The sequence below is a fragment of the Streptomyces sp. Q2 genome, assembly GCF_056820935.1.
The window spans coordinates 1-55,412 of sequence record NZ_JBXEJE010000018.1 but is presented as its reverse complement, the minus strand read 5'-3'; the positions used below and the strand labels follow the sequence as shown (position 1 = coordinate 55,412).

The window sequence follows — 55,412 nt, the reverse complement described above, 5'->3', positions numbered from 1 at the left end:
GCCGTACGCGCCGTGCAACGCGCCACCGACTTCCTGCTGTCACGGCAGGACGCCGAGGGCTGGTGGAAGGGCGACCTCGAGACCAACGTCACGATGGACGCCGAGGACCTGCTGCTGCGTCAGTTCCTCGGCATCCGCGACGAGTCCACCACCCACGCGGCCGCCCTCTTCATCCGCGGCGAGCAGCGCGAGGACGGCACCTGGGCCTCCTTCTACGGCGGACCCGGGGAACTCTCCACCACCATCGAGGCGTACGTCGCCCTCCGTCTGGCCGGGGACGCGCCCAACGCGCCGCACATGGCGAAGGCGTCCGCCTGGATCCGTGCGCGGGGCGGGATCGCCTCCGCCCGGGTCTTCACCCGGATCTGGCTGGCCCTTTTCGGCTGGTGGAAGTGGGAGGACCTGCCCGAACTCCCGCCGGAACTGATCTACTTCCCCACCTGGCTGCCGCTCAACATCTACGACTTCGGGTGCTGGGCCCGGCAGACCATCGTCCCGCTGACGATCGTGTCCGCGAAGCGGCCGGTCCGCCCCGCGCCCTTCCCGCTCGACGAGCTGCACACCGACCCGGCGAACCCCAATCCGCCCAAGCCCTTCGCTCCGGTGGCCAGTTGGGACGGTGCCTTCCAGCGCCTCGACAAGGCGCTGCACGCGCTGCGCAAGGTCGCGCCGCGCCGGCTGCGCAGAGCCGCGATGAACAGCGCCGCCCGATGGATCATCGAGCGGCAGGAGAACGACGGCTGCTGGGGCGGCATCCAGCCGCCGGCCGTGTACTCGGTCATCGCCCTGCACCTGCTCGGCTACGACCTCGAACACCCCGTGATGCGAGCGGGGCTCGAGTCGCTGGACCGTTTCGCCATCTGGCGCGAGGACGGGTCCCGGATGATCGAGGCCTGCCAGTCGCCGGTCTGGGACACCTGTCTGGCGACCATCGCCCTCGCCGACGCCGGGGTGCCCGCCGACCATCCGCAGCTCGTCAAGGCGGCGGACTGGATGCTCGGCGAGGAGATCGTGCGGCCCGGCGACTGGGCGGTCAAGCGACCCCAACTGCCTCCTGGCGGCTGGGCGTTCGAGTTCCACAACGACAACTACCCCGACATCGACGACACCGCCGAGGTCGTCCTCGCGCTGCGCCGCGTCAGACACCACGACCCGCAGCGGGTGGAGAACGCCATCGGGCGCGGGGTGCGCTGGAACCTCGGGATGCAGTCGAAGAACGGCGCGTGGGGCGCCTTCGACGTCGACAACACCAGCCCGTTCCCCAACCGGCTGCCGTTCTGCGACTTCGGCGAGGTCATCGACCCGCCGTCGGCGGACGTCACCGCGCACGTCGTGGAGATGCTGGCCGTCGAGGGGCTCTCGCACGACCCGCGCACCCGGCGCGGCATCGAGTGGCTGCTCGCCGAACAGGAGCCGGACGGTTCGTGGTTCGGGCGCTGGGGCGTCAACTACGTCTACGGCACTGGGTCCGTCGTACCCGCCCTGGCCGCCGCCGGAATCCCCGCCTCGCACCCGGCGATCCGGCGCGCGGTCACCTGGCTGGAGTCCGTGCAGAACGACGACGGCGGCTGGGGCGAGGACCTGCGCTCCTACAAGTACGCCAAGGAGTGGAGCGGGCGGGGTGTCTCCACCGCCTCGCAGACGGCCTGGGCGCTGATGGCCCTGCTGGCGGCGGGGGAGAAGGACGCCAAGTCGGTCGAGCGTGGCGTCGAGTGGCTCGCGAGCACGCAGCGCGAGGACGGTTCCTGGGACGAGCCGCACTTCACCGGCACCGGCTTCCCCTGGGACTTCTCCATCAACTACCACCTCTACCGGCAGGTGTTCCCGCTCACCGCCCTCGGCCGGTACGTCCACGGAGAGCCGTTCTCCGGGGCCAAGGGGGGTTGATGAGCACCCAGTCCGCTCCGGCCCCGCTCCTCGTCGCCTGCGCGCTCGGCATCGAGCACCTGGCGCTGCGCAGCGGCGACCGCGGCGGCGCCGACGGGCCGGTCACCATTCTGCGCACGGGCATGGGTCCGGCCGCGGCCGAGCGCTCCGTGACCGTGGCGCTGGCCGACCCGGCGCTCGGCGATGCCGCCGTGGTGGCCACGGGCTTCTGCGCGGGGCTCGCCCCCGGCATGCACCCCGGCGATCTGGTCGTCGCCGAGGAGGCCCGGGACCCACGCGGCACCGTCGCGTGCGTCGGGACGGACCTCCTCGTCAAGGAGCTCGTACGGACGCTGCCCGGACGCACCGTCCACACCGGGCCGCTCACCGGCTCCGATCACGTCGTGCGCGGTCAGGAACGGTCGGATCTGCTCGCGACCGGCGCGATCGCGGTCGACATGGAGTCCGCGGCCACGCTTCTGAGCGCCGTCCGCGCGGGCGAACGCCCGGTTGCGGCCGTCCGGGTGGTGGTGGACGCTCCAGAACATGAACTGGTCCGGATCGGCACGGTGCGCGGTGGAATATCAGCTTTCCGCGTTCTTCGTTCCGTTCTTCCCGCTTTCTATGAATGGCACCGTTCCTTGCTGCTCCCCAGGAGGTGAGCCAGATGGCCATGCCGCTGCGTCAGTCCATCAAGGTCGCTACATACTTGGCCGAACAAAAGCTCCGTAAGCGGGACAAGTTCCCCCTCATCGTGGAGCTGGAACCCCTCTTCGCGTGCAATCTCGCCTGCGAGGGCTGCGGCAAGATCCAGCACCCCGCCGGGGTGCTCAAGCAGCGCATGCCGGTGGCCCAGGCCGTCGGGGCGGTGCTGGAATCCGGTGCGCCGATGGTGTCCATCGCCGGCGGGGAGCCGCTGATGCACCCTCAGATCGACGAGATCGTGCGGCAGTTGGTGGCGAAGAAGAAGTACGTCTTCCTCTGCACCAACGCCATGCTGCTGCGCAAGAAGATGGACAAGTTCAAGCCCTCTCCCTACTTCGCCTTCGCCGTGCACATCGACGGCCTGCGGGAGCGGCACGACGCGTCGGTGGCCAAGGAGGGCGTGTTCGACGAGGCCGTGGAGGCGATCAAGGAGGCCAAGAAGCGTGGCTTCCGGGTCACCACCAACTCGACCTTCTTCAACACGGACACCCCGCAGACCATCATCGAGGTGCTCAACTTCCTCAACGACGACCTCCACGTCGACGAGATGATGATCTCGCCCGCCTACGCCTACGAGAAGGCGCCCGACCAGGAGCACTTCCTGGGCGTCGAGCAGACCCGCGAGCTGTTCAAGAAGGCCTTCTCGGGCGGCAACCGGCGCCGCTGGCGGCTCAACCACTCCCCGCTCTTCCTGGACTTCCTGGAGGGCAAGGTCGACTTCCCGTGCACGGCCTGGGCGATCCCGAACTACTCGCTCTTCGGCTGGCAGCGCCCCTGCTACCTGATGAGCGACGGGTACGTCCCGACGTACCGCGAACTCATCGAGGAGACCGACTGGGACAAGTACGGCCGCGGCAAGGACCCGCGCTGCGCCAACTGCATGGCGCACTGCGGCTACGAGCCCACCGCCGTCCTCGCCACCATGGGATCCCTCAAGGAGTCGCTGCGCGCCATGCGCGAGACCGTCTCCGGAAACCGGGAGTGAGGTCATGACCGCCGTCTCCTTGGGCGTCCCCGAGGTACCGGTCCGGCCGATCGCCGAGCGGCGCGTGTCCCGGCAGATCCAGGTCGGGCCGGTGGCGGTCGGGGGCGGGGCCCCGGTGTCCGTGCAGTCGATGACGACGACCCGTACGTCCGACATCGGCGCCACCCTCCAGCAGATCGCCGAGCTCACCGCGTCCGGCTGCCAGATCGTCCGCGTCGCCTGCCCCACGCAGGACGACGCGGACGCCCTGGCCACCATCGCCCGCAAGTCGCAGATCCCGGTGATCGCGGACATCCACTTCCAGCCGAAGTACGTGTTCGCCGCGATCGAGGCCGGCTGTGCGGCCGTACGCGTCAATCCCGGCAACATCAAGCAGTTCGACGACAAGGTGAAGGAGATCGCGCGGGCCGCGGGGGATCACGGCACGCCGATCCGGATCGGGGTCAACGCGGGTTCCCTGGACCGGCGGCTGCTGCAGAAGTACGGCAAGGCCACGCCCGAGGCGCTGGTGGAGTCGGCCCTGTGGGAGGCCTCGCTCTTCGAGGAGCACGGCTTCCGGGACATCAAGATCTCGGTCAAGCACAACGACCCCGTGGTGATGGTCAACGCCTACCGGCTGCTCGCCGAGAGCTGCGACTACCCGCTGCACCTCGGTGTCACGGAGGCCGGTCCCGCCTTCCAGGGGACCATCAAGTCGGCCGTGGCCTTCGGAGCTCTGCTCTCGCAGGGCATCGGCGACACCATCCGGGTGTCGTTGTCGGCCCCGCCCGCCGAGGAGGTCAAGGTCGGCCTCCAGATCCTGGAGTCGCTGAACCTGAAGCAGCGGCGGCTGGAGATCGTGTCGTGTCCGTCCTGCGGGCGCGCCCAGGTCGACGTCTACAAGCTGGCCGACGAGGTCACGGCGGGCCTGGAGGGCATGGAGGTGCCGCTGCGGGTCGCCGTCATGGGATGCGTGGTGAACGGCCCGGGAGAGGCGCGCGAGGCGGATCTGGGCGTCGCCTCCGGGAACGGCAAGGGGCAGATCTTCGTGAAGGGCGAGGTCATCAAGACCGTCCCCGAGTCGAAGATCGTCGAGACCCTGATCGAAGAGGCGATGAAGATCGCCGAACAGATGGAGCAGGACGGCGTCGTCTCGGGGGAGCCGGCCGTCACCGTGAGCTGAACAGCACGGACCGATAGGGGGCCCGACGTGACGATTCTGGAGAACATCCGGGGACCACGCGACCTGAAGGCGCTGTCCGAGGCGGAACTCGGTGAACTGTCCGAAGAGATACGTGAGTTCCTGGTGCACGCGGTCGCCAGGACCGGCGGACACCTCGGACCCAATCTGGGGGTGGTGGAACTCTCCATCGCCCTCCACCGGGTCTTCGAGTCACCGGTCGACCGCATCCTGTGGGACACCGGCCACCAGAGCTACGTACACAAACTCCTGACCGGACGTCAGGACTTCTCCAAGCTGCGCAGCAAGGGCGGCCTGTCCGGCTATCCCTCGCGCGAGGAGTCCGAGCACGACGTCATCGAGAACAGTCACGCCTCCACCGCGCTCGGCTGGGCCGACGGACTCGCCAAAGCCCGGCAGGTGCAGGGGGAGAAGGGGCACGTCGTCGCGGTGATCGGCGACGGGGCGCTGACCGGTGGCATGGCCTGGGAGGCCCTCAACAACATCGCGGCCGCCAAGGACCGGCCGCTGATCATCGTCGTCAACGACAACGAGCGGTCGTACGCGCCCACCATCGGCGGCCTCGCCAACCACCTGGCCACCCTGCGCACGACCGACGGCTACGAGAAGGTGCTGGCCTGGGGGAAGGACGTACTGCTGCGGACCCCGCTGGTCGGCAGCACGGTCTACGAGTCGCTGCACGGCGCCAAGAAGGGGTTCAAGGACGCCTTCGCACCGCAGGGCATGTTCGAGGACCTCGGTCTCAAGTACGTCGGCCCGATCGACGGGCACGACCTCAAGGCCGTCGAGTCGGCGCTCAGGCGCGCGAAACGCTTCCACGGGCCGGTGCTGATCCACTGCCTGACCGAGAAGGGGCGCGGCTACGAACCCGCCCTCGCCCACGAGGAGGACCACTTCCACACGGTCGGTGTGATGGACCCGCTCACCTGCGAGCCGCTCACTCCCACGGGCGGGCCGTCCTGGACCTCGGTGTTCGGGGACGAGATCGTGCGGATCGGCGAGGAGCGCGACGACGTCGTGGCCATCACCGCGGCCATGCTGCACCCGGTGGGGCTCGGCAAGTTCGCGGCCCGCTTCCCGGACCGGGTGTGGGACGTCGGCATCGCCGAACAGCACGCCGCCGTCTCCGCGGCGGGTCTCGCGACCGGCGGGCTGCATCCGGTCGTCGCCGTCTACGCGACGTTCCTGAACCGCGCCTTCGACCAGCTCCTGATGGATGTCGCCCTGCACCGGTGCGGCGTCACCTTCGTGCTGGACCGGGCCGGCGTCACAGGGGTCGACGGCGCCTCCCACAACGGCATGTGGGACATGTCGATCCTCCAGGTCGTCCCCGGCCTCCGGATCGCCGCGCCACGCGACGCCGACCAGCTGCGGGCGCAGCTCAGGGAGGCGGTCTCGGTGGACGACGCGCCGACGCTGGTGCGCTTCCCCAAGGAGTCGGTGGGGCCGTCCGTCCCGGCGATCGACCGGGTGGGCGGGCTGGACGTCCTGCACCGCGGCTCGCAAAGTCCCGAGGTGCTCCTCGTGGCGGTCGGCGTGATGGCGCCCGTCTGTCTGCAGGCCGCCGAACTGCTGGAAGCACGTGGCATCGACTGCACGGTCGTCGACCCGCGGTGGGTCAAGCCCGTCGACCCGGCGCTCCCTGGCCTCGCGGCCCGGCACCGGCTGGTCGCCGTGGTCGAGGACAACAGCCGGGCCTCCGGGGTCGGCGCCGCGGTGGCGCTCGCCCTCGGGGACGCCGAAGTCGACGTGCCGGTACGGCGGTTCGGCATTCCGGAACAGTTCCTCGCGCACGCCAAACGGGGCGAGGTGCTCGCCGACATCGGCCTCACGCCCGTCGAGGTCGCCGGACGGATCAGCGCGAGCCTGGCCGTCAAGGAAGCGAACCCTGCCGTCCAGGACGAGTTGTCCAAGGAGAAACAGGCATGACAACCGCCAAACCCGCGTCGTCCTCCTCGCAGGCCGGGGAGTTCGACCTCGGCGCGCTGCTGGCCGAGCGCGGGGCCGAGCGCTACGAGCTGCACACCAGACACCTCAACCACCAGCTCCCGCGCATGCTGCACACCATCGGCTTCGACAAGGTCTACGAGCGCGCCGAGGGCCCGTACTTCTGGGACGCCGACGGCAACGACTACCTCGACATGCTGGCCGGGTTCGGGGTGATGGGCCTGGGGCGGCACCACCCCGTGGTCCGCAAGGCGCTGCACGACGTCCTCGACGCCCAGCTCGCCGACCTCACCCGCTTCGACTGCCAGCCGCTGCCCGGGCTGCTGGCCGAGAAGCTGCTGGCGCACAGTCCGCACCTGGACCGGGTGTTCTTCGGCAACAGCGGTACGGAGGCGGTCGAGGGCGCGCTGAAGTTCGCCCGCTACGCCACCGGGAAGCCGCGGATCCTGTACTGCGACCACGCCTTCCACGGCCTGACCACCGGGGCGCTGTCGGTCAACGGCGAGCACGGTTTCCGGGACGGCTTCGCCCCGCTGCTGCCCGACACGGCCATCGCGCTCGGCGATCTCGACGCCCTGGCAAGGGAGCTGAGGAAGGGCGACGTCGCCGCCCTCGTCGTCGAGCCCATCCAGGGCAAGGGCGTGCACGAGGCCCCGCCCGGCTACCTCCGCGCCGCCCAGGAACTGCTCCACCAGCACAAGGCGCTGCTGATCCTGGACGAGGTGCAGACGGGCCTCGGCCGGACCGGTGACTTCTACGCCTACCAGCACGAGGACGGGGTCGAACCCGACCTGGTGTGCGTGGCCAAGGCGCTCTCCGGCGGCTATGTGCCGGTCGGCGCCACCCTCGGCAAGGACTGGATCTTCAAGAAGGTCTACTCGTCGATGGACCGGGTGCTGGTCCACTCGGCGAGCTTCGGCTCCAACGCACAGGCCATGGCGGCAGGCCTCGCCGTGCTCTCCGTCATGGAGAACGAGCAGGTCGTGGCGAGTGCCCGGGCGACCGGGGAACAGCTGAAGTCCCGGCTGACGGCGCTGATCGACAAGTACGAGCTGCTCGCCGACGTCCGCGGCCGGGGCCTGATGATCGGCATCGAGTTCGGCCGGCCCACGTCGCTCAAGCTGCGCAGCCGTTGGGCCATGCTGCAGGCCGCCCGCAAGGGGCTGTTCGCGCAGATGGTCGTCGTGCCACTGCTGCAGCGCCACCGGATCCTCACCCAGGTGTCCGGCGATCACCTGGAGGTGATCAAGCTGATCCCGCCGCTGATCATCGGCGAACGGGAGGTGGACCGGTTCGTCGACGCCTTCACGGACGTGATGGACGACGCGCACAGCGGTGGCGGTCTGATGTGGGACTTCGGCAAGACGCTGATCAAGCAGGCGGTCGCCAACCGGTGAAGTGTGGTGGCGGGGGCTTTTGCCTCTGAGGCAAGAAATTTGCCGCAGAGGCAAAGCTTCGGCTGAATGGAGGGCATGAACTCTCCCGAGTTTGAGCCACCCGGGCCACCCGGGCCACCCGGTCCACCCGGGCAATCCAGGCCACCCGGGCCGCCTGCGCCCTCGGCCGAGGCGATCCCCCTGGTGGCACCGCAACTGCGTGCCCTGCGCCGCCGCGCCTCCCTCACCCTGGAGGCCGCGGCCCGCGCCGCCGGGCTGTCGCCCGCCCACCTCTCCCGTCTGGAGACCGGACAGCGCCAGCCCTCGCTGCCGATGCTGCTGGGCCTCGCCCGTATCTACGGTACGACGGTCTCGGAACTGCTCGGCGAGACGGTCGCCGACCGGGACGCCGTCGTGCGCGCCGCCGACATGGAGCCGACCGCGGCGGGCGGCTGGACCTACTGGCAGGCCGGCGCACCCGGCCGTGGCATGCAGGCCCTGCGCGTCCACGTGCCCCACGGCTCCCAGGGGGACATCGTGCGCGTCCACCCCGGCGAGGAGTGGCTGTACGTCCTCGAAGGGCGGCTGCGGCTGCGCCTCGGGGACACCACGCACCTGCTCGCGGAGGGCGACAGCGCGCACTTCGACTCGCTGACCCCGCACCGCATCGTCGCCGAGGACCGCGGCGGCGTGGAGCTCCTGTTCGTCCACACCCTGCTGCAGAGCCCCACGGCCGCGCTGTGCCTGGGCCCCACCATCGGAGAGATGCCATGAGCAACATGGAGGAGAAGTTCCCCCGCGCCCTGTGGGTGCGGCTGATCATCTACCTGGCGGTGGGGCACCTGTTCGCGGCCTTCATCTACCTGCTGTTCGCGCTGGGGGCCAAACAGTGAGCGGTCAGTCGAGCAGGCGCTCCCGCAGCCGCTCCCGGATCGCCGGAGTGACGGAGAGCCCCTGCTCCAGGTACGTCTCGACGCTGCCCCACGTCTCGTCGATGGTGGCGAAGGCCGTCGCCAGATACTCGGCGCGCGCGTCGAACAGGGGGCTGAGCAGCTCCATGACCTCGGGGGAGTAGGCCGAGGCGGCGCTGCCGCTGCGGCGCACCTTGTAGCGGCGGTGCCTGGCGTTCGACTTCAGGTAGTCGGCGACGATCGCCTCCCGCTCCACGCCCAGGGCCAGCAGCGTCACCGCTATCGACAGCCCGGCGCGGTCCTTGCCCGCCGCGCAGTGCATCAGCACCGGGACGCTGTCCTCGGCGACCGAGTGCAGCACCCGGGAGTGCTCGGCGGTGCGCTCCTTGATGATCGTGCGGTACGACGCGATCATCCGGTTCGCGGCCCTGCCGTCGGACAGCAGCGCGCGCAGCTGGTCGAGGCCGCCGTCGCGGACCATCTTCCAGAACTCCGCGCCGTCCGCGGGGTCGCTCAGCGGCAGGTTCACATTGCGCACGCCCGGCAGCTCGACGTCGGGACCCTCCAGCTTCTGGTCCGCGGCGTTGCGGAAGTCGAAGATCGTGTGCAGGCCCAGGGATTCGAGGAAGGCGGCATCCTCCTCGGTCGCGTGCGCGAGGTGGCCGCTGCGGAACAGCACCCCGTGCCGCACCCGCCGTCCGTCCACCGTCGGCAGCCCGCCCACATCCCGGAAGTTGCGCACTGCGGCCAGCTGCGGTTCGGTCGACGGGACCTGCTGCGTCACGAGGGCTCCTCCCACTACGTCCCGCCGACGCGGCTCGACGACGGGCACCCACTCGACGATACGACATGGGTTCCTGGGGCAATGAGTTGTCCACAGGCGTTGCACCGAGGGCGCGCGCACCTTGATGATGTTGGTGCTTGAGCGCCCCTGTTCAGGCATGTTCGTATCTGTGAGGGACTGCATGCTGGAGATCGCCGAGAACGGCCGCACATGGCTCCTGTCCGGGCCGGCCAGCAGTTACGCCGTCCACCTCACCGCCGACGACGAGCTCCTGCACCTGCACTGGGGGCCACGGATCGCCCTCGCCGACGCCGAGGCGCTCGCCGTACGCCCGCTGCCCGACTACTGGCCCTTCGAGTCCCCGCTCGACGGGCGCGAGGAGTACCCCGTCGAGGGCGGACCCCGCTTCGTCCGGCCGGCCCTGTCGGTGCGCACGGAGGAGGGGCGCGGCACCGAGTGGCGCTTCGAGGCGTACGAGCGGGCCGAGGACGACGCACTGCGGCTGCGGTTCCGCGACGGCGGGCTGGCGATCACGCTGCACTACCGGATGCGCCACGACGTCCTCGAACGCTGGGTGACCCTGGACAACGACGGGCCCGCCCGGGAACTCCTGCGCGCCGACTCCGCCACCTGGACCCTGCCCGACCGCGACGGCTGGCGCCTGTCCCAGCTGCACGGCCGGTGGGCCGCGGAGTCCCGGCTCGTACGCTCCCCCCTCACCTACGGTGAGAAGGTCATCGGCAGCCGCCGCGGCCACACCGGACACCAGCACCTGCCCTGGGTCGCGCTCGACACCGACGCGACCGAGGAGCGCGGCGAGGTCTACGGCTGCGCCCTCGGCTGGTCCGGGTCCTGGCGGATCGCCGTGGCCCAACTTCCGGACGCGCGCGTGCAGATCACCGGCGGTGCCGGGTACGACGAGTCCGGCCTGCTGCGGCTGGCGGCGGGGGAGTCCTTCACGACGCCCGTCTTCGCCGGTCTGTGGAGCGAGGGAGGCTTCGGCGGGGCGAGCCGGGCCTGGCACGCCTACCAGCGTGCGTATGTGATCCCGGACGCGGACCAGGACCGGCCGGTGCTGTTCAACTCCTGGGAGGCCACGGAGTTCGACATCTCCGAGGAGCAGCAGAAGGTGCTGGCGCGGCGGGCCGCGGCGATGGGCGTCGAACTGTTCGTCGTCGACGACGGCTGGTTCGGGGCCCGCACCAGCGACCGCGCCGGGCTCGGCGACTGGAAGCCCAACCCGGACCGCTTCCCCGGCGGCCTCAAGCCGCTCGGCGACCACGTACACGCCCTCGGCATGAAGTTCGGCATCTGGGTGGAGCCGGAGATGGTCAATCCGGACAGCGAGCTGTACCGGGCGCACCCGGACTGGGTGCAGTACCAGCCGGGACGAAAGCGGACGGAACTGCGCAATCAACTCGTACTGAACCTCGCGCGCGAGGACGTCCAGGAGTACCTCTGGGGACAACTCCACGAACTCCTCTCCAGCGCCCCGATCGACTATGTGAAGTGGGACTTCAACCGCTGCTTCACCGACGCCGGCTGGCCCGGTGAGCCCTATCCGCAGCGTCTGTGGGTCGACCACGTGCACGCCCTGTACCGCCTGTTGGACCGGCTGCGGGCCGCCCATCCGGGCGTCGCCTTCGAGTCCTGCTCGGGCGGCGGCGGCCGGATCGACCTCGGCGTGATGAGCCGTACGGACCAGGTGTGGACCTCCGACAACACCGACCCGCTCGACCGGCTCGCCATCCAGCACGGCTTCAGCCAGATCCATCCCGCCCGGGTCATGGCCGCCTGGGTCACCGACAGCCCCAACACCCAGCTCAACGGCCGGGTCAGCTCGCTGAGGTTCCGCTTCGTGAGTGCCATGGCAGGGGTGCTCGGCGTCGGCGGGGACCTCGCCGAGTGGACCGAGGAGGAACTCGCCGAGGCCCGTGACTGGGTGGAGCTCTACAAGGAGATCCGGCCCGTCGTGCAGCGCGGCGACCTCTACCGGCTGCGGCCCCCGGAGGGCGGGCTCAGCGCGGTGCAGTACGTGCTGGGCGACGAGACCGTCGTCCTGGCCTGGCTCCAGGCGCAGCGTTACGGCGAGCCCGTACCGGCGCTGCGAGTGCGGGGCATCGACCCGTCAGCATCGTACGAATGCCGCGAAACGGGCGAAGTTCACAGAGGTGTCGTACTGCTGCATCACGGACTGCGGACGGGGCTGCGCGGTGACCTCGATGCGACGGTTATCCGTCTACGCCGCATCTAGGGCTTCTGTCTGAATTGGCGCCTTCGTTCCAACTCCGGCCGGAATGAAGGCGCCTGGGGAGTGGCCACGTGAGGAGCGTCATATTCGTGACCGTGAGTCGCCCGTCATGTTCACGTAATCAACACGCTTTTCAAGGGACTTTGGCCAAAAGAGCGGTTCCCTAATGCACTCAGTGTGACCGGTAATTCCCTCAGATGACCAACAGAAACCCATTCAGGGGCAACCACTTGCTTGTCCCTTCGCGTCTTGGTCGCTTACGTTCACCATCCATCCGGACGGACGCCCAATCCTGCCGCCGCCCGGAACCCGCACACTCACCCGTCCACGGCAGGAGCGGGGGACCCACAGGTACAACGCCTGTTCCGGTCTCCGGAACGGCTAGGGGTTAAGCCGTACTTCGGTACGGCCGGGCATCTCCAGTCCGCACCCGACAGCTCACCTCGCAGGCGCCGGAGAGGAATTCGCCATGCCCGCGAAGGGTAAGCACCGCCGACCGAAGTCCCAGCGCTTCACTCGCTCCATCGCCGTCGCCGGAACCGGCGGCGCCGCACTCGCGCTCCCGCTTCTCGGGGCCACCGGCGCGCACGCCGCCACCCCGCAGTCCGTATCGGAAAAGACCGTTCAGTCGTCCGTGCCGACCACCGTGCAGAAGGTGGCCGAAAAGACGGCGGCCGAAAAGAAGGAATCCGCGCAGACCTCCGGCGCGAAGACCTACTCCGTGCGGGCCGGCGACTATCTCGCGAAGATCGCGGACGAGCAGAATGTCAGCGGCGGCTGGAAGAAGCTCTACTCCGACAACCGCGCTGCCGTCGGCGACGACCCGTCGCTGATCCACCCCGGTCTGAAGCTCTCGATCGGCAAGAAGGCCACGACGAGCACGCCCAAGTCGTCGTCGTCCTCCTCCTCGGGCTCTTCCGCTCCGTCGCCGAAGTCGTCTTCCCCGAAGTCGTCGAAGTCCTCGGATTCGTCCGCGTCGTCGTCGTCCTCCTCGTCGAAGACCGAGGCGGCCACGCAGAGCGCCGACACCGCCGGCAACTCCAGCGGCTTCAGCCTCCCGGTGGGTGGTGCCGCCGTCGGCACCGCGTACCACGTGGCGGGCAGCATGTGGTCCAGCGGCTACCACACCGGCGTCGACTTCGTCGTCCCGACCGGCACCTCCCTGAAGGCGGTCGGCGCGGGCACGGTCGTCTCCGCGGGCTGGGGCGGCGCGTACGGCAACCAGGTCGTCATCAAGCTCGCCGACGGCTACTACGCCCAGTACGCCCACCTGTCCTCGCTCTCCGTCTCCAGCGGCCAGTCCGTGACCGCCGGCCAGCAGATCGGCCTCTCCGGTGCCACCGGCAACGTGACCGGTCCGCACCTGCACTTCGAGATCCGCACCACGCCCGACTACGGCTCGGACGTGGACCCGGTCGCCTACCTCCGCTCGAAGGGTGTCGCCGTCGGCTGACGCTCCTTCCAGCGCCCCTGAGGGCGGCGCCCCACACGCCACCGAAGGCCGGACCCCGATCCCCGGGTCCGGCCTTCGGTGTGTTCGCCTTCCTCACCCATGATCACTTCGTTGCGGTCGTGTGGCAGGGGTGTCCGGAGCGTCGACAGCGACGGGAGTGAGGGGACACAGTGAACTCCGCAGCGGTGCAAGCGCTTTCTGCGTCTGTGCCGAAGCCCTCGATCACCCTCCCGGAAGGAGCCGTCTCCCGTGACGACCACGCGCAGAGCCTTCGGAGCCCTCGCCGCCGGCGCCGCCCTGGCCGCCCTCGCCCCCGCGACCGGCGCGAGCGCCACGCCCCGCCATCGCCGGCTGATCGCCCGCGACGACTTCCGCCACGGTCTCGGCCGATGGGCGGTGGAACTCGAGAAGGGCGGCAGCGTCACCGCCTCCCGCGGGGTCCTGGACGTCGACGTACCCGCCGGCGCGACGGTCTGGTTCAAGGAACGGCTCGAAGGTCCGTACGTCCTCGAGTACACCGCCACGCCGGTGGCGGCGGGCGGGGTCAACGACCGCGTCTCCGACCTCAACAACTTCTGGAACGCCGTCGACGTCCGGTCCCCCGACGACCTCCTCGCCGTGCGGCGGGGCGGGGCACTGGCGGAGTACGACTTCCTCAAGACGTACTACGTCGGCTACGGCGCCAACACGAACACCACGACCCGGCTGCGCCGCTACGTCGGAGAGGCGGGCGTCCGGCCGCTCGTCTACGACTACACCGAGCCGCTGCTCGTGCCCAACCAGCCGAACCGGGTCCGGATCGTGTCCGACGGCTCCGGCGTCCGGTGGTGGAACAACGGGCGGCTCGTCTTCGACTACAGCGACCCCGAGCCCTACACGAGCGGGCACTTCGCCTTCCGCACCACCTGGAGCCACTTCCGGATCAGCGAGTTCCGGGTGTGGCGGTTGCAACCCCAACAGCGCTGACGACAGGGCTATTCCTGCTTTGACCAATCCTTGAAGAGTGGCTTATCTCACCGCCCGTCAACCCCTTCCTACGGTCGCGTAGCTCACATCCCAAGGGGAATCATGGGCCGACGTGGCAGACGATTCGAAGAGTGACAACAGATCAGTGATCGGGTCGTACGTGGCGGTGGGGGACAGCTTCACCGAGGGCGTCGGCGACCCCGGCCCCGACGGGTCGTTCGTCGGCTGGGCCGACCGGTTCGCGGTACTGCTCGCGGACCGGCGGCCCGAGGGCGACTTCAAGTACGCGAACCTCGCGGTCCGCGGGAAACTGCTCGACCAGGTGGTGGAGGGCCAGCTTCCGCACGCCCTCGAACTCGCCCCCGACCTGGTCTCCTTCTGCGCCGGCGGCAACGACATCCTGCGGCCCGGCACCGACCCCGACGAGGTCGCCGAGCGTTTCGAGCGGGCGGTGGTGCAGCTCACCGCCGTCGCGGGCACGGTGATGGTGACGACCGGGTTCGACACCCGTGGCGTGCCCGTCCTCAAGCATCTGCGCGGCAAGATCGCCACCTACAACGGACATGTGCGGGCCATCGCGGACCGCCACGGCTGTCCGGTGCTCGACCTGTGGTCCCTGAAGACCATTCAGGACCGGCGGGCCTGGGACGGCGACCGGCTCCACCTGTCGGCGGACGGGCACACGCGCGTGGCGCTGCGCGCCGGGCAGGTCCTCGGTCTGGAGATCCCGGCCGACCCGGACCAGCCCTGGCCGCCGCTGCCGCCGCGCGGCACGCTCGAGGTCCGGCGGGACAACGTGCACTGGGCGCGCGAGTACCTGGTGCCGTGGATCGGCCGCCGGCTGCGCGGGGAGTCCTCGGGCGACCACGTGACCGCCAAGGGCAGGCTGTCGCCGGACGACATCAAGACGCGGATCGCTTCTGTGGCTTGAGGGCGTGGGTGCGGGAAGGGCCTGAGGGCGCGTTTTGCGTGAAGGGCTTGGGAGCGTGTGTGCGGGAGGGGCTTGCGAGGCTTACGGGCTTGCGGGTGCCCGGTGCGTGCCGGTCTGCGGGCAGGGCGGCCGGCACTCGGCTCGTGCGAGCGGGCGGGCGGGCGCGGCTCGTGCAGGCGCAGGGTGGTGGGCGGCCCTACGTCGTCAAAGCCGCCCGCGCCAGGCCCAGTTCGCGGGCCAGCGCCTCGTCGACCCACTCCTGCGCCCGCGACCGCGAGACCGCGCCGGAGTACGACGTGAGCTGTACGGCGAGCCCGTCCAGCAGAGCCGTCAGGCGCAGGGCCGTGCCGCCCGGGTCCGGGCAGTGGAACTCGCCCGCGGCCACGCCTTCGGCGATCACCTCGGCGAGAGCGGCCTTCCACCGCCGGTCGAGGTCCCGGGTGACGTCCTGGAGCGCGGGCTCGCGCAGCGCGGCCGCCCAGCCCTCGATCCACAGCCGCCAGCCCTTGGCCGGGCCGGTCGGGGCGTACCAGCGCACCGCAGCCCGCAGCCGGCGCAGCGCCGTGGTGCGGCGGCCGAGCAGCTTGCGCAGGTGGGCGAGGTCGTCCTCGGCCGCGTACGCGAACGCGGCGGCGACCAGTTTCTCCTTCGTGGAGAAGTGATAGAGCACCAGTGCGTTGCTCACGCCGAGCGCCGAGGCCACGTCGGCGATCCTGACCGCCGCCACACCCCGCACCTCGATCTGCCCGATCGCGGCCCGCAACAGCTCCTCGCGCCGCTCCGCCACGCTCAACCGCACTCTCGCCACGCGATCACCCTAATCCGTGGTGCGGGGGCCCGCCGGACGGAGGTTGCTTCCCGGCCGGGACGCTCCATGGCCGGTATTCACCCCAGACGGGGCCCTTCGCACCGAGGAACGGGCGCCGCGCCTACCGGTACCACCCGAACCGTTCGGCGATCACCGGCAGCCGGTCCGCGACGATGCCGTGCGCGGCCGCCCGTGGGCTCGTCCCGTCCCTCTCCGCGCGGACCAGCATCTGCTCGACCAGGGCGCGCATCGAGCGACGCGTGTGGGCGAAGGCCGCGTCCGCGTCGGCGTCGATGTCGCCGAACAGGGTCCACCACCACCAGGCGTTCGTCCCGGAGTTCACGACCACGTCCGGCAGCACGGTCACCCCGCGCGCGGACAGCGATTCCTCCGCCTCGGGGAGGACCGGCATGTTGGCCGCCTCGATGATCCAGCGGGCTGTGATCCGCTCCTGGTTCGTGGTGTCGATGGCGTAGGAGACGGCCGCGGGCACCAGCATCTCCGCACCGGCCGACAGCCAGGAGTCACCGGGCAGTTCGCGGTCGTCGGGGCGCAGCACGGACCGGTCCACCGTGCCGTAGGCGTCCCGCGCCGCGAGCAGCGCCTCGACGTCGAGCCCCGCCGGGTTGGCGATCGTGCCCTTGATGTCGGCGACGGCCACGACGGTGAGCCCCGCGCGCGTGAGGAAGCGCGCGGTGGCCCCGCCCATGGTGCCAAGGCCCTGCACGGCGACCCGCGTACCCGCGTGCGCCACCCCGGCCCGGTCCAGGGCCGTCAGTGCCGACTCCGCCACCCCGCAGCCGCCGACCAGTTCGTCGAGCCCGATGCCGTCGACCTCGACCGCGAAGGCGTCCGCGAGTCGCCGCCGGGCCGTGACCTCGTCGTCGAGCAGCGGATACACCGCCTGGATCGAGGAGACGAGCCCCGCTTCCGAGGCCGCCCGGTCCACCAGGTCCTGGCTGAGGCCGAGGTCCTCACCGGTGGTCCACAGGCTCTCGACGTACGGCCGCATGGCGCGCAGGTAGCGCACCAGGAGCTCGTAAGCCCCCGGCTCCCGGGGATCACAGTCGATACCGCCCTTGGCGCCGCCCAGGGGGACGTAACGGCCCTGCGGGTTGTAGTGCAGCGCCTCCTTCATGGTCATGCCGCGGGCGAGCCGGGCCACCTCGTCCAGCGTGCAGCCCGCGCGCATGCGCAGCCCGCCGCTGGAGACGCCGCGCACCAGCCGGTCGACGACCAGGAAACCCTGACGACCGGTGAGGTGGTCGGTCCAGGTGAGCGACATCAGGGGGGCGGTCATGCGGTTCTCCTCCAACTGAACGGTGAGTCAGTATCAGAATGCCGGCCGTGTCCTGTCAACGAGGGAATGGATCACGGGTGTCACCCGGTTGTCAGAGGGGGCGACCATAATGGAGCGCCTCACCGACTCCACCCTGGAGGTACACCGTGACCGGTTTCCGTTCCCCGAGCTCCGGGCTTCGCGCGCTGCGGCCCGCGGCCTTCGGTGCGGACCCGAGCGGTGAGCGCCTGGCGCGCATCCGCAGATCACCCCACTTCAAGGACGGGGTGTTCCAGAATCCCGGGGGCACCACCAGCACTCGCCCCTCGGGTTCGTCGATGGAGTTCGCCAAGACCTTCTTCGACAAGGACGAGCGGATTCGCCGCGCCCCGAAGGGCACGGTCCCGGTGCACGCCACCACGCTCGCCGACATCGCAAAGCCTCCCGCCACCGGTCTGCGGCTGACCTGGATGGGGCACTCCAGTGTGCTCGCCGAGATCGACGGGCACCGGGTGCTCTTCGACCCCGTCTGGGGTGAGCGCTGCTCCCCGTTCGCCTTCGCCGGCCCGAAGCGGCTGCACCCGGTGCCCCTGCCGCTGGCCGCGCTCGGACCGGTCGACGTCGTCGTGATCTCGCACGACCACTACGACCACCTGGACATGCCCACCATCAAGGCGCTGGCCGGCACGGACACGCTGTTCGCCGTGCCGCTCGGCGTCGGCGCCCACCTGGAGCACTGGGGGGTGTCCGCCGACCGACTGCGCGAGCTGGACTGGAACGAGGCGACCCAGGTCGGCGGCCTCACGCTGACGGCCACGCCGGCCCGTCACTTCTGCGGCCGCGGCCTGCGCAACACCCAGCACACGCTGTGGGCCTCCTGGGTCGTCGCCGGGGACGAGCACCGGATCTACCACAGCGGCGACACCGGGTACTTCGAGGGCTTCCAGGAGATCGGCGCCGAGCACGGCCCCTTCGACGCCACGATGATCCAGATCGGTGCCTACAGCGAGTTCTGGCCGGACATCCACATGACCCCCGAGGAGGGCGTGCGTGCCCACCTCGACCTCCAGGGCGGCCGGCCGCACGGCGTGCTGCTGCCGATCCACTGGGCCACCTTCAACCTCGCGACGCACGCGTGGACCGACCCCGGCGAGGGCACCGTCGCGGCCGCCCGCACGGCGAAGGCCCCGGTCGCCCTGCCGCGGCCCGGCGAGCCCTTCGAGCCCACGGCCGAGACCGTTCCGACCGAGCCGTGGTGGCGAGGAGTGGCCCTCACCCCGGCGGGCGGTTGGCCGGCTTCCGACGTGCTCGCCGAGGCGGCGATCAGGACTTCGGCCGAATCGGCGGCCCGCGCGCAGACCGATACGGCAGGTGACGCGCCGGAGGGCAAGAGCGAGGGGAGTGGCGAGCCGGAACCCGTTCCGGCGGGCTGAGGTTCCGGACGGGCGGCCGGGCCGGTTGCCGGAGCCGGTGACTGTCGTCGGCCGGCCGGCCGGGTGCCGGGGTGGATCGAGGCCGAGGCGCCGGTGCGAGGTGACCTGGGTTCGCCGGACGTGGTCCCGGCTTTGAGGGTGCCTGCGGCGGCCGGAGCGCGCAGTGCCGGAGCCGGTGGCTGTCGTCGGTCGGGCGGCCGGGTGCCGGGGTGGATCGAGGCCGAGGCGCCGGTGCGAGGTGACCTGGGTTCGCCGGACGTGGTCCCGGCTTTGAGGGTGCCTGCGGCGGCCGGTGCGCGCAGTGCCGGAGCCGGTGGCTGTCGTCGGTCGGTCGGCCGGGTGCCGGGGTGGATCGAGGCCGAGGCGGCGGTGCGAGGTGACCTGGGGTCGCCGGACGTGGTCCCGGCGTTGAGGGTGCCAGCGGCGGCCGGCGCGCGCCGTGCCGGAGCCGGTGGCTGCCGTCGGGCGGTCGGCCGGGAGCCGGGGTGGATCGAGGCCGAGGCGCCGGTGCGAGGTGACCTGGGGTCGCCGGACGTGGTCCCGGCGGTGAGGGGGCCCGCGGCGGCCGGTGCGCGCAGTGCCGGCGCCGGTGGCTGGCGTCGGTCGGTCGGCCGGGTGCCGGGGTGGATCGAGGCCGAGGCGGCGGTGCGAGGTGACCTGGGTTCGCCGGACGTGGTCCCGGCTTTGAGGGTGCCTGCGGCGGCCGGTGCGCGCAGTGCTGGAGCCGGTGGCTGTCGTCGGTCGGTCGGCCGGGTGCCGGGGTGGATCGAGGCCGAGGCGGCGGTGCGAGGAGACCTGGGTTCGCCGGACGTGGTTCCGGCATTGAGGGTGCCAGCGGCGGCCGGTGCGCGCAGTGCAGGAGCCGGTGGCAGTCGACGGTGGGACGGCCTGGTGCCGGGTAGGAGCGAGGCCGAGGCGGCGGTGCGAGGAGACCTGGGTTCGCCGGACGTGGTTCCGGCCTTGAGGGTGCCCGCGGCGGCCGGTGCGCCCAGTGCCGGACCCAGAGGCCCAGGCCGTCGGCCATGCCTTCGGTGGTGTCCTGCCCCGACACGGTCCGCAGGATGAGCTCCGCGTGGCGGGCCGCCTTGGGCTCGGCGACGCCGGCCGGGTGTGGACCGGCCCGGAGGCGCTCCTCGCGGGACCGCGGTCCCGCAGGACGAGTGGGGCTCGCGCGTGCTCGGCTGCGGTGAAGTCCCGGATCTCCCGCAGTAGTTGGGGCGAGCACCGGGCGAGATCCATGCGATGGGCTCCGCGGCCTCGGGCCGGCGGAGCACGCCTGGGGCCTCCACCAGGGCAGCGCCACGTCGACGGCGAGCACCGGACGGTCGTCGTCGAAGACGTACACCTCGTCGTCCGCCGCGTGTCCGGAACCGGGAACGCGCTCCTCCGGGCAGCCGCCGCCCGTAGTGGAGACGTCGAGGGCTGGGCCGAACTCCTTCTCGTACGGGAGCACATGCCCCGCGTGTCCGGTCAACGCGGGTCCGGGACGGGTGACTTCGCCGGACGTGCGGTCGATCGACAATGCGTACCCGTCCGCTCGCAAGGGCGAGTGATCGCCCGCAATCACGTCCGGCGTACCCCGCGGGAAGACGCCTCCGGACAGCTCCGTCCGTTACGGAGAGTGAATCTCCTGGGAGTGCTCGCGCAGGGTCGAAAGAGGCCCGGAACGCTCGTGTCCGGTGCCGGAGGTGGCGAGCGAGTGGTCGAGGGCGGTGAAAGGAGCGGAGTCCGAGGAAGGTGATTCCTCGGCTCGCTCTTCGTTCGTGACCGGTTCTGACCAGGCTTGATCGATCCTGGGTTCGACGGAAGCGGGTACCTGACGAACTTATCGGTCTGTCGTACGAGGACTCATACCAGAGCGGGACGCTGTGCGTGGGACTTTGTCAACTGCCCACCGCACATGATGCGTCGACGACTACTGTCAGTGTCCGTCGGGCGACGCGGGGCCGGAAAGTTCGGTTCTGCCGATCGACACCCGCATGCGCGTGCCCGCGTACGCATCCGACACGTGCAGCAGCGAGCCCCAGGGCAATCAGGCCCGACGGACCAGTACGACGAGGACACCGATGTCTCACCTCCGCGCCCCGGCCACACGCGCTGACCGCCGTGAGGGCGGGCGGCACGGCCGGCCGGCCGCCCGAGCCGTTCCCGCGCTGCCCGAGACCCATATACGGCCCCAACTGATGCGGCTGGCCGTGCTGCCGCCCGTCGCCGTCGCCCTGAGCGCCTGCGCCGCCGTACTGTTCACCGTCCGCTCCACCGGCGCCCGCCCCAGCCTGACGCTGTGGTGTGTGCTCGCCGGGGCCCTCTCGGTGACCTGCGCGGGCATCCTGATCGCCGCCGTGGCCGCCGACCGCGCCGCCCACTCGGTGAGCGACCGCATCGGAGCCCTGCGCCGCACCAACGCGCGCGGTGAGGCCGACCTGCGGGCCCTGGTCGAGGCGCTGCGCCGCGGTGACACCCCGCCCCAGCGCAAGCCGCACAGCGCCCTGCCCGAGGACGCCGACGACTTCGAACTGCTCGCCGCCGACCTCGCACGCGCCCACGACGGCGCCGTCACCGCCGTCGTCCAGGCCGCCCAGCTCTCCAGCCAGGCGGGCAGCGAACAGAAACTCGAGGTCTTCCTCAACCTCGCCCGGCGCCTGCAGTCGCTGGTGCACCGCGAGATCTCGATCCTCGACGAGCTGGAGAACGAGATCGAGGACCCCGACCTCCTCAAGGGCCTCTTCCACGTCGACCACCTCGCCACCCGCATCCGCCGCCACGCCGAGAACCTCGCCGTGCTCGGCGGGGCCGTCTCCCGTCGGCAGTGGAGCAACCCGGTTCCCATGACGGAGGTGCTGCGCTCCGCCATCGCCGAGGTCGAGCAGTACTCACGGGTCAAGCTCGTGCCGCCGATCGACGGCACCCTGCGCGGCCACGCGGTCGCCGACGTGATCCACCTGCTGGCCGAACTCGTCGAGAACGCCACCGTGTTCTCCGCGCCGCACACTCAGGTGCTGCTGCGCGCCAACCTCGTCACCTCGGGGCTCGCCGTCGAGGTCGAGGACCGCGGGCTCGGCATGCCCGTCGGCGAACAGAGCCGGATGAACGCCCTGCTCGCCGACCCGGACCAGGTCAACGTGGCCAGCCTGCTGGCCGACGGCCGTATCGGGCTGTTCGTGGTCTCGCAGCTCGCCAAGCGGCACGGAATCCATGTCCGGCTGCAGAGCAACATCTACGGCGGGGTCCAGGCCGTCCTCGTGGTGCCGCAGGTGCTCCTGGGAACGACGCAGGGCGCCCTCGGAGCCGTACCGCAGCCGCCGGACGCGCCGGCGGACGGGGCGAGCCCCTCCGTGCCGGTCCCGTTGCCTCAGCACCACCAGCCGCAGCCGCAGCCAGGAACGGAGCCGGGACACCGGGGCACACCGATCGCGCCGTCGGCCCCGCCGCGCCCGCAACAGGGGCAGACCGTGCAGGCGACGAAGACGGGCGGCGGACCGGCACCGCTGCCCGTGCGCGGGGCCCGCGGGCAGCGGCCCACCCCGGCCGAGGCCGTGCCCGGCGTGCGGCCCGACCACCGGCACCTGGTCGAGGAACACGCGGCCGCACCGCCCGTCCCGCGCAACGGGGCCGTGCGCGGCACCATGGGCAAGCCTCAACTGCCCCGGCGCCGGGCCCAGGAGCACATCGTGCCCCAGTTGCGCGACGGGCCGGCGCCCCGCCAGGAATCGGAGTACCTGGCCGGCCACGACCCGGGCCTGATGGCCGCCTTCCAGCGGGGCATCGGCCTGGCCGAGGCACAACAGCACGTCGAGGCGGCGTCCGGCGAGCCGACGACACCCCTGGCGCAGCCCCCGGGCCCGGCCATGGGGTCGGCAGGGATGGAGCCCGCCCCCACGGACCCCGTACGCGCGCCCGTGCCGCACCCCCGGACGGCGCCCTTCGCGTCCCTGGACCTCGGCCACATGGACGTCACGGACATGGCCACTCCGCCCTCCAAGGACGTACGCCTCATGGACCCGTCCCACATAACCGAGGCGCGTTCCGCGCACGGGCCAGGGAGGCACGACGTACGCGGCGTGCGGGACGGCGTGTCCGCGCCCGGGCCCGATCTCGACCACACCACCCGGCACGACGGGAGCGCACCCGCCGGATGATCAACCCCGCGTTGCCCCCACCCCCCAGCGCTCCCGCAGACCTTCGTACCTCAAGGAGTCGATCCCCCATGGCGAGCGAAGCGCCGACCGGCCATGTATCCGATCTCGACTGGCTGATGAGCGGCCTCGTGCAGCGCGTACCGCACACCACCAGTGCGGTCCTCCTGTCCAGCGACGGGCTAGTGAAGTCGGTCCACGGTCTCGACACCGACAGCGCCGACCACATGGCCGCCCTGGCGTCCGGCCTCTACTCCCTCGGCCGCAGCGCGGGCGTCCGCTTCGGCGACGGCGGTGACGTCCGCCAGGTCGTCGTCGAACTCGACGCGACCCTCCTGTTCGTGACCACCGCCGGATCCGGTACCTGTCTCGCCGTGCTGGCCGGGCGCGAGGCCGACGCGGCGGTGCTCGGCTACGAGATGGCCATGCTGGTCAAGAGTGTCCGCCCCTACCTGGTGACCGCGCCCCGCCAGCACTCCGTCGGACCGTCTGCGATGAGGCCTTGAGCGTGGCGACGGCCGGCGACGGGCCCTGGCTGGACGACGCGGCCGGACGGCTGGTGCGCCCCTTCACGGTCAGCAACGGCCGGACCCGGCCCACCATCGCGCTCGACCTGCTGTCGCACGTGATGGCCACCGGAGCCACCCCTCTCGGCTACCTCGGCCCCGAACACGCGCAGGTACTCGACATGTGCCGCGTGCCCGTCTCGGTCGCCGAGGTCGCCGCCCACCTGAAGCTGCCGGCGGTGGTCACCAAGGTGCTGCTGTCGGACCTCGTCGACTGCGGGGCGCTGACCACCAAACCCCCCGAGTTCACCCACAACCCGACTGACCGGGCCCTTCTGGAGGCAGTGCTCGATGGACTACGACGACAGCTCTGACCCCTTCCCCACCGCACTCAAGATCCTGGTGGCGGGCGGGTTCGGAGTAGGCAAGACGACCTTCGTTGGCGCGGTCAGCGAGATCGCGCCCCTGAGCACGGAGGAACTGCTCACCACGGTCAGCGCCGCGACCGACAGCCTCGAAGGCATCGAGAACAAGGTCGAGACGACGGTGGCCATGGACTTCGGCCGCATCACCCTCGACCCGGAACACGTTCTGTACCTGTTCGGCACACCCGGACAGGAGCGGTTCTGGTTCATGTGGGACGAGCTCTCGGAGGGTGCGCTCGGCGCGGTCATCCTCGCCGACACCCGACGTCTGGAGGAATGCTTCGCCGCCGTCGACTTCTTCGAACAGCGCGGTCTCGGCTTCATCGTCGCGATCAACGAGTTCGACGGCTCGTACCGCTACGACCCCGAGGAGGTCCGCGCCGCCATCGACCTCGATCCACAGATCCCCGTCGTGCGCTGCGACGCCCGGATCTCCAGTTCGGGCGTCCAGACCCTGCTGACGCTGGTCCGGCACCTGATCGCGCACAGTCCGGCACCCGCGCCGAGCCACGGCGCCCACATGTGACCCCCGCACACCCCGCAACGGAGCCGCATATGACGTATGCCCACAGCGACGGAGCCCGCCCATGAGCTACGACCTGCCTCGCCCGGCCGGTCGACTGCTGCTCACCCCCGAGGACAAGGAGGCGCCCGCCCGTACGCGGCGGCTGCGCCTGCTGGGGCTGGGAGAGCATCCGGAGCCCGCGCTCGACATCTTCGCGGTCCATCTCGCGGAGCGGGCGCAAACGCCGTACGCCATGGTCAATTTCCTCGACGAGTACCGGCAGTTCTTCGCGGGCCTGCGCGTTCCGGACGTCAGACTCCGCACGCCTCCCGACGAGGAGGCCAAGCCGGAGATCGGTCGCTTCATGGAACGCGACCACGGGTTCTGCCCCCATGTGGTCGTCCGGCGCAAGGCGTTGGTGCTGGAGGACGTCCGCGACTATCCGCGGTTCGCGGGCAACCCGGTCGTCGACGAGTTCGGCATCCGTTCCTATCTCGGCGCCCCGCTCGTCGACAGCACCGGCATGGTGCTGGGCACGGTGTGCGTCGCCGACGTCGAGCCGCGCCCCTGGGGCAGGTCCGGGCTGGAGACCATCAAGGCGGCGGCCGCCGAACTCGTCGTACGGGTGGAGCGACGGGAGGCCGACGGGTTCTGGCTCTGACTTCGCGTGCGGGTCGGCCGGGATGGCGCGGGCACCGGTGACGCGCGCCGGCTGGAGAACTTCGGCGAGGGGCCCGGGGGACAGGAGAAGGGGGTGGAACCCCCGGTGCTCGGCACCGGGGGTTCCACCCCCGGTGCTCGGCACCGGGTCACCGGCGCAGGGGCAGATGCGCGGCGGGGCGTGAAGCAGAGCTGTGGCGCCGCTTAAGAAATCCTCGATGGACCGGGGCGCCGCCGTACGGCAGATTGCAACGCGATTCCACCCCTCTCCCCGGAACGGGCCGCTTCGGCGTGCCAGGACCCGGGGACCCACGCACAGGAGCCGTAGCGTGAAGGCGCTGGTCAAGGAGAAGGCGGAGCCGGGACTGTGGCTCACGGACGTGCCCGAGCCCGCGGTCGGACCCGGCGACGTACTGATCAAGGTGCTGCGCACCGGGATCTGCGGCACCGACCTGCACATCCGGTCCTGGGACGGCTGGGCGCGGCAGACGATCCGCACCCCGCTCGTCCTCGGGCACGAGTTCGTCGGCGAGGTCGTCGCAACCGGTCGTGACGTCGCCGACGTCAAGGCGGGCGACCGGGTCAGCGGCGAGGGCCACCTGGTGTGCGGCAGATGCCGCAACTGCCTCGCCGGGCGGCGGCATCTGTGCCGGGCCACGGTCGGGCTCGGGGTCGGCCGCGACGGGGCGTTCGCCGAGTACGTCGCGCTGCCCGCCGCCAACGTCTGGGTGCACCGCGTCCCGGTCGACCTCGATGTCGCCGCGATCTTCGACCCGTTCGGCAACGCCGTGCACACCGCGCTGTCGTTCCCGCTGGTCGGCGAGGACGTCCTCATCACCGGCGCCGGGCCGATCGGCCTGATGGCCGCCGCCGTCGCCCGGCACGCCGGGGCGCGGAACGTCGTGATCACCGACGTCAGCGAGGAGCGGCTGGAGCTGGCCCGCAAGATCGGTGCGAGCCTCGCGCTGAACGTCGCCGAGTCGGCCATCGCCGACGGGCAGCGGGAACTCGGCCTGCGTGAGGGCTTCGACATCGGCCTGGAGATGTCCGGCCGCCCCGAGGCCATGCGGGACATGATCGCCAACATGACGCACGGCGGCCGGATCGCGATGCTCGGCCTGCCGGCCGAGGAGTTCTCGGTCGACTGGGCCCGGATCGTCACCTCGATGATCACGATCAAGGGCATCTACGGCCGTGAGATGTTCGAGACCTGGTACGCGATGTCGGTGCTCCTGGAGGGCGGCCTCGACCTCGCGCCCGTCATCACCGGCCGGTACGGCTACCGCGACCACGAGGCGGCGTTCGCCGACGCGGCGAGCGGCCGCGGCGGCAAGGTCATCCTCGACTGGACCGCGTAAGTCACCCGCATTCTTAAGGAGCTTGTCCATGTTCGACTCCGTGCGCGACGACCTCCGCGCCACCCTCGACGAGATCCGGTCCGCCGGCCTGCACAAGCCCGAGCGTGTGATCGGCAGCCCGCAGTCCGCGACCGTGAACGTCACCGCGGGCGGCCGCGCCGGCGAGGTGCTCAACTTCTGCGCCAACAACTACCTCGGCCTCGCCGACCACCCCGAGGTGATCGCCGCCGCCCACGAGGCCCTGGACCGCTGGGGCTACGGCATGGCGTCCGTGCGCTTCATCTGCGGCACGCAGGAGGTGCACAAGGAGCTGGAAGCACGGCTCGCGGCCTTCCTCGGTCAGGAGGACACGATCCTGTACTCCTCCTGCTTCGACGCCAACGGCGGTGTGTTCGAAACGCTGCTGGGCCCCGAGGACGCGGTGATCTCGGACGCGCTGAACCACGCCTCCATCATCGATGGCATCCGCCTGTCCAAGGCCCGCCGCTTCCGCTATGCCAACCGCGATCTCGCCGATCTGGAACGGCAGTTGAAGGAAGCCGCCGAGGGCGGGGCGCGTCGCACACTCATCGTCACCGACGGCGTCTTCTCCATGGACGGCTACCTGGCCCCGCTGCGCGAGATCTGCGACCTCGCCGACCGCCACGACGCCATGGTCATGGTCGACGACTCCCACGCCGTCGGATTCGTCGGCCCCGGCGGCCGTGGCACACCCGAGCTGCACGGCGTGATGGACCGCGTCGACATCATCACCGGCACCCTCGGCAAGGCGCTCGGCGGCGCCTCCGGCGGTTACGTCGCCGCCCGCGCCGAGATCGTCGCCCTGCTCCGCCAGCGCTCCCGGCCCTACCTCTTCTCGAACACCCTCGCCCCGGTGATCGCCGCCGCCTCCCTGAAGGTGCTCGACCTGCTCGAATCGGCGGACGACCTGCGGGTCCGGCTGGCCGAGAACACCGCGCTGTTCCGCCGCCGGATGACCGCGGAGGGCTTCGACGTCCTGCCCGGCGACCACGCCATCGCGCCCGTGATGATCGGCGACGCGGCGAAGGCGGCACGCCTGGCGGAGCTGCTCCTGGAGCGTGGCGTGTACGTGATCGGATTCTCGTATCCGGTCGTGCCGCAGGGACAGGCCCGCATCCGGGTGCAGCTGTCCGCCGCGCACTCGACGGCGGACGTGAACCGAGCGGTCGACGCGTTCGTGTCGGCGCGCGCGGAACTCGAGGGCTGACGCGACAGGTACTGAGGTACAGACCGGCCGGACAAATTGCGATAATCGTTCGCATGATCGAAGCGCGGCGGCTCCACATCCTCCGTGCGGTGGCCGACCACCGCACGGTGACCGCGGCTGCCGCCGCGCTGTACCTCACGCCCTCGGCGGTCTCGCAGCAGCTGACCGCCCTGGAGCAGGAGACCGGCCACCGGCTGGTCGAGCGCGGCGCCAAGGGCGTACGGCTGACCCCGGCCGGCGAGATCCTGCTCAGCCACACCCACGTGGTCCTCGCCCAGCTGGAGCGGGCCGAGGCGGAGCTCGCCGCGTACGGCTCGGGCGCCGCCGGCACCGTCACCGTCGCCTCCTTCGCGACCGGTATCGCCCTGGTCGTGGCGCCCGCGGTGGCCCGCCTCGCCGAGTCGGCGCCCGGCATCCGCCTCCGCGTCCAGGACGCCGAGGGTGATGCCAGCCTGCCGATGGTCCTCGACCGGCAGGTCGACGTCGCCGTGGCCGTCGAGTACCGCGGGGCTCCGCCCGCCGACGACCCCCGGCTGTCCCACGTACCGCTCTACGCCGAGCCCTTCGACGCGGTCCTGCCCCTCACGCACCGTCTGGCCGACGCCGGGGAGGTGCCGCTCGCGGACCTGGCCAAGGATCCGTGGATCGGGCCCTACCCCGGCAACCCCTGCCACGACGTGGTCGTCCTCGCCTGCGAGAGCGCCGGTTTCCAGCCCCGCCTCGAACACTCCTCGGACGACTTCCGCGCGGTCGTGGCCCTGGCCTCCGCCGACGCGGGCGTGGCGCTCGTGCCGCGCTCGGCGCTGATCGGCATGGACCTCGCCGGTGTGGTCGTACGGCCCGTGGACGGGGTCGCGCCCACCCGCCGGGTCTTCGCGGCCGTACGCCGGGGAGCCGAGGACCACCCGCTGATCCGGCCGGTCCTCGACGCGCTCGAAGACGCCGCACAGGGGTAGGGAACCGGCTACCGGCCGCACGCTGTCTGGATGGTCATGCGTGTGACGATGATCCTTCCGGCCCTGACCGAGGCGACGAGCCCGCTGTTCCGGCCCATCAAGTACTCGCTGTTCCCGCCGCTCGGCCTCGCCACCCTGGCCGGCTACCTGGACCCCGACGACGAGGTCACGCTCCACGACGAACACGTGGAGCGCCTCGACCTCGAAGCCCTCGACACTCCTGACCTGCTGGTCGTCCAGCCGTACATCACCTCGGCCCGCCGCAGTTACGAGATAGCCGACCACTTCCGCGCCCGGGGCGTCCACGTGGCGATGGGCGGCCTGCACGTCACCTCGCTCCCCGACGAGGCGGCCGCCCACGCCGACACGATCTTCACCGGCCCCGGTGAGGACGTCTGGCCGCTGTTCCTGAAGGACTTCCGCGACGGCGCCCCCGCCCGCCGTTACGACTCGACGCAGCGCACCCTGGCCGGACTGCCGCCCATCAGGCGCGACCTGATCAAGCGTCACCTCTACCTCGTGCCCAACTCGATCGTGGTGTCCCGCGGTTGCCCGCACCACTGCGACTTCTGCTACAAGGACGCCTTCTTCGAGGGCGGCAAGTCCTTCTACACCCAGGCCGTCGACGACGCCCTCGCCGAGATCGACCGTCTGCCCGGCCGCCACCTCTACTTCCTCGACGACCACCTGCTCGGCAACAGACGGTTCGCCGAGGCCCTGTTCGACGGGATGAAGGGGATGGGACGGCTGTGGCAGGCGGCCGGTACGGTCAACTCCGTGCTGAAGCCCGACCTGTTGGAGCGGGCCGTGGAAGCGGGGCTGCGCAGTCTGTTCGTGGGCTTCGAGACCGTCAACGACGCGAACCTCGCCGAGCGCCGCAAGAACCAGAACATCGGCACGGACTACGCGGCGGCGGTACGGCGCCTGCACGACGCCGGGGTCATGGTCAACGCCAGCTTCGTCTTCGGGCTCGACCAGGACGGTCCCGACGTCTTCGACCGCACCGTGGAATGGGCCGTCGGGCAGGGCATCGAGACGGCCACCTTCCACATCATGACGCCCTACCCGTCGACCGGACTGTGGAAGCAACTGGAGTCCGAGAACCGCATCGTGCACCGCGACTGGGATCTGTACGACACCCGGCATGTCGTCTACGAGCCCAGGATGATGACGCCCCGTCAGCTGGAGGAGGGCTACTGGCGGGCGTACCGCGACTTCTACCGCTGGTCCAACATCTGGCGGGGTGCCGCGGCCCAGCCGGGACCGCACGAGCGGCTGAGGCACCTCGCGTACTCCGGCGGCTGGAAGAAGTTCGAGCCCGCCTGGGACCTGCTGATCCGGTCGAAGCGGGTGGTGCGGGCACTGCCGGCGCTGGAGCGGACGCTGGCGGCGTTCGGAGGACGGGATTGACGTGACGGGAGCCACAGCCTGACGTTTCATATTCGGGATAAGCTCCCGAATATGAAACATGAAGTCGTCGAGACCGGGCCGGACCCCGTCGACGCCAGGCTGGGCGCCCGTCTGGCCGAACTGAGGGCCGAACACGGCTGGTCACTCGGGGAGTTGGCGGAACGCAGCGGGGTGAGCAAGTCGACCCTGTCCCGGGCCGAGCGGGCGGAGATCAGTCCCACCGCCTCACTGCTGAACCGGCTGTGCGGTGTCTACGGACGCACCATGTCCCAGCTGCTCAGTGAGATCGAGGCGGAGCCGGCGCTGCTGGTCAGGGCCGCCGACCAGCCGGTGTGGGAGGACCGGGCCTCCGGGTTCGTGCGGCGGTCCGTGTCCCCGCCGCACTCCGGACTGCGCGGAGAACTCGTCGAGGGGCGGCTCGCCCCGGGCGCCGACATCGCCTACGACCGACCGCCCGTGCCCGGCCTGGAACAGCACATCTGGGTCCTCGAAGGGGCGCTCCACGTGACGGCGCAGGACACCGGCCATCACCTCGACGCCGGCGACTGCCTGCGGCTGCGGGTGTGGGGGCCCACGCGGTTCCGCTGCCCGGGCCCCGAGCAGGTGCGGTACGTACTGGCGGTGGTGCTGCCGTGATCGTGAGCCGGCTGGACGGCACCCACGTGCTCGGCCGCGTCGACGCGTTGGCCGACCTGCTGGTCGACACCGTGGACGGCGGCGCCTCGGTGGGTTTCCTCGCTCCGCTCGACCGGGCGGCGGCTCTCGCCTGGTGGCGGGAGCGGGCGGCGGGTGTGGCGGCCGGGCAGCTCGCCGTGTGGGTCGCGCAGGACGACGGCCGGACGCTCGGCACCGTGAGCCTGGCCTTCCCCGACAAGCCCAACAGCCGTCATCGCGCCGAACTGGTCAAGCTGATGGTGCACCGGGAAGCCCGCGGACAGGGACTCGGCCGCAGTCTGCTTGCGGCCGCCGAGGAGGCGGCCGTCGACGCGGGCGTCACCCTCCTCCACCTGGACACCGAGACCGACAGCCCCGCCGAGCGCCTCTACACGACCGCCGGCTGGACTCGGGCCGGAGTGATCCCCGACTACGCGGCGGACCCGGCCGGGGTGCTGCGGCCGACGACGCTCTACTACAAGCACGTGGGGGCGGCCGCAGGAAGCGGAATCAAGGCTCTCACCAGGTGATTGTCAGTGGCAGCCACTACGGTGCCTGTCATGCCGGACGCCGAAGACGTACGCCGAATCGCCCTGTCCCTGCCGGACACGACGGAGAAGATCGCCTGGAGCATGCCCACGTTCCGGGTGGCGGGGAAGATGTTCGCCACGCTGCCCGAGGACGAGACCTCCCTCGCCGTGCGCTGCCCCAAGGAGGAGCGCAACGAACTGGTGCTGGCCGAGCCGGAGAAGTTCTGGATCGCCGACCACGAGGCCCAGTTCGCCTGGGTACGGGCCCGCCTCGCCGCACTGGAGGACGAGGACGAGGTGCGTGACATCCTCGCGGACTCCTGGCGTCAGGCGGCGCCGCCCCGACTGCTCGACGCCCATCCGGAACTGGGGCTGCCGACCGGGGAGTGAGGCACGCGGGCTCGCGTGCGGCGCGGCAGGGGAGCGCACGGCCTTGGGGAGCGGACGGCCTTTACGGGGAGGAAGCCCGCCCGGCCCCGCGGATCCACCTGCCGCGCCGGTCCCGCCCACGACCGGGTCCGCCCCACGACCGGTCCGTCTCACGCCCCCGCCCCCCCGCTCGCCGCTACTCCGCCGCCACCCCGCTCGCCACCACCCCGCCCGTCACGAACCCGCCGATCCGCTCGCGGAGGGACCGGGCGTCGAGTCCGTGTGCGGCGATGTGTTCCTCGACGCCGCCGTAACGCCGCAGCTCGCGGCGGCCCACGCCGAGGCCCAGCACCCGGTGGGGCACGTCGGCGAGGGCGTCGTTCGCGGCCGCCGTCGAGGTGCCCGCAAGATACGGCTCGACGAGCACGACGTCTGTGCCGGCCGTCTGCGTGGCCCGGCGCAGGGCCACCGCGTCGAAGGGCCGTACGGTCGTCGCGTACAGCACGGTCACGTCCAGACCCGCCACGGCGGCGAGCACCGCGTCCAGCAGGGGGCCGACGGCGACGACCACGCCCGAGCGGCCCTCGCGGACGGTGCGGAACCGCGCGCCGTCGACCGGGAGCGCTTCCCGGTTGGCCTGCGTGGACAGCCGTACGTACACCTTGTCGTCGCCCGCGGCGACCGCGTGCCGCAGCAGGGTCTCGGCCTCGTCCGGATGGCCCGGCACGTGCACGGTCCAGCCGTCGAGGGTGTCGAGCAGCGCCACGTCACCGGGGGACATGTGGGTGTACCCGCCCGCGGGCCAGTCGAAGGAGGCGGCGGCGCTGACCAGCACGGCCCCCACGTCCTGGTGTCCGAGGTCCAGCTTGATCTGCTCGAAGGGGCGCTCGACGAGGAAGCTCGCGAAGGTGTGCACGACGGGCCGCAGCCCGGTCAGGGCCATCCCCGCGGCCGCCCCGACGAGAAGCTGCTCGCGGATGCCGACGTTGACGACCCGGTCGGGGTGCCGGTGCCAGGCCTCGGCGAAGCCGTCCCGGCCGATCTCGGCGAGGACGACCGCGACTCGCGGATCCTCGTCGAGCAGGCGCGAGACGACGGCGGGGAGACGGTCACGCATGGTGTCCATGGAGGGTTCGGGCCTTTCCGGAGATGTCTGGGCGACGGACTTCAGGCAGACGTTCAGGCAGACGTTCAGGCGGACTTCGGCTCGACCCGGGCCACCACCACGTGCGGGCGGCCCGGGTGCGGGGCGGTGAAGGCGGCGTGCAGCGCCTCGTGGTCACGGCCGTCGACCGTGACCGCCGACCAGCCGGCGGCCTCGAAGCGGGCGGCGATCCCGCCGGGCCGGGCGTGACTGGCGGAGGCGTTGTCGATCACGACGGTGTGCAGCCGCTCCAGAGCGGCGGGCCCAGCGAAGGCGATCGCCTCGTGGTTGCTGCCCTCGTCCAGTTCGGCGTCCCCCACCAGCACCCACACCCGGGGCTCGTCGAGCCCCTGGGCGCGCAGCCCCAGCGCCGTGCCCACGGCGATCGGCAACCCGTGTCCCAGCGACCCGCTGCCGATCTCGGCCCCCGGCACGAGCACGCGGTCGGGATGGTGGCCGAGCGGCGAGTCGTAGGAGCCGAAGCCCGGCAGCCAGTCCACGGGCACGAAGCCCTTGGCGGCCAGCACCGCGTAGTACGCCATCGGCCCGTGCCCCTTGGACAGCAGGAACCGGTCCCGCCCGGGATCGTCCGGCCGCTCGGGCCCGACCCGCAGCACCCGGTCGTACAGGACCCACAACGCGTCCATCGTGGACGTCGCCGCCGGTCCGTGCTTCTCGTCGCCCGTCATCAGCCCCATGAGGCGGGCCAGGTCGTCGTACCCGTACCTGCGGCCGGACCTGCGGCCGCGTTCCTCGGTGATCGTCATGCAGACGATCGTGCAACCTCGAGCAAGGTTGAGGTCAAGGGGTGGGTGCGGCGAAACGTGGGCGCGACCACGGACCCGAGTGCGGTATTGTTTCCATGCGCGTTCGGCCGGGGGAAACCCCAGGTCAGACGGCACCGGGACGTGGCGCAGCTTGGTAGCGCACTTGACTGGGGGTCAAGGGGTCGCAGGTTCAAATCCTGTCGTCCCGACGGTGCGAAGGGTCTTCGCAGGCGAGAGCCTGCGGGGGCCCTTTTCGTGTTGGCCGGACTCGGTCCTCGCGGTTGGCCGGGCGCCCGGGCAGCTGAGGCGGTGGTCGGGCCGCGCGGCCGGAGAACAGGACGGCAGGGGCGTACCCGGTGACGGGCAACTCGTAGATGCCGTAGGCCTGCGAGTCCTCGCCTGGCCGGCCTCGTCGAGGCGCTTGCTCCTGGACGCGCAGAAAAAGAGGCCCGGACGCCGACATGTCCCGTCCGGCGGTTCCTGGCGCGGCTGTGACCTGTGCATTCCGCCCATAGCCGCCGAACTGCTCTGTCCCGCACCGTGGAAGCGCAGGCGTGAGAAGGTGCGTGTCCGACACGCCACCGCGGCACCATCGACACGTTCGCCGCCCACAGCGATCCCCGGAGTTCGCCATGTCCCGTTCCGAAGCCCGCGTCGCCACCGACCGACCCCACCGCTACGCCAAGCAGCTCGCCTCCCACCTGGGCCGACGCAGTGAGACCCGCTGGGACGAGGAGACCGGTGAGGGCCGGCTGATCTTCCAGAACGGCACCGGCTCACTCACCGCGGTGGACGGCGCGCTGCTGCTCGCCGTGGAGACGGAGGCCGAACACCTCGACCTCCTCGAAGACGTCGTAGGCCGTCACCTGGTCCGCTTCGGCACCAAGGACGAACTGGTCGTCGAGTGGCGACGGGACACGGGCGAGCCCGGCACGACCCAGCGCACGCCCGAAGACGGGGAGTGACCTCGTCCGTCAGCCCGCGTCGGGCGCCCACCGGCACCGGCGCAGTTCGGCCGCCGGTTCCCCGGTGACGAGTTCCCGCGCCACCAGTCGCCCGACGGTGGGCGCCAGGGTCACGGCCGAGTGCAGGACGGCCAGGTACACCGACCGGTCCGGCGTGACATGGCCGAGGAGTGGTCCGGCGCACGACGACGTCCGGCAGCTTGGTCGCGAGGCGCCGGTGATCGGCCAGGACGGAGCCACGCAGGTCCCGCGCGCCGCCCGGCCAGTCCCCGCCGCATCCGCCGATCCACGCGAAGGACCCACCGGTCACGCCCGTGGCGGGGGCCGGCCCACGGTCGATGAGGGTCACGGACGCTCCGCGGCGGGCCAGGTGGTACGCGACCGACGAGCCGACGGTCCCCGCACCGACGACCACGACCGGCGCAGCCGCCGCCGGACCGCTCAGACCGAGCAGCCCACGTGTGCCAGCGCCTGCTTGAGCAGCACCCCGTGCCCGCCCGGCATCTCGCTCTGCATCGCGGGCGACAGGGCGTCCTGCGGGCTGAACCAGACCAGGTCGAGCGCGTCCTGCCGGGGACGGCAGTCGCCGCTGACCGGGACGACGTAGGCGAGGGACACGGCGTGCTGACGAGGATCGTGGTACGGCGTGACGCCCTGGGTGGGGAAGTACTCGGCCACGGTGAAGGGCTGCAGGGAGGGCGGGATCTGGGGCAGCGCCATCGGGCCGAGGTCCTTCTCCAGGTTGCGCAGCAGGGCGTCGCGGACCCGTTCGTGGTGCAGGACGCGGCCCGAGACCAGAGTCCGGCTGACCGTTCCGTCGGACCCGATGCGCAGCAGCAGGCCGACGCTGGTGACTTCGCCGCTGTCGTCGACGCGCACGGGCACGGCCTCGACGTACAGGATCGGCATCCGGGCGCGCGCCATCTCGAGCTCGTCGGAAGTGAGCCAGCCGGGCGTGGTATCGGTCATGTCAGACATTGCTTGATCATACTTTCCGGGAATCGCGAACGCTCAGTCGCGGTGGGGACTGGGACGAGGGGGATCGGTGTCGGTCGGGGGAAGTCCGTAGAGGCGGCGCGCGTTGTCGCCGCCCGCCCACGCCGCGATCCGCAGCGCGTCCGGCAGGCTCAGCTCGTCGGCGTCCACCCGCTCCTGGAGCAGGCCGGCCAGGCCGTGCCGGAAGGCCAGCGCGCCGAGATGGTAGAACTCGGCCACACCGTACGCGTCCGAGCTGTACAGCAGTTTGCGGAACGGCGTGATCTCCATCGCCTCCGCCAGAACCGCCCCGGCCCGGGAGGGACCGACGTAGTGCAGGGTGAGCCCCACATCGAGGTACACCTGTTCGAACACGGCCGCCAGGTAGGCCGCCTGGCGCTGGTAGGGCCAGCAGTGCAGCAGGAGTACCGGGATCGTGCCGGCGGTCAGGTGCAGCCAGTCCGTCAGGTGGGTGGGGTCCACCCGGTGCAGCCGGATGTCCGCGTCGCCGAAGCCCGTGTGCAGCTGCAGCGGCAGCCGCAGATCCACGGCGGTCCACAACAACTCCCGCACGAGGACCGGATCGGCCAGCCGGCCGCCGCCGGCGAGCCAGCGCCGGGCCGCATCGGTGACCTCCGTGTCCGAGGGTCTCACCGGGTCCAGGTCGAAGCCGGTGCGGTAGGCGGCGACGGACTTCACCGCCACCACGCCCGGACGCGACACGGCCTCCAGAGCGGCCGCCCGGAACGTTTCGGCGTACGCGTCCGGCTCCACCCCGCCCGCCGCCACCGCCTCGGCGACGGCCTCCAGCCGTACCACCTCGTACGCCGTCCCGCCCGCCACCGCGGCCAGCTCCCGCGGCGCGGTGAGGCGGTCCGGGGTGAACCCGGTGTCGACGCAGAACGCCTCGGTGCCCGCGGCCGCGAGGAACCGGCGGTTCACCTCGCGCGCGCCCAGCTCGGCCCGCCGCGCCACATACTCCTCGGGGGTCGCGTGACGCGGCAGGTCCAGGAGGGGAGCGCAGTGGCGACGGACGGCCACACCGACCGGGCTGTCGAACGGCGAGATCCCGGGCCACACCCCGCCCTCGGTGAGCAGCGACTCGAAGCCCGCCCGGTCGAGGTCGGCGGCGACCACCCCGTGGCAGTGGTGGTCCACCAGCCGCACCGCGTCGAGCGTCTCGTGCACGGGTCCCGCGCCCATGTCAGTACTTCCAGCGGTACGCCGCCGCCACGCCCTCGTCGTCCAGCCCGGCGACGGCCGCGACCTCCCCCAGGCGTACGGCGACCACCGCGTCGGCGAGGACGGGGCCCAACGCCGTGCGCAGCAACTCGTCGGCGCGGAACGCCTCGACGGCCTCGGACAGCGAGGTCGGCAGCCGTCGTACGCCCCGGGCCGCCGCCTTCCGGGCATCCAGCCGGGCCGGATCCCCGGTGATCTCCTCGGGCAGCGGCGCTGACGAGGCCAGGCCGTCCAGACCGGCGGCGATCAGGCAGGCCAGCGCGAGGTAGGGGTTGGCGGCCAGGTCGACCGGCTTGACCTCCAGGTTCGCGGCCCGGTCGCGGACCCCCGCGGTCCCGGTGACCACCCGCAGCGCCGCCTCGCGGGTCTCCCGGCCCCAGGCGGTGAACACCCCGGCCCACTGGGACGGTTTGAGCCGCAGATGGCTCGCCGGGCTCGGCGCGGTCATCGCCGTGAGCGCGGGGAGGTGGGCCAGGATGCCCGCCGCGAAGGACTCGGCCTCGGCCGTCATGCCGTACCGGCCGTCGCCCCCGGAGTGCAGGTTCACACCGTCGCGCCAGGCGGAGAGGTGGATGTGGCCGCCGTTGCCGACACCCTGGGCGAAGACCGCCGGGGCGAAGGAGACGACGAGGCCGTGGCGCCCGGCCACCGCGCGGATCGTCTGCCGGACCAGCACGCTGCGGTCGGCGGCCGCCACCGGGTCGAGCGCGCCCACCGCGACCTCGAACTGCCCGGCCGCGTACTCGGGATGCAGCTGCTCGACCTCCACGCCCTGCGCCGCGAAGGCCGCCAGCAGGTCGGCGGTGTAGTCGCCGAGCTCGACCTGCCGGGTGGCGCTGTACGCCGGCCCCGTCGTCGCCGGCACGAAGTCCCCGTGGGCCGACGGGCCTTGACCGACGGCCCACTCCACCTCGATGCCCGCCTTGAAGGTGAGGCCGCGTTGCTCGGCGGCCTCCCGGACGATCCGGCGCAGGAGGGTACGCCCGCAGGCCGGATGGGGCTCGCCCTCCTGCGTGATCCGGTCCACCGGCGCCCACGCCCAGCCGGGCTGCCCGACCAGCGCCACCAGGTGGTCCAGGTCGGGATACAGCCGCAGATCGCCGTCCGGCGAACCCAGCACGTCGGTGGCGACGATCGAGTCGTCGGCGAGGAAGGTGTCGAACACCGGCGACATGCCGACGCCCCAGGTCACCGCCGCCACCAGCCGCGCCGTCGGGACGGTCTTGACCCGGGTGACGCCCGCGGTGTCGACGTAGGAGAGGACGATGCCGTGCACGCCCCGCCCGGCCAGCTCTTCGGCGAGCACGGCGGCCCGTTCGGCCTCCCCGGGACGTCCGCCGGGGACGGGATCGGCAAGGGTGGTCATACGTCCTCCACGACGAGCTCGGCCGGATCGGCGCCTGCGTCAGGGTTTCACGGCCACCGCGCCGAACTGCGGTACCACGAGCGGGGAATCGGGCTCGGCACGCCACTGCGAGCACGACACCAGACCCGGTTCCAGCAGCTCGAGCCCTTCGAAGAAGGCGGCGATGTCCTCGCGGCTGCGGGCGCAGATCGGCGGCGTGGCGTTCTCGTTCCAGAACTCCATGGCCGGGATCTGACCCTCGCCGCCGAGGCCGGCGTCGAAGGTGGGGTGCGTCAGGGCCAGGTAACTGCCGGAGGGCAGCTCGGCCATGACGCGGCGGGCGATGTCCCGCGCCTCGGTGGTGTCCAGGACGAAGTTGAGGATGCCCAGCATCATCACCGCGACCGGCTTGCTGAAGTCGAGGGTCCGCGCGGCCCGTTCGAGGATGGCGTCCGGGTCGTGCACGTCGGCGTCGATGTAGTCGGTGACGCCGCCGGAGGTGCTGGTGAGCAGGGTGCGGGCGTGCACCAGCACGATGGGGTCGTTGTCGACGTACACGATCCGCGACTCGGGCGCGATCCGCTGGGCGATCTCGTGGGTGTTCTCCACCGTCGGCAGACCGGTGCCGATGTCGAGGAACTGACGGACCCCCTGGTCGGCGGTGAGGTACCGCACCGCCCGACCGAGGAACCAGCGGTCGGCGCGGGCGATGTCCCGGATGATCGGGAACATGGTGGCGACGTGCTCGCCGACCTGCTGGTCGACCTCGTAGTTGTCCTTGCCGCCGATCCAGTAGTTCCACACGCGTGCGTTGTGCGCCACACCGGTGTTGAGCCTGGCCGACATGCCTGACGGGGTGTGGCTCTCGCTCACGTGACCGCTCCTTCTCGCGCCTGTGGTCCTCGTCGCCATTGTGCCGTCCGATGATCAGCTTGTCCCGGAAACGGCCGAGCGGAAACGTGGTGCGCGAGGGCACGGGACTCCCGAAGTCAGTCGATCTCGCCGGGGTCCGCGGAGGGCGTCCGCCCCGCCTGGACGTCCTTCAGCCGCTCGGTGCCCAGTTGGACCGCCCGCTCGACCGAATCGCTTTCGTCCCCGTCGAGACCGCCGGCTGTGACGGTGATCGCGTCCGTGCCGACCCGCACGACGGCGACGTCCAGGGTGAGCGTGGCCGGCGCGTCGGCGGCCGTGCCCTGGACGGTGACGTGCAGTCCCTGCCGGGCGTCGCCCACCTTCGGCACGGAGGTCTCGGTCACCTGCACCGTGCGCTCGTCGCCCGTGTCGTCGGTCGCCGTGAACTGGTCGCACTCGGTGGGCAGGGTCTTCAGCCAGCTCAGGGACTCGTCCAGGGCCACCTTGTCGTAGGCGGCGACCTGCTGGAGAAGGCGGGAGTCGCCCTGTTCGAAGCCCCGAAGCGCGCCCGCCCCGGACAGCTTGCCCAGCAGGTCGTCGCTGTAGAGGGTGTCGAGCAGTTTCTGGCAGTCGGCAGCGTCGGTCTTGGCGGTCAGGAACTCCGACACGTCGACCTTGCCGACGAGCAGGCTCTCGCGCCAGGAGGCGGCCTCCTTGTCGCTCACCTGCGTCCAGTCGTCCTCCAGGTCGGCCTCGGTGAGCAGCGCGGCCCGGGCCCCCGCCGCGGTGAGACGGCCGGCCGGCGAGGCGGTCGGCGACCTGGCGGCCAAGGGCGAGACTGCCCGCGACCGCTCGGCCACGGGCGACGCGGCGACGTCGGAGACCGCCGAACCGCCGTCGTCGTCCGAGCAGGCCACGCAGGTCTGCAGCGCGCCCGCCGCCAGGGCCGAGGTGAGGAACCGGACAGTACGGGGCGGGCGAGCGGTCATGCGTATGCCTCCTGAGGACGCGGAACGTGTCCTCAGCGCATCACCGGCCCCCCGGGCACACCACCGCACCGGCCTGTTCGGGTGACCGGCCGGACGGCGCGCACGCCCCGCCCGGCCTGCCCGCCGGAGTCACCGCGGGGCGGCGTACTTTCTCGTTACCGGCGGGTACCCCGGGGTGGGACTCGAGGGCTGCCTGAGGTACGGTCTCCCAGGTCCGCCACCACTCACAGGCGGCGGACCGCTACGGGCAGTGTCGAAGGGGCGGCAGGACGATGGAGTTCCACCTGGTCGACGAAGGGGAGCCGACGCCGAGCGGCGCGCGGCTGGAAGCCCTGGACCCGGAGCCCCTGCTGACCCGGGACTACGAGACCCGTCCCGGCCTCGTCTACGAACGGCTGCGACAGCGCCACGGGCCGGTCGCGCCGGTAGACCTGCTGGGCGTGCCCGCCTGGCTCGTGCTCGGCTACCGCGAGGCGCTCGATGTGCTGCAGGACGACGCCGGCTGGCCGAAGGGCCTGGAGAACTGGCGGGCCCGGTCGGAGGGCAGGGTGCCCGCCGACTGGCCGCTCGGTCCCTCCCTGGAGGTCAACCACATACTCATCCAGGGCGGCCCGGGTTACCCCGCACTGCGCAGCGCGTGGGACGCGGCACTCCGGCCGTTCCAGGACCCGAGGAACCCGCAGGCCAAGCGGCTCAAATCGGCCGTCACGGTCTACGCCGACGAGCTGATCACCCTGCTCGCCCAGGGCGGGCGCACGGGCATGGCCGACCTGTCGGCCCAGTTCTCCCGCCCGCTCCCGCTGATGGCGGCGAGCCACCTGCTCGGTTTCCCCGGCTCGCAGGGCGACGACGCCCTGATGGACATGTGGCGGGTACTGGACGCCGGCCCGGACGCGGAACCCGCCCTGGAGCGGCTCCTGAAGACGCTCTCGGAGCTGGCCGCCGCCAAGATCGAGCAGCCGGGCGACGACTTCCCCTCCCACCTGCTGGCCGCCCACCCGGACCTCTCCGTCGACGAGCTGGCCAGGGAACTGTTCATGCTGCTCGGCATGACCTCCGACCACGTCGGCATCCTCATCTCCAACACCGTGGTCGAGGTGATCTCCGGGGAGCGCGAGGGCGGAGTGCGCAGCGCCCTGTCCGCCGGGATGGTCCGCGAGACCATGAACCGGGTGGTCATGCGCAAGCCGCCGCTGGTCAACTTCGTGCCGCGGTTCGCGGCCAAGGACACCCGGCTCGGGAACTACACCATCCACGCAGGCGACCCCGTGTGGGTCTCCTCGGCCGCCGCGCACGCCGACCCGCTCTTCGCCGGTCAGATGACACCGGGCTCCTCCACCATCAGCAGCCGCGCGCACCTGTCGTGGGGCGCGGGACCTCGCCAGTGCCCCTCCCGCGAACTGGCGTCGACGATCGCGTCCGCGGGAGTCAGCCGCCTCTTCGAACGCTTCGGGCACCTGGAACTCGCCCTCCCCGTCGACCAACTGCCCTGGCGCTCCTCGCCGTTCATGCGAGGGCTGCGCTCGCTGCCCGTGCGCTACGAACTCACCGCGTCGGCCGTGCGGTATGTGCCGGCTCCCCAGGAGGCCGAGGCCCCCGCGGCGGACGTACCGGACCAGGCCGCCAAGCGCCGGTCGTCGCTGTGGCGGTACCTGACGGGGCTCATCCGCTCGGACGGCTGAGCGCCGGTCAGGGGCCCGTCCGCACCTGACCGTTCTGCCACGCCCAGGCCGCGATCTCCACCCGGTTCCGTGCCGCCAGCTTGAGCTGGACGCTGGACAGGTGCGTCTTGACCGTGGAGAGGGAGACGTACAGCTCGGCGGCGATCTCGGCGTTGGTACGGCCGAGGGCGACCAGGCGGACCACGTCGAGTTCGCGGTCGGTGAGGGGTTCGGCGGGGGACGTGCGGCGGGCCGGGGTGTGCGGCTGCGGGGTCTCGGTGACGTGCCGCAGGAGACGGACGGTGACCGACGGGGAGACCAGGGAGTCGCCGGCCGCGGCCGCGCGGACCGCCTCCGCCAGGAGGGTCGGCCCCGAGTCCTTGAGCAGGAACCCGCACGCGCCGCCGCGCAGCGCCCCGTACACGTACTCGTCGAGGTCGAAGGTGGTCACCACGACCACCCGCATCGGGTCGGCCACCTCGGGCCCCGCCAGCATCCGGGTGGCTTCCAGCCCGTCCAGCTTCGGCATCCGGATGTCCAGCAGGCACACGTCGGGCCGCACCGTGCGGGCCAGCGCGACCGCCTCCTCGCCGTCGGCGGCCATGGCGACCACCGTGATGTCGGGCTGCGCGTCCAGGAAGAAGCGGAAGCCGGTACGGACCATCTCCTGGTCGTCGGCGATGAGCACCCGGATGGGGGCGCCGGGCGGGGTGGGGCTCGTCATGGCTCGATCATGCCTCAGGGGTGAGTGGGAGAACGGCCCGCCGGCAGGTGCGGCGGGCCCTCCCCGTGTTCATCAGTCCGCGGTCTGGGCCGGATCGGCCGTCACCTTCCGCAGCAGCGGTGTGCTGCCGGCGATGGCGGCGAACATCGCCAGCGCGCCGATGACCACACAGGCGGCCAGCTGCAGGGCGCCGGTGGCGTTGATCGTGAGGTCGGCCGCCTTGTTGAGCTTGTAGGAGCCGTACACGCCCGTCGCGGTGGTGCCACCGGCCAGGACGACCAGGGGGAGGACCGTCTCGCGCACCCGGGCCCGGTTCAGCACCCGCAGCGGCGTGCCGGCCAGCCGCAACAGGATGTACACGCGCCGCCGGTCCAGGACGTTCGCCGCCGCGGTCAGGCCGGCCGAGGCGGTCGCCACGGCGAAGCTCAGGGCCAGGGTGGCGGTACTGACGGCGGACAGGCGGTCGATGGCCGTGCGGTCGTACGCCGCCGCGTAGTCCTCGGTGTACGGGGGCGTGCCCGTCGCGACGGGGGTGAGAGCGGTGACGGCGGCGTCGATCCGTTCCGTACCGCCCGGGACACGGGCGATCACCCCCGGGCCGCCGCCCAGCAGGTTCTCGAAGTCGTCGATGCCGCCGGTGGTGACGGTCGCGGTGATGCCCGCGCGGTCGAGCAGTGTGCGGGCCTCGGTGGCGGTGTGCCGGGCCGCGGCGGCGTTCGGGCTGGTCACGGCGACCTGGTCCCGGTAGTCCTGGCCGGACAGGCCACCCAGCTGGCTCACGGAGAAGAACCCGGCCACGAACCCGGCGAGCACCAGGCCGCTGACCGTGCGCCAGGCGCCGCGCGGGTCGTCACTGAGCCGCCGCGCGGCCAGCAGGGTCGCAGGCCGGCGGGCGAAGCGGCCCGCGATCCGGCCCAGCCGGTCCACCACCCACGGCCCGAACAGCCAGAAGGTGCCGTAGAACAGCCCCAGCAGGACGAGCGCCTGCCGGGACGACGTCTCACCGCCGCTCGCGGACTGCCAGATGTAGATCAGGGCAGCGGCGAACAGGGCCAGCCGGATCCAGCGGGTGCGGCGCGGATTCGCCTCCTGGGCGACGCCCAGCGGCGCGGTCGCCACCTGGCGCAGCATCGACACCGCGCTGACGGTGAGGAGCCCGGTCACGCCGGCCACCACGGCCGCGCACCGCGGCAGACCCACCCACAGCTGACCGGTGTACCAGCCGCCGACGCCGTAGGGCACTTCGGCCAGGACCGGCAGCAGTGCCCCGTACGCGAGCGCGCCCGCCAGGGCTCCGGCCGCGCCGACGGCCGCCGCCTCGACCGCGGTCATCGTGAGGATCTGCCGGGGTGTGGCCCCCGCCAGGCGCAGCGCTGCCAGCTGTTGCTCGCGCCGGGCCGCTCCGAGCCGCCCGGCCGCCGAGGACAGCACGATCACGGGCATCGCCAGCAGCACCAGGCCCAGCAGCACCGCACCCTTGTCCGAGCTGGTGACCAGAAGCTTCTGCGTACCGGAGAACCCGGAGATCTCGGCACGCGCGCCCTGGCCGTCGGCGAACCACAGGGTGCCGCCCTTGGCCGCCTCGGATACCGCCGGATCGCCCGGCGCCCGGCCCACCACGGCGACCAGCTCGTCGGGCGAGGCGAGACCGGCGGCGCCGATCGTGCCGTACGACTTCACCTTCGGGAGGCGGTCGGCCAGTTGGTTCGCGGGGAGTCTGCGCATCAGCTCTGCCAGGGCGGGGGAGAGGTACACCTCGCCCGTTTCGGGGAAGGCGTCCAGGCCGGGTGGGGCGGGGGTGGTTCCGCGGCCGGGCAGGTGGGCCAGCGAGACGACGGTCACGGGTTCGTGGCGGACGTACGTCGTGGCGAGTGCCTCGACGGCGGTGGCCCGCTTCGCCGGTACGGCGGCGGGTGTACGCCATGTCGTGCGGTCGGCGCGGTCGCCGGCGCCGACGGTGGCGGCGACCATCACCAGCATGACGAACGCGCCGACGGCGGCGGCCCCGGCCGCCAGCAGCCGGCTCTGCAGGCCGCGACGGCCGGCGGACCGGGCCAGATGCCAGGTCAGGGGCAGGACGGGGGAACGCATCGGCATCTCCGGAGGTTCTCGGCGCGAGGGGATCAGGCGGCCGTGTACTGGCTGTGGTTGCTGATCCGGCCGTCCCGGACCTGGAGAACGCGGTCGCAGTGGGCGGCGACGTCCGCGTCGTGCGTGACCATGACCAGGGCGGCGCCCTGGTCGCGGGTGACCGAGGTCAGCAGCCGGACGACCTCGGTGCTGGTCGTCTGGTCCAGCGCGCCGGTCGGTTCGTCCGCGAAGACCACGTCCGGTCGGACGACCAGGGCGCGGGCGATCGCCACCCGCTGGGCCTGGCCGCCGGACAGCTGGCCGGGCCGGCGCCTCTCCAGCCCGTCGAGACCGAGCGGGGCGAACCACCGGCGGGCCTGTTCGACGGCCCGCGCGCGGGGCGTGCCCTCCAGCATCAGCGGCAGGGCCACGTTCTCCTCGGCGGGCAGCTCCGGCAGCAGCTGGCCGAACTGGAAGACGAACCCGAAGCGCTTGCGGCGCAGGGCGCTGAGCCGGTTCTCGCCCAGCGTGTCGATCCGCCCCCAGCCTTCGGCCGGGGGAACCCCCGTCTCGCTTCGCTCGCCGCGCAACAGCACCTGGCCGCCGTCCGGGCGGATGATCCCGGCCAGGACGTGCAGCAGGGTGGACTTGCCGGAACCCGACGGGCCCATGATCGCCAGCGAGTCGCGCTCGCCGACCTCGACGTCCACGCCGGACAGGGCGGTGGTCGAGCCGTACTTCTTCACCAGGCCGTGACCGGCCAGAACGATGCTCATGATGTGGCGTGGCCCTCTGCTAGCGCTCGAACTTCCAGGTGACGGAATCGGCCGTGGCCTTGACGACGGTGACCGGGATGTCGACGGTCTTCCCGTCATCCTTCTTGCCGGTGCAGGTGACGGTCGCCCCGACGACGGCCTTGAGGCCGGTGGGGCAGCTGACGCCGGAGACCTTCGCCCCGACCCAGGGGAGCGGGTGGTACTTGCTCTCGGTGCGGCCCGCGACGATGTCGGCGGCCAGCGCCCTGTGACCGCCGACCGAGTCCGTGGACCGTCTGTCGAGGCCGGTGGTCGACTCGGTTCCGGACAGCAGATGGGTGCCGACACCGAAGACGGCGGCGACGGCGGCCGCACCGCCGACGGCACCGACGAGGAACTTGCGCTGCATCACGTACTCCTGATGACTTCGACGGCTGTGGCCGAGGCGACCACGGGATAGTGGCTCCACCCTCGCCCGCGCGTCCGGGCGCGCGCCTCGGCCATAAGGTCAGGGTTCGGGCGACGCCGTCTCGGCCGTTCGGCCGATCCCGCCGCCGTCGGTGCCGCATACGGTGAGCAGCATGAAGTCCGTTTCTCCCCGGGGCCTGGCCCGGGGTTTCGGTGTGGGCGCCCTCGTCAGTGCGGCGGCCGTGGACCTGGCCTACTCGACCGGCCAGGACGTCGGCCCCTGGCTGGTCGCGGCCGTCCTGCTGGTCGGTGGCGCCGCCGTGCTGTGGCCCGTCGACCGGCGCCCCGCATGGCTGACCCCGCAGGTGCGCACCGCCGTGCCCGCCGTGGTCTCCGGCCTCTACACGGTCGCGTCGGTGCCGTACCCGGGGGCCCTGTTCGGCCCGGGCGAGCTGACGATCCTGCTGTGCCTGCTGTTCATCGCGGTACGGCACTGTCCGCGCCGCTCGGTCGTGGTGTGCGGCGTGCTCGTCGGCGGTGCCGTCCTGGCGCTGCCGGTGCGAGCCCTGCGCAGCACGCCGGGCACCATGCAGGGCTTCATGCTGGTGGGGCTGGTCCTGATCGGCCTCACCGCCGGGTTCGCCGCCCATCTGCGTTCCATGGACTACCGCCGGACCGTTGCCGTCAGCGAGACCCGCCGCTCGGAACGCCTCGCCATCGCGGCCGACCTGCACGACTTCGTCGCCCACCATGTCACCGGGATCCTCGTCCAGACCCAGGTGGCCCGCATGATGGCGGATGCCCGTCAGGACGACCTCGACCCGGTTCTCGCGGGCATAGAGCGCGCCGCGACCGAGGCGCTGGCGTCCATGCGCCGCACGGTCGGCGTGCTGCGTGACACCGGCACCGAACCGGCCGACCGCCGGCCGGTGGGCGACCTCGCGGGCATCGCCGGTCTCACCGACGGCTTCGCCGGTCCCTTCCAGCAGGTCACCCTGGTGTGCGACCCCACCGTCCGCGACGACCTCCCGCACGAGGTGCAGGCGGCCGCCTTCCGCGTCGTCCAGGAGTCACTGACCAACGTACGACGCCACGCGGGCGACGCCACGCAGATCACCGTCCGGCTGCGCCACGAGGGGCGCCGCCTCGAGGTCTCGGTCACGGACGACGGCCGCGGCGGCAGCCGGCTCCCGGACGCCGCGCACGGCGGCGGCTTCGGCCTCGTCGGGCTGAAGGAGCGGGTGACGGCGCTGGGCGGCGACCTGCACGCGGGCCCGCGCGGCGGGCTCGGCTGGGAGGTGCGGGCGGCGTTTCCCACGTGAACGCGAAGAAGATCAGCCGACGCGGCTGTGGAGCCTCGCGGATGCGGAGCCCAGGGCGGTCAGGGTCCGGACCTGGGGCCAGGGCCCGTGTCGCTGTACCGGGTGCCAGGCCTTGGTCCCGGGTGTCAGGGCTTGAGTCCGACAGCCCCGTACAGCGACACGGGCCCTTCCCCGTCGGGCCTCTCGCCTGTCGCGGCGAGCTCCGGATGCCAGTCGGCGACCGACACGATCCCCGGCTCCAGCACCTCGAGTTCTTTGAAGAAGCCGCCCATTTCGGCCTGCGACCGGGCCACCAGCGTCACTCCGCCCGCGGCATACGCGGCGATGCCCCGCCGTACGTTCTCCGGTTCGAAGTCCGCCGTCATCGCCGACAGCACCAGGCAGCTGCCCGGGGCGAGGGCCTCGACCAGGCTGTCCACCAGCTCGTACGCGCCGTCCTCGTCCGCGACGAAGTGCAGCAGGGCGATCAGGGACAGGGCGATGGGCCGGTCGAAGTCGAGGACCCGGCGGGCCTGTTCGAGAATGCTCCGCGGATCGCGCGCGTCCGCCTGGAGGTACTCCGTCACGCCCTCGGGCGTCCCGCGGAGCAGTGCCTCGGCGTGGGCCAGGACGATCGGGTCGTTGTCGACGTAGACGACCCGGGCGTCCGGGGCGACGGACTGGGCGATCTGGTGGAGGTTGGGCTCGGTGGGTATGCCGGTGCCGATGTCGAGGAACTGGCGGATTCCCGACTCCCGGGCGAGCCGGCGCGTGGCCCGCTGCATGAACCGGCGGTTGGCGCGCGCCGCTCGCGGGGCTCCGGTGTCGATCGACGTGATCCGCCGCCCGAGTTCCTCGTCGACCGGGTAGTTGTCCTTGCCGCCGAGGAACCAGTCGTAGACCCGGGCCGGATGCGGTCTGGTGGTGTCGATCCGGTTCGTGCCGGTCCGGTTCGCGTCGGTCCGCTGGACGGCCGGCTCGGTCACGCTGTGCTCCTCTGCTCGACAAGGCCCGGGAGATCTCGGCGGGCTGTTCGAGCAGTCTGGCACGATCATGAGGCGTGGCAGAGGCGGTCTTCGGCCACCTGTTCGGCCAGGCGCCGCCGCGTCAACGCGGCGGCGGGCAAGGCCGGTTCGGTGTGGCGGACCGTCCGGTCACGGCCTGAGCGGGTCGTGGCCGATCGTCATCAGGCGCTGCCGGCGGGCCGTGTCCTCGGCCGCGGGCTCGTTGTCCAGGTCCGTCTCGTCGGTGACGGTGTCGACGACCTCGTACATCACGCTGATGTCGTCGTCGGTGAGATCCGTGCGCCGTTTCTGCAGGATCGCGAGGACGTGCTGCCCCGTGGGTGTGCCCGCGTGCTCCGGCAGCGGTTCCGCGTTCTCGTCCGCGTCGCTGACCCGCAGCCACGCGGCCAGTTCCTGCGAGGTCATGTTCACCACGCGGTGGAAGTCCTCCCACAGCGCGTCGAGTTCGAGGGCGTCGGTCATCAGGTGCCCCTTCGTACAGGTGCGTTCGGGTACCGGTCGGCCAGGTGCGTTCGGGGCCGGTCAGCCTTCCTTCGGCCAGTTCTCCGCGTCGAACATCCAGCGCTGCTTCTCCAGCTCGGCGGTGACCGTGATCAGCAGGTCCTGGGTGACCGGATCGGCCTTCTCGGTCGCCTCGATGCGCTCGCGCAGCCGTCCGATGGCCGTCTCCAGGGACTCGACCATCACCTCGACGACCTCCGAGTCACGGACCCAGCCGTCCTTCGGGCCGGGCAGCGTGAACGCGGACGCGATCGTCTCCGGCCGGCCGTCGGGCGGCAGGCCGAGCGCCGAGGCGCGCTCCGCGACGGTGTCGGCGAACTCGCGGGCGGCAGTGACCACTTCGTCGAGCTGGAGGTGGATCGACCGGAACCGCGGGCCGACCACGTTCCAGTGCGCCTGCTTTCCGATGAGGGAGAGCCCGAGAAGATCCACCAGCGTGCTCTGCAGTGCGTCCCCGGCGACCTGACGGGCGGATTCGGGAATCGTGCTCTTCACGACAGTCATACGGTGCTTCTCCTTGCGGCGTCGTCTCTGGTCGTACGGAGCAGTGCGTCGCGCTCCTCCTCGCAGGTTCCGCCCCACACGCCCGAGGTCCGCCCGTCGTCCAACGCGAACGTCAGACACTGGACGGTCACCGGGCAGCGGGCACACACGCATTTGGCGGCCGCGATGTCCCGCAGCGCCGGTCCGGACGTGCCCACGGGAAAGAACAACTCGGGGTCCTCGCCCACGCAGGCCGCACTGCGCAACCACTCCATGGCGGCGCGGGTGCCCCGCGTGAACCAGTGCAAACACCGCGAACAAGGCCGCCGCACCGCCCGTACCGGGCATCTTCCCCAGGTATCCCGCCGGGTCTATAGTCAAAAACTAGCAGCGATAATTAATCAGGTCCGATGCCGAAGACGTCGTCCAGGAGCCCCCTCGTGCGTCCCGTCCACTTCGCGGCCGCTCGCCGCACCCCCATCGGCAGGCTGCGCGGCGCCCTGTCCGCCGTACGCCCCGACGACCTCGCCGCGACCGTGATCCGCGCCCTCGTCGCCGACGTCCCCGCGCTCGACCCCGCGCGCATCGACGACGTCTACTGGGGCGCCGCCAACCAGGCCGGCGAGGACAACCGCAATGTCGCCCGCATGGCCGCCCTGCTCGCGGGCCTGCCCGAGACCGTGCCCGGCGCCACGGTCAACCGGCTGTGCGCCTCCGGCCTCGAAGCCGTCACCACCGCGGCTCGCACCATCGCCGCCGGGGAGGCCGACATCGTGCTGGCCGGCGGCTCGGAGTCGATGAGCCGCGCCCCCTTCGTCCTGCCTCGCCCCGACGAGGCCCTGCCGCACCGGATCGAGACCGTCGACACCCGGCTCGGCTGGCGCCTGGTCAACCCGGCGATGCAGGACCTCCACGGCCTGCTCTCCATGGGCGAGACCGCGGAGGAGGTCGCCGGACGGTACGGCGTGACCCGCGAGCGGCAGGACGCGTTCGCGCTGCGCAGCCACCGGCGGGCCGCGGACGCCCGTAAGAACGGCCACTTCGACGACGAGCTGTTGCCGGTCAAGCGCCCCGACGGAGTCGTCGTCGACACCGACGAGTGCATCCGCGAGGACACCTCACCGGAGAAGCTGGCGCGGCTCAAGCCCGTCTTCCGGGAGGGCGGCACGGTCACCGCGGGCAACGCCTCGCCGATGAACGACGGCGCCGCCGGACTGCTCCTGGTGAGCGAGGAGGCCCTGAACGAACTCGGCCTGGAGTCGCTCGGCCGCTACGTCGCCGGCGCCTCGGCCGGAGTCCACCCCGACGTGATGGGCATCGGACCGGTCCCCGCCACCCGCAAGGTGCTGGCCCGCGCCGACTGGAGCGTCGCCGACCTGGAGGAGGCCGAGTTCAACGAGGCGTTCGCCGCGCAGGCCCTGGCCTGCGTCGACCAGCTCGGCATCGACCCCGACCTGGTCAACCCCAGCGGCGGCGCGATCGCCCTCGGCCACCCCCTTGGCTGCTCGGGCGCCCGCATCCTCACGACACTGCTGCACCGGATGCGGCGAACGGGGGCGGCGCGAGGGCTGGCGACGATGTGCGTGGGCGTGGGTCAGGGCAGTGCGGTGCTGGTGGAGCGGCACTAGGGAGGTGCCTCAACGAGCTCGCGGGAGGGTGAGCCGTATCTCTCGCGGGCTCTCCCTACGGACGCAGGAGCAACTTGCCGCGCGCACGGCCGGACTCGCTGCGCTCGTGCGCTTCGGCGGCGTCGGCGAGCGGGAAGCTCCGGTCGACGCGCACGCGCAGCCGGCCGTCGGCGGCGAGGCGGGCGTACTCGGTGAGCTCCGGCCCGAACCGTCGGCTGTCGCCGGAGAAGGTGATGCCGAGTTCGAAGGCCCGGGGGTCGGAGATGGTGACGATGCGGTCGGTGGTGCCGCCGCGCAGCTCAACGGAGACATCCAGCGCGTCGACGCCCGCGACGTCGTAGACGGCGTCGACGCCCTGCGGGACGGTGGCGCGGACCCGGTCGGCGAGGCCCTCGCCGTACACCGCCGGGATCGCGCCGAGAGAGCGCAGGTAGTCGTGGTTGGCCTCGGACGCCGTACCGATCACGGTGGCACCGCGGGCCACGGCGAGCTGGACGCCGCCGGAGCCGACCACGCTCGCGGCCCCGTGGATCAGCACCGTCTCGCCCGGGCCCACCGCGAGCTCACCCAGTGCACGGTCGGAGGTCTCCACGGCGACGGGCAGCGAGGCGGCCGTCTCGCATGGGGCGCCACAGAGCCTGAGCGGTCGGCGGTGGCCGACGGCGGACTGTCGGCCACTCCAAGGCTGACCCCCCACCGGCACGTGGCCGCCGCCGCTGGACGCCTCCGGCAACACCGGCCACCTGGCGAGACGCTCCTTACGCCCACCGGTTACCTGCACATAGCATCGGTGTTCGCATGAACACCATGAGCCTCTGGCACATCACCGGCTGGGAATTCGCCGCCCTCGCCTGCGCCGCCCTGCTCGTCGGCTTCTCGAAGACCGCCGTGAGCGGGGCCAACACGGTCAGCCTGGCGATCTTCGCCGCGGTCCTGCCCGCCCGTGCCTCCACCGGCGTGCTGCTGCCGATCCTGATCGCCGGGGACGTGCTCGCCGTGCTCACCTACCGGCGGCACGCCCACTGGCCCACGCTGTGGCGGCTGTTCCCGGCGGTCGCGGTCGGTGTGGTGGCCGGCACGCTGTTCCTCGTGTGGGCGGACGACGGGATCGTACGGACGTCGATCGGGGCGATCCTGCTGCTGATGGCCGGGGTGACGGTGTGGCGCCGCCGCACGGCCGACGCCGAGGAGGAACCGGACTCGGTCGCGTCCCGGTCCGGCCGCGTCAAGGCCCGCTCGTACGGTGTCCTCGGCGGATTCACCACCATGGTCGCCAACGCGGGCGGCCCGGTGATGTCGATGTACCTGCTCTCCGCCGGCTTCCGCAAGCTCGGCTTCCTCGGCACGTCCGCCTTCTTCTTCCTGATCGTCAACGTGTCCAAGGTGCCCTTCAGCGCCGGGCTGGGCCTGATCGACGGCAGCTCGCTGCTCCTTGACGCCGCGCTCGTGGTGTTCGTCGTGCCCGGCGCGTTCATCGGCAAATGGGCTGTGAACAGGATCAACCAGAGATTGTTCGAACAACTGGTGATCGGGGCGACGGTCCTGGGCGGCCTACAGCTGCTGCTCCGCTAGCCCCAGCAGGGCGGGCAGGTCCGCGAAGGACTCGATCACGTGATCGGGCGTGCCGCTCGCCGCCTCATGGGTCTCCGGGAGGTACTTGCCGGTCTTCACCAGCACCCCGGTGACACCGGCGCGCTGCGCCGCCAGGACGTCCGACTCGATGTCGTCGCCGACCATCACCGCGTCCCGCGCACCGACTCCGAGGTGTGCCAGCGCCGCCGTGAAGAACGCCGCCGACGGCTTGCCCGTGACCACGGCCTCGACCCGCGCCGCCTTCTCCAGGCCGACCAGGAAGGCACCGGAGTCGAGCCGCAGCCCGGCGTCGGTACTCCAGTACAGATTGCGGTGCATCGCCACCAGCCGGGCACCGCGCTGCAGGTGGCCGAAGGCCCGGTCGAGCGCCGCGTAGGCGAACTCGGGGCCGGCCCCGCCGACGACCACGACATCGGGAACGGCGCCGCCGTCGCCCTCGCCCGCCTCCTCGCCCGCGTCGAGAACGGTGACCCCTTCCAGATCCTCCCGGATGTCACCGCTGTTGAGCAGGACACACCGCGCACCGGCCCACTGCTCGGCGAGATACGCGGCTGTCACGGCCGGCGCGGTCAGGATGTCACCGGCGGCCACCTCGAACCCCGCGTCCGCCAGCGTCGCGGCGATCGACGACCGCGTCCGGGACGTGGTGTTGGTGACGAGGGCCACCGCGAGGCCGGCGTCCCGGATCTCCCGCAACGCCTCGACCGCCCCCGGCAGCGGCTGCCACGACACGGTGAGGACCCCGTCGATGTCGATCAGGACGGCACGCACGGATTCCATGTCCGGACGATAGTCATCCGGAGCGCGGGTGGCCTGCCACCCGCGCCGGGCAGTCGGCCTGTACCCGGCGTTCTGTCCTCCGTCCGGCCCTCGTAGGCTCGACGCCATGCCCTCGCACGTCCTCATCCTCGGCGGCACCGCCGAGGCCCGGGAGCTGGCCGCCCAGCTCGCGGCCCGCCGCGGTCTCCGTGTCACCACCTCGCTCGCCGGACGCGTGGCCCGGCCGGGTGTGATCGCCGGAGACGTACGGATCGGCGGCTTCGGCGGGGCGGACGGACTCGCCGACTGGCTGCGGGAGCGGCGCGTGGACGCGCTCGTCGACGCCACGCATCCCTTCGCCGCCAAGATCACCGCGAACGCGGCGGCGGCCGCGGCGGCGACCGGGGTCGCGGCGGTGGTCCTGCGCCGTCCGGCCTGGCGGCCCGGGCCCGGGGACCGCTGGCACCCGGTCGCGTCGTTGAGCGCGGCCGCGGATCTGCTGCCACGGCTCGGCCGACGGGTGTTCCTGACCACCGGACGCCTGGGCCTCGCCGCCTTCGCGCAGCTGACGGACCTGCACTTCGTCGTACGGTCCGTGGAACTGCCCGAGCCGCCGATGCCGCCGCACACCGAAGTCCTCCTGGCCCGCGGCCCGTTCACCGTCGCCGACGAGTCCACGCTGCTGTACGACCACTGCATCGACGTACTGGTGACCAAGGACAGCGGCGGAGAGGCGACGGCCGCCAAGCTGACGGCCGCGCGGGAACTGGCGCTGCCCGTCGTGGTCGTAGGACGCCCGCCGTTGCCGCAGGGCGTGGCGGCGGTGCCCGATGTGGCGGCGGTCCTGGAGTGGCTCGGCCTCAGTCCGCGGTGACGACGGAGGCGCGGAGGCGGTCGACGGCGCGCAGCACCTCGTCGCGGTTCCCGGCGCTCTTGATCCAGGCGGGCAGGCGGGCGACGTAGGTCATCTTCCGGCCGTGCTCGTACCAGGGCGCCCGCTCTCGCAGCGTCGCGGCCACGAACCGCCGGAGCAGGTCCAGGTGTTCGAGGTTGTACGCCCAGATCTCGCCGTGCCTGGTCTCGGTCCGCAGCCACAGGGCCGGGCGGGCACACCGGTCCGTGGCCTTGCACAGGCCGCAGGACCGGCAGACCAGACGGGACGGGGCCTGCGTACGGCGCTCGAAGTGGGCGATCCGGTCACAGCGCGGGCAGCGGACCAGCACCGATGTGGCGAACGTGGCTGCCGTGCTGCCGGGATCGTGGAAGCGGACGGGCGCGGGGGACATGCCGCGAGTATGGCAACCACCCCTCCCGGCCCGCCCCCGCTTTTCAGACGGTGCTCGCGGCCGGCTCCTTCGGATGCTGCGGCAACCCGCGGCTCAGGTCCTCCACCAGCAGCCGCTTCGCGATCGAGTCGACCGCGGCCCGCAGGTCCGCCCCCGACGGCCGCCCGATGTCCTGCTCCACCCGGTCCTCCAGCCACGCGGCCCAGGCCGCGCTGAGGTCCCGGGCCCGCACGAGTGCCCGGGACGCCCTTGCCTCACTCCCGCCGATTGCGGCGCAGCAGATACGTGTCCATGATCCAGCCCTTGCGCTCGCGGGCCTGTGCGCGCAGCCGCTCGATCCGGGGGGCGGCCTCCGCGATCGGGCCGGCGGCGAGGATCTCGTCCGGCGTGCCGATGTAGGCACCCCAGTAGATGTCGATGTCCTGGTCGGCGTACTGCCGGAACGTCTGGTGGGCGTCGAGCATCACGACCACGTCGTCCACGCCCTCGGGGAAGCCCTCGGCGAGCCGCCGGCCGGTCGTGATCTGGACGGGACGGGCGACCCGGTTCAGGCCGGTCCGGTGCCGCGCGACGAGCGCCGAGACACTGCTGATCCCCGGCACGACGTCGTACTCGAAGGAGATCGCCCCCTGCTCGAGGATCTCGTCCAGGATCCCGATCGTGCTGTCGTACAGCGCGGGATCTCCCCAGACGAGGAACGCGCCGCTCTCGTCCTCGCCCAGCTCCTCGGCGATCAGCCCTGCGTAGATCTCCGCGCGGGCGCTGCGCCAGTCCCCGACGGCGGGGGAGTACGCAGACCCGCCGGCCGTCCGGTCCCGCTCCGGGTCGCGCGCCTCGACGACCCGGTACGTCCCCTCGGGTACGTGCGTGTCGAGCATGTCCCGGCGGAGCTGCACCAGGTCGTTCTTCACCTCGCCCTTGTCCAGGACGAAGAACACGTCCGTGCTCCGCAGTGCCCTGACCGCCTGCAGGGTCAGCTGCTCGGGGTCGCCCGCGCCGATACCGATGACATGAATCTTTCGCACGCCCCGAGTCTGCCGCACGCCACTGACAACGCGTGCACCGCGTCCACGGGTGCCCGCGGCGTCTGCCGCCTGGGCGGCGGCCGGTGCCGGTGCGGTCGGATCGCGTGTGCATCGGCGAGGTCGGATCGAGCCGTGCGTCGGCGACCGAGCGGGCCTGGGGCACCGCTCCCCACCCGCGACGCCTCTCGACCGGAACGGGTGCGCACCGGCCGCCCGGCGGCACTCGTGGGCGCGGCTGCCGCCGGGCGGCCGGTCTGCGGCGCGCCGAGCGGACCCGCGCCGACGGTGACACCGGCGCCGCA

54 protein-coding genes, 1 tRNA gene, 3 pseudogenes and 1 riboswitch (1 of these 59 running past the window's edge) are annotated in these 55,412 nt (G+C 71.8%); of the genes and pseudogenes, 33 read left to right on the top strand and 25 right to left on the bottom strand.

Annotated features, from left to right (window positions below):
- The 8 genes from shc to ACWBNA_RS20740 all read left to right on the top strand — a co-directional run.
- Nucleotides 1-1,887 carry the 3' portion of a squalene--hopene cyclase gene (shc, locus tag ACWBNA_RS20775; protein WP_482705922.1) on the top strand. 105 nt of this gene lie to the left of the window's left edge, so the window shows 1,887 of its 1,992 coding nt (coding positions 106-1,992); its start codon lies beyond the left edge, outside the window; it ends in the stop codon at nt 1,885-1,887.
- Complete coding sequence (locus ACWBNA_RS20770; protein WP_482705921.1) at nt 1,887-2,528, top strand: phosphorylase family protein; 642 nt, start codon at nt 1,887-1,889, stop codon at nt 2,526-2,528. Before shc ends, ACWBNA_RS20770 begins: the two co-directional genes overlap by 1 nt.
- 5 nt (nt 2,529-2,533) lie before the next feature.
- Nucleotides 2,534-3,556 carry an adenosyl-hopene transferase HpnH gene (gene hpnH, locus ACWBNA_RS20765; protein WP_482705920.1) on the top strand — a complete coding sequence of 341 codons (1,023 nt, stop codon included), beginning with the start codon at nt 2,534-2,536 and terminating at the stop codon, nt 3,554-3,556.
- 4 nt (nt 3,557-3,560) lie between these two features.
- A complete protein-coding gene (gene ispG / locus ACWBNA_RS20760) occupies nt 3,561-4,718 on the top strand; it encodes a flavodoxin-dependent (E)-4-hydroxy-3-methylbut-2-enyl-diphosphate synthase (protein ID WP_482705919.1) in 1,158 nt (385 codons plus the stop codon).
- Between the two features lie 27 nt (nt 4,719-4,745).
- Nucleotides 4,746-6,665 carry a 1-deoxy-D-xylulose-5-phosphate synthase gene (gene dxs / locus ACWBNA_RS20755; protein ID WP_482705918.1) on the top strand — a complete coding sequence of 640 codons (1,920 nt, stop codon included), beginning with the start codon at nt 4,746-4,748 and terminating at the stop codon, nt 6,663-6,665.
- The gene (locus tag ACWBNA_RS20750) at nt 6,662-8,080 is read left to right on the top strand and encodes an aspartate aminotransferase family protein (RefSeq protein ID WP_482705917.1); all 1,419 of its coding nucleotides are present in this window, start codon (nt 6,662-6,664) and stop codon (nt 8,078-8,080) included. The genes dxs and ACWBNA_RS20750 overlap by 4 nt, the downstream gene beginning before the upstream one ends.
- A gap of 75 nt (nt 8,081-8,155) precedes the next feature.
- Nucleotides 8,156-8,833, top strand: a complete 678-nt coding sequence (locus ACWBNA_RS20745; protein ID WP_482705916.1) for a helix-turn-helix domain-containing protein — start codon at nt 8,156-8,158, stop codon at nt 8,831-8,833.
- Nucleotides 8,830-8,952 (top strand): DUF6126 family protein, encoded by a 123-nt coding sequence (locus tag ACWBNA_RS20740; protein ID WP_329335324.1) that lies wholly within the window; start codon nt 8,830-8,832, stop codon nt 8,950-8,952. Before ACWBNA_RS20745 ends, ACWBNA_RS20740 begins: the two co-directional genes overlap by 4 nt.
- 4 nt (nt 8,953-8,956) lie before the next feature.
- On the opposite strand, the gene ACWBNA_RS20735 is transcribed toward ACWBNA_RS20740, so the two are convergent.
- A complete protein-coding gene (locus ACWBNA_RS20735; protein WP_482705915.1) occupies nt 8,957-9,754 on the bottom strand; it encodes a tyrosine-protein phosphatase in 798 nt (265 codons plus the stop codon).
- Nucleotides 9,755-9,935: 181 nt separating this feature from the next.
- Between ACWBNA_RS20735 and ACWBNA_RS20730 the strand changes: the two genes are divergently transcribed.
- The 4 genes from ACWBNA_RS20730 (at nt 9,936) to ACWBNA_RS20715 (ending at nt 15,355) form a co-directional block, all read left to right on the top strand.
- Nucleotides 9,936-12,008, top strand: coding sequence for an alpha-galactosidase (locus ACWBNA_RS20730; RefSeq protein WP_482706051.1), 2,073 nt, complete (start codon nt 9,936-9,938; stop codon nt 12,006-12,008).
- 305 nt (nt 12,009-12,313) lie between these two features.
- Nucleotides 12,314-12,472: riboswitch (cyclic di-AMP (ydaO/yuaA leader) on the top strand.
- Nucleotides 12,473-12,474: 2 nt separating this feature from the next.
- Entirely contained in the window at nt 12,475-13,458 is a 984-nt protein-coding gene (locus ACWBNA_RS20725; RefSeq protein WP_482705914.1) for a M23 family metallopeptidase, read from the top strand.
- Between the two features lie 249 nt (nt 13,459-13,707).
- Nucleotides 13,708-14,424, top strand: coding sequence for a DUF6250 domain-containing protein (locus tag ACWBNA_RS20720; protein ID WP_482705913.1), 717 nt, complete (start codon nt 13,708-13,710; stop codon nt 14,422-14,424).
- Between the two features lie 145 nt (nt 14,425-14,569).
- Nucleotides 14,570-15,355: an SGNH/GDSL hydrolase family protein gene (locus tag ACWBNA_RS20715; protein WP_482706050.1), complete on the top strand. Its 786-nt coding sequence runs from the start codon at nt 14,570-14,572 to the stop codon at nt 15,353-15,355.
- Between the two features lie 196 nt (nt 15,356-15,551).
- Here the strand turns inward: ACWBNA_RS20715 and ACWBNA_RS20710 are convergent, their stop codons facing one another.
- Both ACWBNA_RS20710 and ACWBNA_RS20705 read right to left on the bottom strand, forming a co-directional pair.
- The gene (locus ACWBNA_RS20710) at nt 15,552-16,163 is read right to left on the bottom strand and encodes a TetR/AcrR family transcriptional regulator (protein WP_482705912.1); all 612 of its coding nucleotides are present in this window, start codon (nt 16,161-16,163) and stop codon (nt 15,552-15,554) included.
- 121 nt (nt 16,164-16,284) lie between these two features.
- Nucleotides 16,285-17,463: a Glu/Leu/Phe/Val dehydrogenase dimerization domain-containing protein gene (locus ACWBNA_RS20705; protein WP_482705911.1), complete on the bottom strand. Its 1,179-nt coding sequence runs from the start codon at nt 17,461-17,463 to the stop codon at nt 16,285-16,287.
- 146 nt (nt 17,464-17,609) lie between these two features.
- Between ACWBNA_RS20705 and ACWBNA_RS20700 the strand changes: the two genes are divergently transcribed.
- The 13 genes from ACWBNA_RS20700 (at nt 17,610) to ACWBNA_RS20640 (ending at nt 31,633) form a co-directional block, all read left to right on the top strand.
- Complete coding sequence (locus tag ACWBNA_RS20700; RefSeq protein WP_482705910.1) at nt 17,610-18,875, top strand: MBL fold metallo-hydrolase; 1,266 nt, start codon at nt 17,610-17,612, stop codon at nt 18,873-18,875.
- Nucleotides 18,876-20,941: 2,066 nt separating this feature from the next.
- The gene (locus ACWBNA_RS20695) at nt 20,942-23,014 is read left to right on the top strand and encodes a sensor histidine kinase (RefSeq protein WP_482705909.1); all 2,073 of its coding nucleotides are present in this window, start codon (nt 20,942-20,944) and stop codon (nt 23,012-23,014) included.
- A 68-nt stretch (nt 23,015-23,082) separates the two neighbouring features.
- Nucleotides 23,083-23,517 carry a roadblock/LC7 domain-containing protein gene (locus tag ACWBNA_RS20690; protein WP_482705908.1) on the top strand — a complete coding sequence of 145 codons (435 nt, stop codon included), beginning with the start codon at nt 23,083-23,085 and terminating at the stop codon, nt 23,515-23,517.
- Nucleotides 23,518-23,519: 2 nt separating this feature from the next.
- On the top strand, nt 23,520-23,891 hold the full coding sequence (locus ACWBNA_RS20685) for a DUF742 domain-containing protein (protein WP_482706049.1): 372 nt from the start codon (nt 23,520-23,522) through the stop codon (nt 23,889-23,891).
- Complete coding sequence (locus ACWBNA_RS20680; RefSeq protein WP_383870387.1) at nt 23,869-24,468, top strand: GTP-binding protein; 600 nt, start codon at nt 23,869-23,871, stop codon at nt 24,466-24,468. Before ACWBNA_RS20685 ends, ACWBNA_RS20680 begins: the two co-directional genes overlap by 23 nt.
- Nucleotides 24,469-24,529: 61 nt before the next feature.
- Nucleotides 24,530-25,108: a GAF domain-containing protein gene (locus ACWBNA_RS20675; protein WP_482705907.1), complete on the top strand. Its 579-nt coding sequence runs from the start codon at nt 24,530-24,532 to the stop codon at nt 25,106-25,108.
- A 328-nt stretch (nt 25,109-25,436) separates the two neighbouring features.
- Entirely contained in the window at nt 25,437-26,465 is a 1,029-nt protein-coding gene (gene tdh / locus ACWBNA_RS20670) for an L-threonine 3-dehydrogenase (protein ID WP_482705906.1), read from the top strand.
- Nucleotides 26,466-26,493: 28 nt separating this feature from the next.
- The gene (locus ACWBNA_RS20665) at nt 26,494-27,693 is read left to right on the top strand and encodes a glycine C-acetyltransferase (protein WP_482705905.1); all 1,200 of its coding nucleotides are present in this window, start codon (nt 26,494-26,496) and stop codon (nt 27,691-27,693) included.
- A 53-nt stretch (nt 27,694-27,746) separates the two neighbouring features.
- Nucleotides 27,747-28,649, top strand: coding sequence for a LysR family transcriptional regulator (locus ACWBNA_RS20660; protein ID WP_482705904.1), 903 nt, complete (start codon nt 27,747-27,749; stop codon nt 28,647-28,649).
- Between the two features lie 30 nt (nt 28,650-28,679).
- Entirely contained in the window at nt 28,680-30,059 is a 1,380-nt protein-coding gene (locus ACWBNA_RS20655) for a B12-binding domain-containing radical SAM protein (RefSeq protein WP_482705903.1), read from the top strand.
- Between the two features lie 51 nt (nt 30,060-30,110).
- Nucleotides 30,111-30,695 (top strand): helix-turn-helix domain-containing protein, encoded by a 585-nt coding sequence (locus tag ACWBNA_RS20650; RefSeq protein ID WP_482705902.1) that lies wholly within the window; start codon nt 30,111-30,113, stop codon nt 30,693-30,695.
- Nucleotides 30,692-31,243, top strand: coding sequence for a GNAT family N-acetyltransferase (locus ACWBNA_RS20645; RefSeq protein ID WP_482705901.1), 552 nt, complete (start codon nt 30,692-30,694; stop codon nt 31,241-31,243). The genes ACWBNA_RS20650 and ACWBNA_RS20645 overlap by 4 nt, the downstream gene beginning before the upstream one ends.
- Before the next feature lie 30 nt (nt 31,244-31,273).
- Nucleotides 31,274-31,633: an MmcQ/YjbR family DNA-binding protein gene (locus ACWBNA_RS20640; RefSeq protein ID WP_482705900.1), complete on the top strand. Its 360-nt coding sequence runs from the start codon at nt 31,274-31,276 to the stop codon at nt 31,631-31,633.
- A 175-nt stretch (nt 31,634-31,808) separates the two neighbouring features.
- Here the strand turns inward: ACWBNA_RS20640 and ACWBNA_RS20635 are convergent, their stop codons facing one another.
- Together ACWBNA_RS20635 and ACWBNA_RS20630 are read right to left on the bottom strand one after the other, a co-directional pair.
- Complete coding sequence (locus ACWBNA_RS20635) at nt 31,809-32,738, bottom strand: transketolase family protein (RefSeq protein ID WP_482705899.1); 930 nt, start codon at nt 32,736-32,738, stop codon at nt 31,809-31,811.
- Nucleotides 32,739-32,803: 65 nt separating this feature from the next.
- A complete protein-coding gene (locus ACWBNA_RS20630; RefSeq protein WP_482705898.1) occupies nt 32,804-33,523 on the bottom strand; it encodes a transketolase in 720 nt (239 codons plus the stop codon).
- 135 nt (nt 33,524-33,658) lie between these two features.
- Here ACWBNA_RS20630 and ACWBNA_RS20625 point away from each other — a divergent pair.
- Nucleotides 33,659-33,732, top strand: a tRNA-Pro gene (locus ACWBNA_RS20625).
- Between the two features lie 423 nt (nt 33,733-34,155).
- Nucleotides 34,156-34,488, top strand: a complete 333-nt coding sequence (locus ACWBNA_RS20620; RefSeq protein ID WP_482705897.1) for a DUF2218 domain-containing protein — start codon at nt 34,156-34,158, stop codon at nt 34,486-34,488.
- Nucleotides 34,489-34,497: 9 nt separating this feature from the next.
- Here the strand turns inward: ACWBNA_RS20620 and ACWBNA_RS20615 are convergent, their stop codons facing one another.
- The 7 genes and pseudogenes from ACWBNA_RS20615 to ACWBNA_RS20585 form a co-directional block, all read right to left on the bottom strand.
- Nucleotides 34,498-34,629: a hypothetical protein gene (locus ACWBNA_RS20615; protein ID WP_482705896.1), complete on the bottom strand. Its 132-nt coding sequence runs from the start codon at nt 34,627-34,629 to the stop codon at nt 34,498-34,500.
- A gap of 76 nt (nt 34,630-34,705) precedes the next feature.
- Nucleotides 34,706-34,903 (bottom strand): annotated as a pseudogene (locus tag ACWBNA_RS20610) (FAD-dependent oxidoreductase); the annotation flags it as partial.
- Between the two features lie 26 nt (nt 34,904-34,929).
- Nucleotides 34,930-35,466 carry an NUDIX hydrolase family protein gene (locus ACWBNA_RS20605; protein WP_217236484.1) on the bottom strand — a complete coding sequence of 179 codons (537 nt, stop codon included), beginning with the start codon at nt 35,464-35,466 and terminating at the stop codon, nt 34,930-34,932.
- A gap of 33 nt (nt 35,467-35,499) precedes the next feature.
- Nucleotides 35,500-36,666 (bottom strand): amidohydrolase family protein, encoded by a 1,167-nt coding sequence (locus ACWBNA_RS20600; RefSeq protein WP_482705895.1) that lies wholly within the window; start codon nt 36,664-36,666, stop codon nt 35,500-35,502.
- Between the two features lies 1 nt (nt 36,667).
- Nucleotides 36,668-38,071 (bottom strand): glutamine synthetase family protein, encoded by a 1,404-nt coding sequence (locus ACWBNA_RS20595; protein ID WP_482705894.1) that lies wholly within the window; start codon nt 38,069-38,071, stop codon nt 36,668-36,670.
- Between the two features lie 39 nt (nt 38,072-38,110).
- The gene (locus tag ACWBNA_RS20590) at nt 38,111-38,923 is read right to left on the bottom strand and encodes an SAM-dependent methyltransferase (RefSeq protein WP_482705893.1); all 813 of its coding nucleotides are present in this window, start codon (nt 38,921-38,923) and stop codon (nt 38,111-38,113) included.
- Between the two features lie 116 nt (nt 38,924-39,039).
- Entirely contained in the window at nt 39,040-39,891 is an 852-nt protein-coding gene (locus ACWBNA_RS20585) for a hypothetical protein (protein WP_482705892.1), read from the bottom strand.
- A 272-nt stretch (nt 39,892-40,163) separates the two neighbouring features.
- On the opposite strand from ACWBNA_RS20585, the gene ACWBNA_RS20580 reads away from it, so the two are divergent.
- Nucleotides 40,164-41,573, top strand: coding sequence for a cytochrome P450 (locus tag ACWBNA_RS20580; protein WP_482705891.1), 1,410 nt, complete (start codon nt 40,164-40,166; stop codon nt 41,571-41,573).
- Nucleotides 41,574-41,580: 7 nt separating this feature from the next.
- Here ACWBNA_RS20580 and ACWBNA_RS20575 read toward each other — a convergent pair whose 3' ends face one another.
- From ACWBNA_RS20575 to ACWBNA_RS20560, 4 genes are all read right to left on the bottom strand, one after another.
- On the bottom strand, nt 41,581-42,276 hold the full coding sequence (locus tag ACWBNA_RS20575; RefSeq protein ID WP_482705890.1) for a response regulator: 696 nt from the start codon (nt 42,274-42,276) through the stop codon (nt 41,581-41,583).
- Between the two features lie 72 nt (nt 42,277-42,348).
- Nucleotides 42,349-44,367, bottom strand: coding sequence for an FtsX-like permease family protein (locus ACWBNA_RS20570; protein ID WP_482706048.1), 2,019 nt, complete (start codon nt 44,365-44,367; stop codon nt 42,349-42,351).
- 32 nt (nt 44,368-44,399) lie between these two features.
- Nucleotides 44,400-45,122: an ABC transporter ATP-binding protein gene (locus ACWBNA_RS20565; RefSeq protein ID WP_482705889.1), complete on the bottom strand. Its 723-nt coding sequence runs from the start codon at nt 45,120-45,122 to the stop codon at nt 44,400-44,402.
- Between the two features lie 19 nt (nt 45,123-45,141).
- On the bottom strand, nt 45,142-45,510 hold the full coding sequence (locus tag ACWBNA_RS20560; protein ID WP_482705888.1) for a DUF4333 domain-containing protein: 369 nt from the start codon (nt 45,508-45,510) through the stop codon (nt 45,142-45,144).
- 172 nt (nt 45,511-45,682) lie between these two features.
- On the opposite strand from ACWBNA_RS20560, the gene ACWBNA_RS20555 reads away from it, so the two are divergent.
- Nucleotides 45,683-46,831 carry a sensor histidine kinase gene (locus ACWBNA_RS20555; protein WP_482705887.1) on the top strand — a complete coding sequence of 383 codons (1,149 nt, stop codon included), beginning with the start codon at nt 45,683-45,685 and terminating at the stop codon, nt 46,829-46,831.
- A gap of 125 nt (nt 46,832-46,956) precedes the next feature.
- Here ACWBNA_RS20555 and ACWBNA_RS20550 read toward each other — a convergent pair whose 3' ends face one another.
- The 4 genes from ACWBNA_RS20550 to ACWBNA_RS20535 form a co-directional block, all read right to left on the bottom strand.
- The gene (locus ACWBNA_RS20550; RefSeq protein WP_482705886.1) at nt 46,957-47,796 is read right to left on the bottom strand and encodes an SAM-dependent methyltransferase; all 840 of its coding nucleotides are present in this window, start codon (nt 47,794-47,796) and stop codon (nt 46,957-46,959) included.
- Between the two features lie 168 nt (nt 47,797-47,964).
- A complete protein-coding gene (locus ACWBNA_RS20545; protein ID WP_482705885.1) occupies nt 47,965-48,297 on the bottom strand; it encodes a DUF3140 domain-containing protein in 333 nt (110 codons plus the stop codon).
- Between the two features lie 60 nt (nt 48,298-48,357).
- Nucleotides 48,358-48,840, bottom strand: a complete 483-nt coding sequence (locus ACWBNA_RS20540) for a Dps family protein (RefSeq protein ID WP_482705884.1) — start codon at nt 48,838-48,840, stop codon at nt 48,358-48,360.
- Nucleotides 48,837-49,094, bottom strand: coding sequence for a WhiB family transcriptional regulator (locus ACWBNA_RS20535; protein ID WP_482705883.1), 258 nt, complete (start codon nt 49,092-49,094; stop codon nt 48,837-48,839). Before ACWBNA_RS20535 ends, ACWBNA_RS20540 begins: the two co-directional genes overlap by 4 nt.
- Nucleotides 49,095-49,259: 165 nt before the next feature.
- Between ACWBNA_RS20535 and ACWBNA_RS20530 the strand changes: the two genes are divergently transcribed.
- Nucleotides 49,260-50,447, top strand: coding sequence for a thiolase family protein (locus ACWBNA_RS20530; RefSeq protein ID WP_482705882.1), 1,188 nt, complete (start codon nt 49,260-49,262; stop codon nt 50,445-50,447).
- Between the two features lie 55 nt (nt 50,448-50,502).
- Here the strand turns inward: ACWBNA_RS20530 and ACWBNA_RS20525 are convergent.
- A pseudogene (locus ACWBNA_RS20525) lies at nt 50,503-51,060 on the bottom strand (zinc-binding dehydrogenase); the annotation flags it as partial.
- A 185-nt stretch (nt 51,061-51,245) separates the two neighbouring features.
- On the opposite strand from ACWBNA_RS20525, the gene ACWBNA_RS20520 reads away from it, so the two are divergent.
- Nucleotides 51,246-52,019, top strand: a complete 774-nt coding sequence (locus ACWBNA_RS20520) for a sulfite exporter TauE/SafE family protein (RefSeq protein ID WP_482705881.1) — start codon at nt 51,246-51,248, stop codon at nt 52,017-52,019.
- On the opposite strand, the gene ACWBNA_RS20515 is transcribed toward ACWBNA_RS20520, so the two are convergent.
- Nucleotides 51,999-52,820 (bottom strand): HAD-IIA family hydrolase, encoded by an 822-nt coding sequence (locus ACWBNA_RS20515; RefSeq protein ID WP_482705880.1) that lies wholly within the window; start codon nt 52,818-52,820, stop codon nt 51,999-52,001. The two genes, ACWBNA_RS20520 and ACWBNA_RS20515, sit on opposite strands and share 21 nt — an antisense overlap.
- Nucleotides 52,821-52,926: 106 nt before the next feature.
- Between ACWBNA_RS20515 and ACWBNA_RS20510 the strand changes: the two genes are divergently transcribed.
- A complete protein-coding gene (locus ACWBNA_RS20510) occupies nt 52,927-53,673 on the top strand; it encodes a cobalt-precorrin-6A reductase (protein ID WP_482705879.1) in 747 nt (248 codons plus the stop codon).
- On the opposite strand, the gene ACWBNA_RS20505 is transcribed toward ACWBNA_RS20510, so the two are convergent.
- The 3 genes and pseudogenes from ACWBNA_RS20505 to cobF all read right to left on the bottom strand — a co-directional run bounded on the left by ACWBNA_RS20505 (nt 53,660) and on the right by cobF (nt 55,110).
- Entirely contained in the window at nt 53,660-54,085 is a 426-nt protein-coding gene (locus ACWBNA_RS20505) for a hypothetical protein (RefSeq protein ID WP_482705878.1), read from the bottom strand. The genes ACWBNA_RS20510 and ACWBNA_RS20505 overlap by 14 nt on opposite strands.
- Nucleotides 54,086-54,128: 43 nt before the next feature.
- A pseudogene (locus tag ACWBNA_RS20500) lies at nt 54,129-54,344 on the bottom strand (hypothetical protein); the annotation flags it as partial.
- Nucleotides 54,340-55,110, bottom strand: a complete 771-nt coding sequence (cobF, locus tag ACWBNA_RS20495; RefSeq protein ID WP_482705877.1) for a precorrin-6A synthase (deacetylating) — start codon at nt 55,108-55,110, stop codon at nt 54,340-54,342. The pseudogene ACWBNA_RS20500 and the gene cobF, both read right to left, overlap by 5 nt.
- A 104-nt stretch (nt 55,111-55,214) precedes the next feature.
- On the opposite strand from cobF, the gene ACWBNA_RS20490 reads away from it, so the two are divergent.
- Nucleotides 55,215-55,412, top strand: a 198-nt coding sequence (locus ACWBNA_RS20490; protein ID WP_482705876.1) for a hypothetical protein, incomplete at its 3' end; no start/stop codon positions are given.

Excerpts from the sequence above, each read along its gene's own strand:
- ACWBNA_RS20640 (WP_482705900.1), top strand. The coding sequence starts at position 31,274 with ATGCCGGACGCCGAAGACGTACGCCGAATCGCCCTGTCCCTGCCGGAC.
- ACWBNA_RS20660 (WP_482705904.1), top strand. The coding sequence starts at position 27,747 with ATGATCGAAGCGCGGCGGCTCCACATCCTCCGTGCGGTGGCCGACCAC.
- ACWBNA_RS20730 (WP_482706051.1), top strand. The coding sequence starts at position 9,936 with ATGCTGGAGATCGCCGAGAACGGCCGCACATGGCTCCTGTCCGGGCCG.
- ACWBNA_RS20725 (WP_482705914.1), top strand. The coding sequence starts at position 12,475 with ATGCCCGCGAAGGGTAAGCACCGCCGACCGAAGTCCCAGCGCTTCACT.
- hpnH (WP_482705920.1), top strand. The coding sequence starts at position 2,534 with ATGGCCATGCCGCTGCGTCAGTCCATCAAGGTCGCTACATACTTGGCC.
- ACWBNA_RS20630 (WP_482705898.1), bottom strand. The coding sequence starts at position 33,523 with ATGACGATCACCGAGGAACGCGGCCGCAGGTCCGGCCGCAGGTACGGG.
- ACWBNA_RS20505 (WP_482705878.1), bottom strand. The coding sequence starts at position 54,085 with ATGTCCCCCGCGCCCGTCCGCTTCCACGATCCCGGCAGCACGGCAGCC.
- ACWBNA_RS20510 (WP_482705879.1), top strand. The coding sequence starts at position 52,927 with ATGCCCTCGCACGTCCTCATCCTCGGCGGCACCGCCGAGGCCCGGGAG.
- ACWBNA_RS20605 (WP_217236484.1), bottom strand. The coding sequence starts at position 35,466 with ATGTCTGACATGACCGATACCACGCCCGGCTGGCTCACTTCCGACGAG.
- ACWBNA_RS20620 (WP_482705897.1), top strand. The coding sequence starts at position 34,156 with ATGTCCCGTTCCGAAGCCCGCGTCGCCACCGACCGACCCCACCGCTAC.
- ACWBNA_RS20570 (WP_482706048.1), bottom strand. The coding sequence starts at position 44,367 with ATGCGTTCCCCCGTCCTGCCCCTGACCTGGCATCTGGCCCGGTCCGCC.
- ACWBNA_RS20585 (WP_482705892.1), bottom strand. The coding sequence starts at position 39,891 with ATGACCGCTCGCCCGCCCCGTACTGTCCGGTTCCTCACCTCGGCCCTG.
- ACWBNA_RS20740 (WP_329335324.1), top strand. The coding sequence starts at position 8,830 with ATGAGCAACATGGAGGAGAAGTTCCCCCGCGCCCTGTGGGTGCGGCTG.
- ACWBNA_RS20560 (WP_482705888.1), bottom strand. The coding sequence starts at position 45,510 with ATGCAGCGCAAGTTCCTCGTCGGTGCCGTCGGCGGTGCGGCCGCCGTC.
- ACWBNA_RS20675 (WP_482705907.1), top strand. The coding sequence starts at position 24,530 with ATGAGCTACGACCTGCCTCGCCCGGCCGGTCGACTGCTGCTCACCCCC.
- ACWBNA_RS20695 (WP_482705909.1), top strand. The coding sequence starts at position 20,942 with ATGTCTCACCTCCGCGCCCCGGCCACACGCGCTGACCGCCGTGAGGGC.
- ACWBNA_RS20655 (WP_482705903.1), top strand. The coding sequence starts at position 28,680 with ATGGTCATGCGTGTGACGATGATCCTTCCGGCCCTGACCGAGGCGACG.
- ispG (WP_482705919.1), top strand. The coding sequence starts at position 3,561 with ATGACCGCCGTCTCCTTGGGCGTCCCCGAGGTACCGGTCCGGCCGATC.
- ACWBNA_RS20690 (WP_482705908.1), top strand. The coding sequence starts at position 23,083 with ATGGCGAGCGAAGCGCCGACCGGCCATGTATCCGATCTCGACTGGCTG.
- ACWBNA_RS20565 (WP_482705889.1), bottom strand. The coding sequence starts at position 45,122 with ATGAGCATCGTTCTGGCCGGTCACGGCCTGGTGAAGAAGTACGGCTCG.
- ACWBNA_RS20600 (WP_482705895.1), bottom strand. The coding sequence starts at position 36,666 with ATGGGCGCGGGACCCGTGCACGAGACGCTCGACGCGGTGCGGCTGGTG.
- ACWBNA_RS20555 (WP_482705887.1), top strand. The coding sequence starts at position 45,683 with ATGAAGTCCGTTTCTCCCCGGGGCCTGGCCCGGGGTTTCGGTGTGGGC.
- ACWBNA_RS20635 (WP_482705899.1), bottom strand. The coding sequence starts at position 32,738 with ATGGACACCATGCGTGACCGTCTCCCCGCCGTCGTCTCGCGCCTGCTC.
- ACWBNA_RS20745 (WP_482705916.1), top strand. The coding sequence starts at position 8,156 with ATGAACTCTCCCGAGTTTGAGCCACCCGGGCCACCCGGGCCACCCGGT.
- ACWBNA_RS20650 (WP_482705902.1), top strand. The coding sequence starts at position 30,111 with ATGAAACATGAAGTCGTCGAGACCGGGCCGGACCCCGTCGACGCCAGG.
- ACWBNA_RS20665 (WP_482705905.1), top strand. The coding sequence starts at position 26,494 with ATGTTCGACTCCGTGCGCGACGACCTCCGCGCCACCCTCGACGAGATC.
- ACWBNA_RS20595 (WP_482705894.1), bottom strand. The coding sequence starts at position 38,071 with ATGACCACCCTTGCCGATCCCGTCCCCGGCGGACGTCCCGGGGAGGCC.
- ACWBNA_RS20575 (WP_482705890.1), bottom strand. The coding sequence starts at position 42,276 with ATGACGAGCCCCACCCCGCCCGGCGCCCCCATCCGGGTGCTCATCGCC.
- ACWBNA_RS20750 (WP_482705917.1), top strand. The coding sequence starts at position 6,662 with ATGACAACCGCCAAACCCGCGTCGTCCTCCTCGCAGGCCGGGGAGTTC.
- ACWBNA_RS20535 (WP_482705883.1), bottom strand. The coding sequence starts at position 49,094 with ATGGAGTGGTTGCGCAGTGCGGCCTGCGTGGGCGAGGACCCCGAGTTG.
- ACWBNA_RS20680 (WP_383870387.1), top strand. The coding sequence starts at position 23,869 with ATGGACTACGACGACAGCTCTGACCCCTTCCCCACCGCACTCAAGATC.
- ACWBNA_RS20770 (WP_482705921.1), top strand. The coding sequence starts at position 1,887 with ATGAGCACCCAGTCCGCTCCGGCCCCGCTCCTCGTCGCCTGCGCGCTC.
- ACWBNA_RS20540 (WP_482705884.1), bottom strand. The coding sequence starts at position 48,840 with ATGACTGTCGTGAAGAGCACGATTCCCGAATCCGCCCGTCAGGTCGCC.
- ACWBNA_RS20515 (WP_482705880.1), bottom strand. The coding sequence starts at position 52,820 with ATGGAATCCGTGCGTGCCGTCCTGATCGACATCGACGGGGTCCTCACC.
- ACWBNA_RS20520 (WP_482705881.1), top strand. The coding sequence starts at position 51,246 with ATGAACACCATGAGCCTCTGGCACATCACCGGCTGGGAATTCGCCGCC.
- ACWBNA_RS20705 (WP_482705911.1), bottom strand. The coding sequence starts at position 17,463 with ATGACCGCCCCCCTGATGTCGCTCACCTGGACCGACCACCTCACCGGT.
- ACWBNA_RS20545 (WP_482705885.1), bottom strand. The coding sequence starts at position 48,297 with ATGACCGACGCCCTCGAACTCGACGCGCTGTGGGAGGACTTCCACCGC.
- ACWBNA_RS20580 (WP_482705891.1), top strand. The coding sequence starts at position 40,164 with ATGGAGTTCCACCTGGTCGACGAAGGGGAGCCGACGCCGAGCGGCGCG.